We start from the raw sequence: 57671 nt of genomic DNA, 5'->3' as shown, positions 1-57671 counted from the left end.
CCGGTGGAACGTGGACTTCGACGACGCGGGCGCCATCGGCCGCCGCTACCGCCGCCAGGACGAGATCGGCACGCCGTTCGCGATCACGGTCGACTTCGACACCCTGGAGGACCAGGCCGTGACGATCCGCGAGCGGGACTCCATGGCCCAGCAGCGGGTCGCGCTCGACCAGGTCGAGTCGTACCTGCGCCAGCACCTCAACGACTAGATCACCACGACAAGGCGCCTGTCCGGAAATTTCCGGACAGGCGCTTTGCGCTGTCACCGGGCGGTGCTGTCGGCGTGTCACCAGGCGGTGCTGTCGGCGTGGTGCCGGGTGGTGTCAGCGGCGGTGCGGGTGAGGGCGGGAACCGGAGCGCTCGTCCCGGGACGCGGGGAACGCGCAGCGGCCACCCCACCGGGCTGCCGGAGGTCGAGGCCCTGCGCGGCCGCGGACGGACGACCCGGCCGGGAGCGCGCTCAGTCGCAGCGCGTTCCGTTGGCCGGGACCTTCCCCTCCAGCAGGAACGCGTCGACCTTGTCGTCGATGCACCTGCTCTGGCCGTACGCGCCGTGTCCCTCGCCGTTCAGCGTCAGCAGCACGCCGGTGCGCAGCTGTTCGGCCAGCCGCGGCGCCCACTGGTACGGCGTGGCCGGGTCGTTCGTCACGCCGACCACCAGGATGGGATTGGACCCGGTGGCGTCGACGTGCCTGGCGGCGTCGTCCCCGCGCACCGGCCAGACGCTGCACGACCCCGCGCTGATCGCGGTCGAGGCGAAGATCGGGCTCCGCTTCTCCAGCCGCCGGGCCAGCTCCTCGGCCTGGGCGACCGTGGGCCGGTCGGTGCTGTCGACGCACAGCACCGACGGCAGCGAGAACTGCAGCGTCGAGTAGGTGCCGTCCGGCTGCCGCCCGGCGTACTGGTCGGCCAGCGCGAGCAGGCCGTCGAGCCTGCCCTTCCGGCCCTCGTCCAGGGCCTCGGTCAGCAGCGGCCAGGTGAGCCTGCTGTAGAGCGCCTGGGTGATGCCGGCCCGGGCCACGTCCTCGGTGACCGTGCGCGAGCCCACCTTCCCCGGCGTGCGGGACAGGGTGTCGAGGAGCCGCAGCACGGTGGCGTTGGCGGCGGCGGGGTCGGCGCCCAGCGGGCAGCTCGTCCGCGTCTTGGCGCAGTCGGCCAGGTAGTCCTCGTACGCCTTCTGGAAGCCGAGGGCCTGGGTCTTGGCCATCTCGAGCATGCCGATCGAGGGGTCGACGGCGGAGTCGAGCACCATCCGCCCCACCTTTTTCGGGAACTGCGTGGCGTACACCGCGCCGAGGTGGGTGCCGTAGGAGAAGCCCAGGTAGTCGAGGCGCGGTTCGCCGAGGGCCGCCCGCAGCGTCTCCATGTCGCGTGCCGCGTTGACGGTGCCGACATAGGGCAGGATCCAGCCCGCGTTGCGCTCGCATCCCTGCGCGAATCCGGTGACGAGCTTGGTCTCGGCCGCGGCGTTCTCGCTCGGCTCCCTGCTCATGTACTGGTCCATCTGCGGGCCGCTGAGACAGCGGATGCCGCTGCTGCGTTCCACTCCGCGCGGGTCGAAGCTGACGAGGTCGTAGCGGGTGTTCAACGTGGAGAACGCGTGGGCCGCGTTCATGAGCGTCGTGACGCCGGAGCCGCCGGGACCCCCGAAGTTGAAGACCAGGGAGCCGATGCGCCGGCTCTGGTCGGTGGCCCGCAGCCGGACCAGGGCGATACCGATCTTCCTGCCCTCGGGCTTGGCGTAGTCGAGCGGCACCTGGAGCGTGGCGCACTCGAAGCCGGAGGAGGAGGCGGTCTCCTCGCACGCCTTCCAGGACGGTGACGGCGTGGCGGAGGCGTACTCCTCGGGGGCGACCCGCGCGCCGCCGCAGCCGGCGGTCGCCGCCACCGCGCCGAGCCCGGCCACCGCCGCCGCCATGACCGGCCAGATCCTCCGCGCCGACACCCCTCGCGACACTGAAACCCCTCATGTTCGACTGCGTTCGGAGGGTGCCTCGTTTATATCGCAGACCGTCGCGCCGGTATCGCCGACGCACCGGAACTCCGCCTTACCGGACAATGGTCTAAACCATTTCCCCTCCGATGTCCCGGGGGCTGTGCGACGCGCTTGACCGCGAATTGGTTTATACCAGTCTGCGCCCTCCGGAAAAACGACCGATCTTTGATTGGATTAGACCTCTGGCAGCCCTTCTACCTGCTTAGACGCCATATGTGGTGAAGGGTGATGTTTGGTGCTGCTTTTCCTAGGTACAGTCCGGTTGCGGGCCGCGTCCGCGGTTTCTTTGAAGTCGGCGAAGGAGCGTCACATGCCCAAGTACGTTTACGACTTCACCGAGGGCAACAAGGACCTCAAAGACCTCCTCGGTGGTAAGGGCGCCAATCTGGCGGAAATGACCAACATCGGCCTGCCCGTGCCTCCCGGCTTCACGATCACCACCGAGGCGTGCCGTCACTACCTCCGCCATGGCGGCATGCCCGACGGGCTGGAGGGGGAGATCGGCGAGCACCTCGCCGCCCTGGAGGCGCGCATGGGCAAGCGCCTCGGCCAGGCCGACGACCCGCTGCTGGTCAGCGTGAGGTCGGGGGCGAAGTTCTCGATGCCCGGCATGATGGAGACCGTCCTCAACATCGGCCTCAACGACGACTCGGTCCTCGGGCTGGCCAAGCAGTCGGGCAACGACCGCTTCGCGTGGGACTCCTACCGCCGGCTCATCCAGATGTTCGGCAAGACCGTCCTGGGCATCGGCGACGAGCTGTTCGAGGACGCGATGGACGACCTCAAGGGCGAGCGGGAGGACACCGACCTCGACGCCGCCGACCTCCAGCGGCTGGTCGAGACCTTCAAGGGCATCGTCCGCGAGCGGACCGGCCGCGACTTCCCCGCCGACCCCCGTGTGCAGATGGACCTCGCCGTCAGGGCGGTCTTCGACTCCTGGAACGCCCCGCGCGCGATCCTCTACCGCCGCCAGGAGCGCATCCCCGCCGACCTCGGCACGGCCGTCAACATCGTGGCCATGGTGTTCGGCAACATGGGCCCCGACTCCGGGACCGGCGTCGCATTCACCCGGGACCCCGGCTCGGGACGCCAGGGCGTCTACGGCGACTACCTGCGCAACGCCCAGGGCGAGGACGTCGTCGCAGGCATCCGCAACACCGTTCCCCTGCAGGAGCTGGAGACCATCAACCCCCCTGCCTACCGCGAGCTCCTCGACATCATGGCGACGCTGGAGCGGCACTACCGCGACCTGTGCGACATCGAGTTCACGATCGAGCGCGGCAAGCTGTGGATGCTGCAGACCCGCGTCGGCAAGCGCACGGCCGAGGCCGCCTTCTGCATCGCCACCCAGCTCGTGGACGAGGGCCTCATCGACATGGACGAGGCGGTCATCCGGGTCACGGGCGACCAGCTCGCCCAGCTCATGTTCCCCCGCTTCGCCGCGACGGCGGGCAACCGCAGGCTGACCCACGGCATGAACGCCTCACCCGGCGCCGCCGCGGGCAAGGCCGTCTTCAGCTCCGAGCGGGCCGTCGAGCTGGCGGGGCGGGGCGAGGCGGTCATCCTCGTGCGGCGGGAGACCAACCCCGACGACCTCGCCGGGATGATCGCGGCGCAGGGTGTGCTCACCTCCAGGGGCGGCAAGACCTCCCACGCCGCGGTGGTGGCCCGCGGCATGGGCAAGACCTGCGTGTGCGGGGCCGAGGAGCTGGACGTCGACACGCACGCCCGCCGCTTCACCGCGCCAGGCGGGATCGTCGTGAACGAGGGCGAGGTGATCTCCATCGACGGCGGCACCGGCGCCGTCTACCTCGGCGAGGTCCCCGTCACGGCCTCGCCGGTCGCCGAGTACTTCGAGGGCGAGCCGGCCGGGGACGAGCTGGTGCGGGCCGTCGACCGGATCATGACCCACGCCGACTCCGTCCGCCGGCTCGCCGTGTGGGCCAACGCCGACACCGCCGAGGACGCCGCGCGCGCCCGCCGCTACGGCGCCCAGGGCATCGGGCTGTGCCGTACGGAGCACATGTTCCTGGGGGAGCGGCGGCGGCTCGTGGAGGACCTGATCCTGGCCGCGACGCCCAAGGAGCGGCAGGCCGCGCTGGACGCGCTGGAACCGCTGCAGACCGGCGACTTCACCGGCATCTTCACGGCCATGCGCGGGCTGCCGGTGACGATCCGGCTGATCGACCCGCCGCTGCACGAGTTCCTGCCCGACCTCACCGACCTGGCCGTGAAGGTGGCCGTCGCGGAAGAACGGGCGGGGAAGGGAGCGGACGACCGGGACCGCAGGCTCCTGGCGGCGGTCAAGCGGCTGCACGAGCAGAACCCCATGCTGGGCCTGCGCGGCGTACGGCTCGGCCTGACGATCCCCGGTCTGTTCGCCATGCAGGTGCGGGCCATCGCCGCGGCGGCACGGAGGGTCGAGGGCGCCCGGGCGGAGATCATGATCCCGCTGGTCGGCGCGGTGCAGGAGCTGGAGATCGTACGGGAGGAGGCGGAGCGCATCCTCGCCGAGGCGGGCGTGGAGGCGGCGATCGGCACGATGATCGAGGTGCCGAGGGCGGCGCTGACGGCCGGGCAGATCGCCGAGTCCGCCGAGTTCTTCTCGTTCGGCACCAACGACCTCACCCAGATGACCTGGGGCTTCTCCCGCGACGACGTGGAGAGCGGCTTCTTCGGCAGGTACCTCGACCTGGGCGTCTTCGGGGTCTCGCCGTTCGAGTCCATCGACCGTGAGGGCGTCGGCCGCCTGATGCGGATCGCGGCCGAGGAGGGCAGGCGGACCCGGCCGGGCCTGAAGATCGGCATCTGCGGCGAGCACGGCGGCGACCCCGACTCGGTCCACTTCTGCCACGGGATCGGCCTCGACTACGTCTCCTGCTCGCCGTTCCGTATCCCGGTGGCGCGGCTCGAGGCGGGCCGCGCCGCGCTGACCTGCGCGGAGTCCGACACCCGATGAGTTGAAATTCCACAGAACATCCGGACTCGTTGTGGAATGTCCAGGTCGGAGTGGGGGTGGTTCACCGGGTCGCGCGACACGGCCCGGTGACCGTTGAAGCCGCCCGCCTGAGTGATCACTCTACGTACCTACCGCAAGGAAGGACGTGGAGTGAGAAGACGTCGCCGCCCGCCGGCGCTCGCGATCGCCGCGGCGCTGCTGTGCACCCTCCCCACGCTGCTCGGCGCCGCCCCCGTGTCGTCGGCCGTCCCGCCGGCGGCCCCGCTCACGGCCGCCGGGGACGCACCCGCGGGGCGGGCGGACCAGGAGCCGTCGCCGTCGAGGCAGTACCAGGTGGACGGCCCGGCCACCGTCGCGCAGCGCAGCGCGGTGGCCCGCACCGGGGCCGCGATCGACGAGGTGCACGGCCGGAGCATGGTCGTCACCGCGACGCTCCAGGAGTCCGACGCCATCCGGCGGCTCGGGTTCAAGGTCACCGACCTGACGCCCCCGGCCGAGCCCGCCGGCCCGCAGACCTTCGACTTCCCCGCGGGGGACTCCGGCTACCACAACCACGCCGAGCTCAGCGCGCTGGTGGACCAGGTCGTCGCCGCCCATCCCACGATCGCCCGCAGGTTCAGCTACGGCCGCTCCTACGAGGGCCGCGACCTCATGGGCGTCAAGATCAGCGACAACGTGGCCACCGACGAGAACGAGCCGGAGGTGCTGTTCACCGCCCACCAGCACGCGCGCGAGCACCTGACCGTCGAGATGGCGATCTACCTGCTGCGCCTGTTCACCGACGGCTACGGCGGCGACGCCCAGATCACCGACCTGGTGAACACGCGGGAAATCTGGATCCTGCCCGACCTCAACCCCGACGGCGGCGAGTACGACGTCGCCACCGGTTCCTACCGGTCCTGGCGCAAGAACCGCCAGCCCAACGCCGGCACCTCCAGCGTCGGCACCGACCTCAACCGCAACTGGGGCTACAGGTGGGGCTGCTGCGGCGGATCCTCCGGCACCCCGTCGAGCGAGACCTACCGCGGATCGGCCGCCGAGTCGGCCCCGGAGGTCAAGGCGGCGGCCGACTTCGTCCGCGGCCGGGTGGTCGGCGGCGTCCAGCAGATCAAGGCCGCCATCGACTGGCACACCTACAGCGAGCTCGTCCTGTGGCCGTACGGGTACACGACGGCCGACACCGGCCCGGGCATGACGCAGGACGACCGGGACGCGCACGCCGCTCTCGGCCGCAGCATGGCGGCCACCAACGGGTACACCGCCGAGCAGGCGAGCGACCTCTACATCACCGACGGCTCGATCGACGACTGGATGTGGGGCACCTACAAGATCTTCACGTACACGTTCGAGATGTATCCCCGGGGGAGCAGCCCCGGCTTCTACTCGCCCGACGAGACGATCGACCGGGAGACCTCCCGCAACCGGGCGGCCGCGCTGCTGCTCGTCCAGAACGCCGACTGCGTCTACCGGGTCATCGGGAAGGAGTCCGCGTACTGCGGCACGGGCACGCCGCCCGCCGTCGTCTACTCCGACACCTTCGAGACCGCGACCGGCTGGACGGCGAACGCGGCGGGCTCCGACACGGCGACCTCGGGCGCGTGGGAGCGCGCCGACCCCGCCGCGACCTCCTCCAGCGGGGCCAAGCAGCTCGGCACCACGGTCAGCGGGAGCTACGACCTGGTCACCGGCGCCGCCGCCGGGACGAGCGCGGGGGACGGCGACGTCGACGGGGGAGTGACCACGATCACGTCACCGCCGATCACGCTGCCGGCCTCGGGGACGCTCACGCTGTCGTTGTCCTGGTATCTCGCCCACGGGTCCAACTCCTCCTCCGCCGACTACTTCCGCGTGAAGGTCATCGGCGGCACGACGAGCACGGTCTTCGAGCAGCTCGGCGCGGCCACCGACAGGGACGGCGCGTGGAGCGTCGCCACCGCGTCGCTGACCGGGTTCGCCGGCCAGACCGTGCGCATCCAGTTCGAGGCGGCCGACCTGGCGACCGCCAGTCTCGTGGAGGCCGGTGTCGACGACGTCCGCATCACCAGGAGCTAGACCCACTCCCAGCGGATGCCGCGTACGCCGGGCCGGGCGCCGGTGTCCACCAGGTGGGCGGTGCCGAACGCGTCGACGCGCAGCTCGCCGGTGTCGCGGGGCGGCGCCGACGCGTCCGGCGACCAGGTGTGGAAACACCGCACCGGCAGCCGCCCGCCCGTGAACCGCACCTGCACCAGATGCTGCTCGACCGGGTCCCGCAGGCGCCGGTCGTACCGGTCGGCCGGGGCGACGGCGGTGACGTACTCCACGACGTGGGTCTCGCCGGGGCCGAGCGGGTGCGGGAAGATCAGCTCGGTCAGGAGCCCCGTGCCGTCGTCGTCGCCGCGGCCGGGCCGGCACCACTCGGTGCGCAGCAGCCGGGTGCCCGCCGGATGGGCGACCACGTACCGGTCCACGCCCGGCGCGGCGGCCCGCAGCACGACGCGGGCGCTGACCCGGTGCCGCCGGCCGGTGCTCACCACCACCTGCTCGTGGTGGCTGAGCACGGTGAGCGTCTCCGGCCGCCGTCCCCGCGGGCGGGGCGGCCCGAGCAGGCCGATCAGGGCGTATTCGGGCAGGGACAAGATGACCTCGAGCTCCCGGACCGCCGCCAGGGAGGCGGCGCGCTCGGGCCGGGACCGGCCGCGCTGCCAGTAGCTGAGGCTCGACAGGCTGACCTCGAAGCCCCGCTCGCGCAGCCGCGAGTGCAGGCGGTCGAGGCTCAGGCCCCGCGCGCGGATGGCGGCCCGCAGGGCGCGCTCGAAGGGCCCGGACCGGAGGACCTCCGCGAGCTCGTCGTCCACCACCAGGGCTCCTCCCCGGAAGCGCCAGGGCGGCAAAAGCCGAGTATCACCCCCGGCCGCTTACCGGGCAAGAGGGCAATCTCCCATCGGACTACCGGATCTGTCGTGAAACCCGACCTTCGCGGGTACGCTCCATTCCCCGCCGCCACGGGGCTTGCCACAGGGAAGGAGGACGCATGGCCCGCTATGACGAGCACGACCAGGCACGATGGGTGCCTGAGCCGCCCGGCAACCCCGAGCGGAGCGCGTTCGAGCGGGACCGGGCACGCGTGCTCCACAGCGCCTCGCTGCGCAGGCTCGCCGCCAAGACGCAGGTGGTTGCCCCCGCCGACTGCACCGGCCTGCACAGCCCCCGTACGCGGCTGACCCACTCGCTGGAGTGCGCGCAGATCGGCCGGGAGATGGGCAAGGTCCTCGGCTGCGACCCCGACCTGGTGGAGACCGCCTGTCTCGCCCACGACCTCGGCCACCCCCCGTTCGGCCACAACGGGGAGGCCGCCCTCGACGAACTGGCGGCGCCGTGCGGCGGGTTCCAGGGCAACGCGCAGAACCTGCGCCTGCTGACCCGGCTTGAGGCCAAGGTCATCACCGAGGACGGCCGCAGCGCCGGGCTCAACCTCACCCGGGCGACGCTCGACTCGGTGTGCAAGTACCCCTGGGCCGGGTCCTCCTGCCGGATTCCGGGCGTCCCGCTCGCCGGGGAGGGCCAGCCGTACTGCGTCTACCCCGACGACCTGGCGGTCTTCCGGTGGGTGCGGGAGGGCGCGCCCGACTACGCGGTCGGCTTCGAGGCGCAGGTCATGGACTGGGCCGACGACGTGGCGTACTCGGTGCACGACCTGGAGGACGCGCTGACCTGCGGCCACGTCACGATGGCGGCGCTGCGCGACCCGGAGGAGCGGCTGGAGGTGTGCCGCCTGACGAGGCAGTGGTACACGCCCGACGCCGGTCTGGAGGAGCTGTCGGAGACCTTCGCGCGGCTGATCACCGAGCCGCTGTGGCCCGCCGCCTTCGACGCCGGGCTCGCCGACCTCGCCGCGCTCAAGCGGCTCACCAGCGCGCTCATCGGCCGGCTGTGCCGCTCCGCGCAGGACGCCACGCGCGAGGCGTACGGCTGCCGCCCGGCGCCCGCCGGCCGGAGCGCCCCGGGACGGTACGACGCGGACCTGGTGGTGCCGAGGACCACCCGGCTGGAGTGCGCGCTGCTCAAGGGCGTGACGGCGCACTACGTGATGTCGCGGGAGGACCACCACGCCGTCCAGGCCCGGCAGCGGGAGATCATCGCCGAGCTCGGCGATCTCATCCTCCGGGGCGCCCCGGCGACCCTGGAGCCCGCCCTGCGGCCGCAGTTCGAGCAGGCCGCCGACGACGCGGGACGGCTGCGCGCGGTGGTGGACCAGATCGCCTCGCTCACCGACGCGTCCGCCATGGGCTGGCACCGGCGCATGTCCGTGGCCGCGCACCGCCGCCTCAAGGCGGGCTGACCGCGTTCACGGCGTCTCAGAGCGGGATGACGACCGTGTCGTCGTCCTTGTCGTTCTTCTTCTTGGGCGGCTTGGTCTCGTCCGGGGTGGGCGTCGTGGGCTGCTTCGTGGAGGAGTTGGACGAGCTGGACGAGCACAGTTGCGTGCAGGGCGGGGTGGCTCCCAGTTTCTTGCGCAGCGTGAGCATCGCCTTGCGGGGGGAGACCGTGCGGTTGCCGTCGTCCCAGGCGTCCAGGTACGGCCACGGCGGCACGATGCCCCGGCGGACCCACCAGTACTGCGGCTCGACCGGCCAGGAGATGGCGAAGTAGAGGTTGCTCGCGGTGTCGCGGGCGTTGCCCGTGTTGCCCACCCGGCCGAGCGGCTGCCCCGCCTTGACCTTGGTGCCCGGTGTGACGCCCTCCTCGACGGAGTCGAGGTGACCGCCGAGGTACAGCACGCCGTCCTCGCCCTTGACCGTGACGAACCGGCCCTCCCGGTCGGGGCCGCGGTCGGTGGAGGGCGCCCAGGCGTTGTTGACGTTCACCTCCTGCACGACGCCGTCCACCGGCGAGACGAACGCGCAGCCCTTCTTCGCCCAGATCGTGGTCTTGGGGAGCACGAGCAGCTTGCGGGAGTACGACACCTTGCAGCCCTTGATGGGGAAGGCGTACGTGTAGGGGGACATCTTCGGCGGCGGGACCCGCACCGGCTCGTCCCCGGGCGGGGGCACGACGTGGCCGGGCTGGGAGTCGTCGGTGGTGGCCGTGATGCTGTTTCCGGGCGGCGGCGTGGGCGGCAGCGTGCTCACTCCCGCGACCCCGGCGGGCGCGCCGCAGGACGCCGCGACGAACGCGGCGCCGGCGAGGGCGGCCAGTCTCCCCGATCGCATGATCTCCACCTGGTCGACGTTATCGAACCTTTCCTTTGTAACGGACCAAGACGTACATCACGACCTGTTCCGGAAAGTCGTGACATGTCCTCTGCGTCGGCGGCGGGGCGTCCGGGCTGTCGGAGGCAGGCCCTAGACTCGCCAGCGTGGCAGGGCGAAGCGGTCGGATCAGTGACGAGGACATCGCGCTCGTGCGGGAGCGCTCGCCGATCGCCGACGTCGTCGGCGAGCACATCCAGCTCCGCAACGCGGGCGGGGGCAACCTGAAGGGCCTGTGCCCGTTCCACGACGAGAAGTCGCCCTCCTTCAACGTCACCCCGGCCCGGGGCTACTACTACTGCTTCGGCTGCGCCGAGGGCGGCGACGTCATCACGTTCGTCCGCAAGATCGAGAACCTGACGTTCACCGAGGCGGTCGAGCGGCTCGCCCAGCGCGCCGGCATCCAGCTCCGCTACGAGCAGGGCGGCTACGTGCCGGGACGCGAGCAGGGCGAGCGGCTGCGCTTGATCGAGGCGCACCGCGCCGCCGCCGAGTTCTACGCCGAGCGGCTGTCCGCCCCGGAGGCGGCGCCCGGGCGGCGCTTCCTGTCCGAGCGCGGCTTCGAGCGGGCCGACGCCGAGCACTTCGGGGTCGGCTACGCGCCCAACGAGTGGGAGGCGCTGTCGCGGCATCTGATGGCCCGCGGGTTCACCTCCCAGGAGCTGATCAAGGGCGGCCTGGCCCGCGAGGGCAGGCGCGGCCCCGTCGACCGGTTCCGCGGGCGGCTCGTCTGGCCGATCCGCGACATCACCGGAGACGTCATCGGTTTCGGCGCGCGCAAGCTGCTCGACTCCGACGACGGCCCCAAATACCTGAACACCCCCGAGAGCCCGATCTATCACAAGAGCTCGGTGCTGTACGGCGTGGACCTCGCCAAGCGGGAGATCGCCAAGCGGTCCCAGGCCGTCATCGTGGAGGGCTACACCGACGTCATGGCCTGCCATCTGGCCGGCGTGCCGACCGCGGTGGCCACCTGCGGCACCTCCTTCGGCGAGGACCACATCAAGGTGCTGCGCCGGCTGCTGCTCGACCAGGCCGAGTTCCGGGGTGAGGTGATCTTCACCTTCGACGGCGACTCGGCCGGGCAGAAGGCCGCCCTGCGCGCGTTCGCCGACGAGCAGAAGTTCGTCACGCAGACGTTCGTCGCCGTGCAGCCCGACGGCCTCGACCCCTGCGACCTGCGGGTCAAGCAGGGCGACGCCGCCGTGCGCGACCTGATCGCCGGCCGCGAGCCGCTGTTCGCCTTCGCGATCCGCAGCACTCTGTCCCGCTACGACCTCAACACCAACGAGGGCCGCCTGGCCGCTCTCGACGCCGCCGCGCCCGTCGTGGCCTCGATCAAGGACCCGGGGCTGCGCAAGACCTACGTGGTGGACCTCGACCGCTGGCTCGGCTTCATGGACGAGGGCTTCGTCATCCAGCGCGTCCAGCAGGTCGTGGGGCGGACGCAGGACGGCGCGCACGCTCCCGGGCGCAGGCAGCCGGGCCGTACGGCGGCGCCGGCGCAGTCCGCGGCCGTGCGGCAGGAGCCCCTGGACCCCGCCGTCCGCCTGGAGGCGGAGGCGCTCAAGCTCGCCGTGCAGCGGCCCGCGCTGCTCGGGCCGGAGTTCGACGCGCTCGGCGCGGCGACGTTCACCCTGCCCGAGCACGTCGCCCTGTACGAGGTCGTCATGGCGGCGGGGGGGACCGTCGCCGGCGGCCCGGGCGGGCGCGAGTGGGTCGACCGGCTGCTGGAGCAGGCCGACGCCGGTGCGCCGGACGCGACCGGCCTCGACCTGAGGTCGCTCGTCACCCGGTTCGCGGTCGAGGCCGTGCGCGCCGACGTCAACGTCGAGGAGCGGTACGGCGCGGCCGTCCTGGCGAAGATCCAGGAGGTCGCGGTGGGCCGGGCCGTCGCCCAGGTGAAGTCGCGGCTGCAGCGGCTCAACCCGGTCGAGGAGCAGCAGGAGTACAACCGGCTGTTCGGTGAACTCGTGGCGCTGGAACAGCAGCGACGGGTGTTGCGAGAACGCGCGAGTGGGGCCTGAATAAACGTCCCTTTCCAGTCCTCACAGCGGTCAAACATATATTTTGATCTCGATTCGGTATTGACTTCCGCCTTACCTTGGGTGACAAAAATAGGCCTGCCATTTAGTGGTGCCTTTCCTGCACACTGTGTTGCGTGGGTGCATCGGTGCTGCCAAGCAGGCCGCCATCGGTAGACCAGGTGGCGGACCTCGTCGCGAAGGGAAGGGAACGCGGGAGCGTCACGGTTGAAGACGTGGCCGCCGCGCTCGACCGATCCGAGTTGCCCGCCGACGCGCTGGAACGCGTCGTGCGGATGCTCGCCGAGAACGGAGTTGAGGTCCTCGAGCCGCAAGGCGACGAGGAACCCGGCAAGCCGGACGAGGAGGATATCGGCAAACGCGCTCCGACCAGCGACCTGGTCAGGATCTACCTCCGGGAGATCGGCAGGGTTCCGCTGCTCACCGCCGAGGAGGAGGTGGAGCTGGCCAAGGCCATCGAAGCGGGCCTGTTCGCGGAGGACAAGCTCTGCGAGAGCCCCGCCGCCAGGTTCGCCCAGCCGGAGCTGGAGGACCTGGTCTGGGAGGGCGTCCGCGCCAAGCAGCGGCTCATCGAGGCCAATCTCAGGCTCGTGGTCTCCATCGCCAAGCGCTATGTGGGCCGCGGAATGCTGTTCCTGGATCTCATTCAGGAGGGCAATCTCGGCCTCATCCGCGCGGTCGAGAAATTCGACTACACCAAGGGATACAAGTTCTCGACCTACGCGACGTGGTGGATTCGCCAGGCGATCACCCGGGCGATCGCCGACCAGGCGAGAACGATCCGGATTCCCGTGCACATGGTCGAGACGATCAATAAATTGGTCCGGGTGCAGCGGCAGCTCCACCAGGATCTCGGCCGGGAGCCCGCGCCCGAGGAGATCGCCGCAGAGATGGACCTGCCCATCGACCGCGTGGTGGAGATCCAGCGCATCGCGCAGGAGCCGGTCTCGCTTCAGGCGCCGATCGGCGAGGAGGACTCCGATCTCGGCGACTTCATCGAGGACGCCGACGCGGTGGTGCCGATGGAGGCCGCGGCCTTCATCATGCTGCAGGACCAGCTCGACGACATCCTGGCCACCCTGTCGGAGCGCGAGCAGCGGATCATCCAGCTCCGGTTCGGCCTCTCCGACGGTCACCCCCGCACGCTGGAGGAGGTCGGCAGGGAGTTCGGCGTGACGCGTGAGCGCATCCGCCAGATCGAGTCCAAGACGCTGGCCAAGCTGCGCCACCCCACCCGGGCCCAGATGCTCCGGGACTACCTGGACTGACGCTTCTCGGACGCGGACGAGCGCCTCCCGGCTCACGGGAGGCGCTCGTCGCGTTCCGGGCCCGCAGGGGTGCTTGGATCGATCCATATGCGGGCCGTGCCGGGGGCTGCGACCATCGCCGGGCGATCCGAAAGGTGGATGACATGAGTGAGCCCGCGGTCCGGCCGAACGAGACGACGGTGCCGTTGCTGCCGTGCGCGTCGCCGGAGGAGACCCTGGCGTTCTACGAGGCGCTGGGATTCGAGGCGACCTACAAACAGACCAAGCCCTATGTCTATCTGGCGCTGCGGTGGAGCGGATTCGAGCTGCACTTCGGCCCGGCGCCCAAGGACCTGGATCCGGCCCGGGAGCATTCCGGAGGCTGCCTGGTCATGGTCGACGCCGTGGCGCCCTACCACGCGGCGTTCGTCGCGGCGATGCGCCGCGTCCATGGGAAGGTGCTGAGCTCCGGCCTGCCGCGGATCACCCGCTACCGGCCCGGCGCGTCCCGGTTCACGCTGATGGATCCGTCCGGCAACTCGATCATCTTCATCCAGCGCGACGAGCCGGCCGAGCTGGAGTACGGCGGTTCGAAGAAGCTGACGGGCCTGGCCAAGGCGCTCGACAACGCCCGGATACTGCGCGAGTTCAAGAACGACGACCTGCAGGCCTTCCGCGCGCTCAAGTCCGCCGTGCGCAGGCACGCCGTGGACGCCTCGCCGGTCGAGCGGGCCATCGTCCTGTGCCACCTCGTCGACCTGGCCACGGTCCTCGGTGAGCCCGCCGATCCCTGGCTCACCGATCTGCGTGGTCTGGAGCTCACCGCCGACGACAGGCGGCGTGTCGAGTCGGAACTCGGGCATCTCGCCGGACTCCGGGAGTGGCTCCCCTGAGCGCGGAGCGGCTCCTCGCCCGGGTCGCACGGATCCCGCGCTCGGAGCCGTGCGACAGGAGGGGCGGGGCCGCCGGATAGCCTCGGGGGTGTTATCGGTCGTCGTACGCTGGCGGTGCCTCTTGACTCCTCCCAAGCCCTCGCTGTCCCGCCTGTTCGGCTCCCGGCTGCCCCGTGAGGTCCGTACGGCTCTCGCGCTGGAGAGCGGGGAGCGCCCGATCAGCCACGCGCGTACGCCGGAGGGCGGCCACGCCGTCGCCACCACGCGGGCGCTGTACCTGCCGGACGGGCCGCGCCTGCCGTGGCACCTCATGGACAAGGCGGTGTGGGACGAGGAGGGCGTGACGGTCACGATGACGGACGGATCCGTCCACCGGTCCCTCCTGCCCGAGCCGGGCAGGCTGCCGGAGACGATCCGCGAGCGGGTGACCTCGACGATCGTCGCGAGCCGCCATGTGACCATCGACGGCCGCGGGGGAGTGCGCCTCGTCGCCCGCCGGATCCCCGGCTACGACACCCCGCGCTGGGAGTTCATCTTCGACCCCGGCCTCGACGCGAAGGACCCGGGCCTGCGCGCGCACGCCGAGCAGGCGCTCGAAGAGGTACGGCGCAGCCTCGGCGTCTGACGTCGGCACGGGCCATGGAATGATCACTTCGCATGAAATGGCGAGTGATGACGGCGGCTGTGCTCGGGATCGCGGCTCTGCCGGTGCCCGCGCAGGCGGCGGCGGTCGACGTGGTGGCCGCCGTGCGGCGGCTTGAGGCCCAGGGCAGCCCGGTGAAGATCTTCCAGCACACGTCGGTCGCCTGGCCGCGCGACCCGCGGGTGGACGAGTTGCCCCGCGGCTACTGCAAGGGCGGGAGCAGCGACCCCCACGTGACGGGCATGGCGCGGCTGGGCCCCGGCGGGGTCGTGGCCGCGGACATGAAGCGGTCGATGCTGTGGGACAACTGCAGTCTGCAGTTTCTGAGAGAGGACGCCGCAGGCGGCGACCGGCGCGCGGGTGACCTCGCCCGGGTCGGTTTGGCGGCACATCGTGTGCGCAGCGTCGGCGCCGTGCTCTACGGCGCGGGCCCGGCGTACGGCGGCACGTCGTGGGCGAAGATCGGGAAGGCGCCCGGCGGCGCGGCGCTCTACGGTGACCAGATCATCGACGCCTTCGACCTCGGGACGCTCAAAGCCCTGGTCGCCTCCGCGTCGAGCAGCAGACCGGGATCGGCGGTCCACGATGCCGACGACCGCGCGGTCAAGAAGACGTGGAGCTACCGCGGCACGACCACCTTCGGCAAGCTGTTCGCGATGTCCAAGTCGTTCCGGACCATGCTCGGCGGGCGGCTCGACCCCCGGTTCGGCGCGATCACCGTCTTCTGGGGGATCGCCACCGACCTGACCGGGAAGCCGATCGTGGTCCAGGCGGTGTGGCGGCCCGGCAAGGGCTATGCGGCGGAGTCCGTGGCCGTCGCCACCCGCTTCAGCTGGGACGTGAAAGCCTCCATCACGGCCCCCCGCACCCGCAGGACCGCGCGGGACCCCTACGGGGACGACGTCGCCGACCTGTTCCGTCCCTGAGCGTGTCCTGCCGGGGCCGTACGGTGCGGGGTGCCGATCGGGCGTGATCTCGGCGCGGTTGCTCTTGTGGCGCCCGCTCGCGCTTGGCGAGCGGCGGGCCCCGGCCGGGGTCGGGGGCCCGCCGTGCGTGGCCGCGGCTCGCCGGCCGCGGTCCGTGTGTATGGCCTGCCGGGAGGCGACCCGCCCCGCCCTGTCCGCAACGTGGGAACGGGCCGGCCGCGGTCCGGGTGTGGTCTGCCGGGGGATCGGCTCAGGGGATCTGGTCGGCGCCGGCCGGCCAGCCGGTGGCCGTGCCGACCCGGTCGGTCCTGTCGGACTCCCAGGACGACTCCGTCTTCCTGAGGAACGGCACCTTGTCGCCCGCGAGGTCCTTGGCCTTGCCCGCCACCTTCGAAGCCTGGGCGCCGACCAGCCCCGCCGCCTCCTGCACCGTGGGGCTGTCCGCGAGCCGCTGTGCGAAGCGCTTGATCTGCTCGTAGCGCTCTCGCCCGGCCCGGGTGCCGAGGACGTAGCCGACGGCCAGCCCGGTGGCGAACATCGCCTTGTATCGCATCTTCCACCTCCGCGCTCGTGTTCCCCGCCCCCCTACCCCGAGGGCCTGTCTCTATCCAACAGCAGCCGCCGCGGCCCCGCCCGGGCGGGCTTCCGGGGCGTCCGGGCGCTCTTTGCCGTACGCCGATCAAGACCCGACGACTCGCGGACGGAATCGATGTGACAGACACCCCCCGGAGTGCGCTAATCTAGTTCCGCGCCGCAAGGAAAGCCGAAAGGCCGGAACGAGCGGAGCAGGAAGTAACAGCAGTACAGCACGATCCCGTGTAGCTCAATCGGCAGAGCAGCCGGCTGTTAACCGGCAGGTTATAGGTTCGAGTCCTATCGCGGGAGCTCATCACTCCGGAGGCCGGTGATCCCAGATCACCGGCCTCGGTCGTTTTTCAGGGTCGTGGGCCGTTTTCCAGGTCCGCACGCGATGGCCACGGTATGACCACGGCGCGGCCGCTGCCCCCGGGGAACACCGGGGGCAGGGCTCATCGGAACGTCACCCGCTCGCTCGGAAATCCGCCGTTCCCCGCGATCGCCCGGGCCCGCGCCCGCCCTACCGACAGGCGGAGACCTCGCGGGCAGGCGGCTATGGCAGGAGCTCGGGCTCGTGCGCCTCGACCAGGTCCTTCGGCGCGGTCAGCAGCCACGCCTCGGTGACGAGTTCGAAGAGCTCGTCCTCCTCGATCCTGTCGAGCTTCACCACGACCCAGCCGAAGCGTCCCGCGGTGAACTGCACCTCGAAGACCTCGGGACGCTCGGACACCAGCGCGATCTGCTCCTCGATCGTCTGTTTGAGCCCGACGGTCCGGGTCTTCTCCCACAGATATCCGAAGCCCTTGCCGTCCACCTTCAGCGAGACCCACTCGCCGCCGTAGCTCTGCTCGACTTCGGGCAGCCTGGCCAGCAAGGCCAGGAACTCATCCACGCTCACGCCCATGGCTCACCTTCTACCAGCCGCCTCCGACATTCGCGTCAGCAGTTCTCCTCAGAGCCCTTGAGGAGCTCGTTCCGCCACGCGTAACGGGGTGAGTGAGGCAACGGCATCACTGTCGGCCGGTCGAGCAGCCCTCGGACGGCGCCCTTGCCGTGAAGACCCTCTCCGCTCGCGCTGGAGCACGGAACTCGATGATGGCCTGGACGGCGTCGTTTCGGAGACCACCTTCGACGATCTCGCGAAGACGGGCGACGAGGCCAGCCTGATCCGCCGGATCGACCGTCCTGTCTCCCGTCATGGCGACCCTCGCCCACGAACGTGCGGCGGGCGGTCGTACCTGGCGTCTGTCAGGGGAGCGGTGCTGTCTACCGGGACGTTGACCTCGTCGTCGATGTCGGAAGGACCACCGAAAGGTCGGGGTTCGCGTCAATATGCAGAGGGGCGTCGCGGGCATCGCGTGCCGGATCCACTCCAGCACGACTACGAGAGCGTGTAGCTAGTGAGTTGCATACACAAGCAGATAGTGTGACGTGGACAGGAACACTGGCAATCCGCTACTCTCGCCGAGCGGTCGGAGAACCGGGTCCTGCGCGGGCGGGTCCTGCGAGACTGCTCTCGGCGCCTACGGCGCCGTCCGTCTCACTGGTCGAAGGAGAAAGGCCACCGCGTGGCGAAGCTGACGTTGCCGCAGCTCGAACGGCATCTGTTCGGAGCGGCGGACATCCTCCGCGGCAAGATGGACGCCTCGGAATTCAAGGAGTACATCTTCGGGATGCTGTTCCTGAAGCGCTGCTCCGACCAGTTCGAAACGGTGCGGGAACAGCTCATCGCGAGGCTCGTGGCCAAGGGGCGCAGCCGCGAGGAGGCGGAGCGCAGCGCGGAGAACCCGGACTTCTACGAAGACGACTTCTTCGTTCCGGAGGAGGCCCGCTGGGAGTACATCAGGGCGTACTCCCGCACCAAGGGTGTCGGCGACCTGCTCAATAAGGCGCTGCACGCGCTGGAGACGGCCAACTCCGAGTCGCTCGAAGGTGTGCTGGAGCACATCGACTTCACCCGCAAGGTCGGCCAGTCGACCATCCCGGACAAGCGGCTGCAGCAGCTCGTCGATCACTTCAACCGTTACAAGCTGCGCAACGAGGACTTCGAGTTTCCCGACCTGCTCGGTGCCGCGTACGAGTACCTGATCGGGCAGTTCGCCGACTCAGCCGGCAAGAAGGGCGGGGAGTTCTACACCCCGCGTGGGGTCGTCCGGATGATGGTGGGCCTGGTCAAGCCCGGCCCCGGCATGCGCGTCTACGACCCGTGCTCCGGCTCGGGAGGCATGCTCATCCATGCCAAGGAATACGTCGAGGAGCACGGCCAGGACCACCGCGACCTGAGCCTGTACGGCCAGGAGTACAACGGCGGCACCTGGGCCATCTCGAAGATGAACATGCTCCTGCACGGGATCAACAACGCCGGTCTGGAGAACGACGACACCCTCGCCAACCCGGCCCACACCGAGGACGGCGAGCTGCTGCTGTTCGACCGGGTGCTCACCAACCCACCGTTCTCGCAGAACTACGTGCGGGCCGGCATGGAGCACCCCGAGCGGTTCCGGTATGGCTTCGCGCCGGAGACCGGCAAGAAGGCCGATCTGATGTTCGCCCAGCACGTGCTCGCGGTGCTGACCCCAGACGGCGTCGGGGCCACGGTCATGCCGCACGGCGTGCTGTTCCGGGGCGGCAAGGAGAGGGACATCCGCGAGGGCATCATCCGCGACGACCGTCTGGAGGCGGTCATCGGCCTCGCGCCAAACCTGTTCTACGGCACCGGCATCCCCGCCTGCATCCTCGTCCTGCGCGGCAGCGACCCGCGGCCGGAGGAGCGGCAAGGCAAGGTGCTGTTCATCAACGCCGACCGCGAGTTCACCCCCGGCCGCGCGCAGAACTTCCTCGACCCGCAGCACGCCGAGAAGATCGTCGCCGCGTACGAGGAGTACACCGACATCCCCGGCTTCGCCCGTGTGGTCGATATCAAGGAACTGCGGGAGAACGACTTCAACCTCAACATCCGCCGCTATGTCGACAACACCCCGCCGCCCGAGCCGCAGGACGTACGCGCCCACCTGAACGGCGGCGTGCCGAAGAGCGAGGTGCGCGACAAGGAGCGCCTGTTCCGTGCTTTCGGCATCGACGCCGGCGAGTTGTTCGCCGAGCGGGACGCCGCCTACTACGACTTCCTCCCCGAAGGTTGGCAGCGTACGGCCGAGCGCCTGCCCGAGCTGGCCGCCCCCGCCGAGGTCCGGCTTCGCGAGGCGTTCGCCGACTGGTGGACGCGGCACAGCAAGCGCCTGGTCGAGCTGCCCGAGTCGCGCGAGGTGATGGAGATTCGCAGGGAGCTGCTGAACTCCTTCGTGGCCGAGTTGCAGCCGCTCGGCATGCTCGACCGGTTCGAGCTGGCCGGCGTCGTGGCCGCCTGGTGGGGCGAGACGCAGTACGACATCAAGACGCTGTCCCTGAACGGCTTCGACGGCGTGGTGGACGGCTGGATCGCCACCATCGAGGACGCGTTCGACAAGGACGAGGAGACGGCGGAGTACTGGGACAAGCAGAAGGTCGCCGCCGAGAAGCGCAAGGCCCGCGACCATCGGGTGGTCCCCGAGCTCATTCCGGAGTACCTGGTCGAGCTGGAGGAGGCCGAGGCGCGGTACGCCGAGCTGAACGGACAGTACAAGGCCGCCACCGCCAAGCCGGAGGATGAGGAGGACGAGACCGAGGAACCGGAGGACCGGCTGTCGGAGGAAGAGCTGAAGAAGCTCAAGGCCGAGGTCGCCGCCGCCCGCCGGAAGGTCTCCGCGCTCGAGGGCGACTTCATGCCCCGGCTCCACATGGCCGCTGAGATGCTGGACGAGGACCAGCGCCGCGATCTCGTCCTCGGCGTCCTCCGCACTGCCCTGGCCACGCGCCTCGACTCCCGTACGGCCGCCGCGCGGCGCTTGTTCGAGACGGCCTTCCGCACCTGGGCCGACAAGTACGCGGTCACCCTCCGCGACCTCGAAGCCCAACGCGAAGCCGCCGCCGCCCGCCTGGAGGACTACCTGAAGGAGCTCGGCTATGCGTGACATTGACCGGTGGCCAGTTTGCCCTTTGGGAGAAATCTTCTCGATCTCCTCGGTGGCAGTGAACCCAGCACTCCGACCGGATACGGTATTTACGCACTATAGCCTACCTGCTTTCGACTCTCACGCTGGGCCGGTTGCCCAGGCGGGCAGAGATATTGAGAGTCAAAAGTTTCTAGTCGGAGCGCCTAGTGTTCTGGTATCGAAGCTAAATCCTAGGATTCCGCGAGTGCAGATAGCAGAGCATCCGCGAGGAGATGGCTGTGACGTTGCGTCTACGGAGTTTATGGTATATGTGCCTAAAAGTAATGTAGACGTGGACCTTCGGTTCTATAAAAGATTATTTTCTTCTGGAGATTTCTCGGGCAAGCTTCAGGCCTGTGCAATTGGGACTACAGGAAGCCATACTCGGGTGCGTCCGCGGGAGACCTTAGGGTGGAAGGTTCCGTATCCTCCGTTGGATGAACAGGGGCGGATCGCGGAGATCCTTGATGCGCTTGACAGCAGAATAGAGGATGCAAGGAGGGCGGAAGTCAAACTAGGGAAGGTTGAGGTTGCTCTCATATCCGAATTGCTGTCGAGTGTGACAAGTTTCGATCGACTCGGACTGGTTGTCGAGAGGGTGATTGATGGTGTGCACCATACCCCTGCTTATGTGGAGTCGGGGGTGCCATTCTTGACTGTAGAGAACCTTACGCGTGGTCCAGGCATCTCATTCACCCCGTGTCGTTACATATCCACATCGGATCACCGTAGTTTCATCAAGCGGGTGGCTCCTCGTCCAGGCGACGTTCTGGTGTCGAAGGATGGGACCTTGGGTGTGGCTAGAGTTGTCCCACGTGGTGCACCCGAATTCAGTATTTTCGTTTCTGTGGCCTTGCTTCGGCCCCGCATGGGCAGGGTCACATCGGATTTCTTGGCGCTGTTTTTCGACTCGTCCATCTTCCGCCGGCAATTAGCTGCTCTCTCATCTGGAAGTGGGCTTAAGCATATCCATTTGCACGAGATGAAATCTTTTCGTCTGCCGTTGCCACCCCTTCCGGATCAGGAACAAATTGTCGCTCGGATACGAGATGCTCGCGCGGTCCGACGGGCCGGAGTCGAAGAGCTATCGAAGCTGAAGCTTATAAGGGAGGGGCTTACGCAGGACCTAATGACCGGGCGGGTGCGGGTGTCGGAGGCGGAAGCTGTGCTAGAGAACTTGTAAATGCCAAGAGTTCTCTGGTCCGACTGTTGCGACATCGGTGATCTGTAGGCGCTCGGCCATGGCGATCAGCATGGTGCAGACGTATCCGAGTGGTACATCGACTCGGCGGCGGACCAGTCCTCTGGCTCCGCGCAGGATCTTCGTCGGTCGGCATGACGACCACGAAATCTCCACTGCTGGCACAGGAGTCATCAAGCAGGATGAACTCGTACTCCGGACCCTTCCGATGGTTGTTCCGCATGAAGCTGCACGTCTCCGTGAGCACGGGCTCCGAAATCACCAACTGTCCCGGCCAGTTCGCCAACTGATCGACGCAGCGCGTGTGGAAGCATTTCCGGGTGACAATGTGGCGATGAGCGGGCCAGAGCCGATGAGTAACTGTCTCACGCGCTCCGCCTGATCTTTTCGATCGCCTCGATGATCTCTCTCCTGACTCGTGCGCCGGCTATGACGTCGCGGTAGGTCTTGAGAAGTCGAGTTCTTCGGTGGGACCGCGTCCAACCCAAGGGAAAGTGCTGACGAATGGCTTGGTAGTCGATCAGTTCCTGGTCGACTGTCGCGGCATCTTCGGTCATGCTGCCAGTGTAGGAAATCACGATGTGATGGCTGATTTGGTGATCTCGATGCTGTGCTGCGATACGATCTTAAGAAAGATCAACTCCGACTCTCGGGTTTGTCGCATGCTGAACGAGGGTCGAGTCACCAACCAGCTACTCGGTCGCGTGTGGGCACCAGGAGCCCGCTCGTGATCGCGGTGAGCGTGACGTGTCCGGCCTCTTCGGGTTGGCCGGCGGCGAGGGAGCGCGGGCACCAGGTCGATACGTGCGGATACGGCTCTGCATGGTCGTGGCGGGCCGTCGGTCGTCGATTGCGGACGCGTGAGCACACCTCGCGCATGTGGCTCGGACGCTGGGGGGCTGTGGGCCAGCCGGGAGCGGCCGTCCCGATCGTGGCCGAGGAGGCGGGGGCGTGCCGTACGGGCGACGGCGGCGAGCTGTGTGAGCTGAGCCGGGCCATCGCAGAGCAGGAGGCCCTTGCCGAGCAGGCGGTACCTCGGCAGGAGAACCCGCCGGGTGGGAGCGGTCCGGCTGAACCGGCGCGTACATGAGCGGTTCCCGATCGAGTTCTGTGTCGTGCTTGGGGCTGCATCTGCCGCCCGAGCAGCCCGGCTGCGGTGGCTGCCGGAGACCCATCGCACCGCGCACGCATGGGTCGTCCGACACAGCTACGACGACTGTCAAGCCGTCTCCTACGAGCTGTGCGCGGCCGATGGGTTGATGTTCATCCGGCGGACCGACCGCACGCGGTGCACTCCGAAGGTTCGTGAGACCGAGCGAATGATCACCTCCCGGGCCCACGAGATGTGGCGGGGTCTGCTGCTCGGATTTGCCCGCTGAGCCGCCCCGCCGGTGCGTACTGATAAGGCAACGCGAAGGCCGGGCACGCGATATGCCTCGGTAACCCTGGTCTGGCTTCCGGGCTCCCAGGCACTTCACGCATCGTGGTGGCCCTCAGACTTGAAGTGTTTATAGTCACCGGGGCAGGGCTGGTGCGTAGACTCGAAGGCATGACTGCCGCCCACGATCACGACTACGACGACGTGCACCACCTCGTCGAGCGGCTGACTCCAGATCAGCTGGTCGAGGTCCGGGCACACGCGCTCCGGCTGGTCAGTGGTCGCCAAACCTTCGTGCCGTGGGGCGAAGTCAGGCGCACGGCGGCCCGGCTGCCACGCATCGACTACGCCGAGTTCCGCAGCGACGTCGATGCTGTGATCGATCAGGACACCCTGCTCGGGGACGGCCAGTGAGCGACCCTCACAACCTGTTGCTGGACACCTCCGCCATTATCGATCTCGAACGACTCGACGAGTTGCACGTCGCTGACGCCCTTGGCTGTCGGCCAGGCGACCTGCGTCCGGCGATCAGTTCCATTTCGATGGCTGAGCTCGCAGCCGGTCCTCACGCGGCCAAGACCGCCGACGCACGAGCCGTTCGGCAGGCGCTGTTGCAGTGGGCGGAATCCACCTTTGATCCGATCCCTTTCGACACCGATGCCGCCCGTGCCTACGGAATCATCTACGCGCTCGTCCTGGATCTCGGCCGTCAGCCACGCAAACGGCTCGCCGATCTGTTGATCGCATCCGTCGCCGCGGCCAACGGTCTCCCTTTGGTTACTCGGAATCCGGACGACTTCGCCGGTTTGAAGACCCAGATCCAGGTGATTGCCGCCTGAAGTGGCCACCACAGGGACAGCTGCAGATGGGGAAGCACTCTTCGTGCGGATGGCTCAGCCGGCGAACGGTTCGAGAGAGTCATATCAAGGCTATCTGGCACCGATGTTGACTCCCTCGGGCACTGTTTGAGTGAGGCCGGCTATCCCGATCTCCGGGGAAGAGATCCCCTGGACCTCTTTGTCACCGACCGCTACAAGTAGACCCGACGCGGTCGCTCTCAGCAAGCACTCTGGCGATAGAAAGGTATTTTGTAAACCTGGTTCACACATGTACATGTTGATTGCCAAGTATTGAGTAGATCAGTTAGCCTCGGAGTCAACGGCTCTTGAACTGGTGAGGTGGTGGCGCGCGTCCGGGCCACCTCTCGGGAGTCACATCAAGAGCCTAAAGAGTCACGTTCGGTCGGGTAGGGGATTCCGTGGCTGATCTGGAGTACGCGCTGGTTGAGCGGCCGCTCATCGAGCAGCTCAAGGGGATGGGCTGGCGGCACCTGGAAGGGGCTTCGCCGGGAGCGTTCATCCCCATGCAGCCGTACAAGTCGGGCCGTACCTCCTTCTCGGAGGTGATCCTCGAAGACGTGCTCCGGGCCGCCGTACACAAGATCAACCTTGACTTCGAGGGACGCCCGTGGCTGGACGATGGCCGGATCTCCAGCGCGGTCAACCAGCTGACCCGGCTCCCGGCGAGCAACCTGCTGGAAGCCAACGAGAAGGCCACCGAGTTGTTGATCAACGGCCACGTCGTGGAGGGCGTGCCCGGCTGGGAGGGTGGCAAGGGCCGCCGGGTGCACTACATCGACTGGGAGCACCCGGAGAACAACGACTTCACGGTCGTCAACCAGTTCCGGGTCGACGTCCCCGGCTCCCAGGGCAACTCGATCGTGCCAGACCTGGTGCTGTTCGTGAACGGCATCCCGCTCGTCGTCATCGAGTGCAAGCAGCCCAAGGTCACCGACTTGACCGGCGCGGTAAACCAGATCCGCGACTACGCCGAACAGCGCCGCACCGACATCCGCACGGGCAACCAGAAGCTCTTCCACACCGTGCAGCTCACCGTCGTCACGAGCGGCGAGGAGGCCAAGCTCGGCACGTTCACCGCGACGGAGAAGCACTACGTGCCGTGGCGTGATCCGTACCCGCTGACCCCCAGGCAGCTCGCGGCGAGCCTGGGCAAGCCGGAGGACACGCTGAGCCGGCAGGAGATCCTGGTCGGAGCGGTGCTCGACAAGGCCAGGCTGCTCGACATCGTGCACAACTTCGTGACGTTCATAACCACCGACCGTGGCGTGAAGATCAAGGCGGCGCCGCGCTACCAGCAGTACCGGGCGGTCAGCAAGACCGTCGAGCGGCTGCTGACCGGCAAGACGCGGTTGCAGCACGGCCGGCAGGACCAGCGTGGCGGGATCATCTGGCACACCCAGGGCTCCGGCAAGAGCCTCACCATGACCTTCCTGGTGCGCAAGCTGCGCGCGACCCCGGCCCTTGCCGACACGAAGGTCGTGGTGGTCACCGATCGCACCCAACTCCAGGGGCAGCTCAGCGAGACCATGGAGCTCAGCGGTGAGCACGTGGACGTCGCCGCGAGCAGCGCCAAGGCGCAGGCGACCCTGCGCAAGCATGGTCCCGGCGTCGTCTTCGTGATGATTCAGAAGAACCAGGACGCCGGGCGCGGCGGCGACGGCATGGCCGCATCCACCCCCCTCGGGGAGCTGAACACCGACGAGTCGATCGTGGTGCTGATCGACGAGGCGCACCGCTCGCACAGCGCCACTCTCGGCGCGAACCTGCGTGAGGCGCTGCCCAACGCCGCCCGCATCGGGTTCACGGGTACGCCGATCATGACCAGGAACAGCCGGCGTAAGACCAGCGTCGACCTGTTCGGCCCGTTCATCGACAAATACCGGCTGAAGGACGCCGAGGACGACGGCGTGATCGTGCCGATCGTCTACGAGGTGCGGACGGTCCGTGGCGCCGTACGGGACGGCCGGGAGCTCGACGACATCTTCGAAGAGGACCTGGAGGGCCTGACCGAGGAGGAGCGCGAGCAGCTCCAGCGGCGCTACGCCACCAAGGGGAAGGTCTCCGCCGCCGAACAGCTCATCGCCGCCAAGGCCAAGAACATCCTGCGGCACTATGTCGAGAAGATCCTGCCCGAGCGCTTCAAGGCGCAGGTGGTCGCCGAAGACCGGGAGGCGACCGTGCGCTACCGGGAGGCGCTGCTGGCCGCGCGCGACGAGCTGGTGCAGGAGATCGAACGGCTGTCGCCCAAAATGCTGGCGACGCCGCTGGACGAGGTGGACGCGTTACGCAGGCGCGAGGCCTACCTGGTCAGGGCCTCGCGGCATCTGGACCTGCTCAAGCGGATCGACTTCGTGCCCGTCATCTCGGAAGGCAACTCCGAGCGCGAGCAGGAGCTGGCCGAGTGGACGGACCCGGCGAAGCGGAAAACCCGTATCGACGGCTTCACCCAGCCGTACGAGGAGTCGCCGATCGGGTTCGTCATCGTGCAGTCGATGCTGCTGACCGGCTTCGACGCGCCCATCGAGCAGGTGATGTACCTGGACCGGGGCCTGAAGGAGGCCGAACTCCTGCAGGCGATCGCCCGGGTCAACCGGACCTCCGACGGCAAGGACTTCGGCTACGTCGTCGACTATCACGGCGTAGCGGAGAACCTGCTCCAAGCGCTGCGCCTCTACGCCCGGGAGGACTACGACAGCGACGACGCCGCCGACGTCGAGAACGCGATGCGCGACCCGCAGGACGAGATCTGCAAGCTGGAGCCGCAGCGCGACCGGGTGCGCATGCTGTTCTCCGAGCGGGGCGCGAACGCGGACGACGTGGAGAGCTGCGTCCAGCTTCTCGCGGACGACGAGTTGCGCGACAAGTTCAACGTCGAGCTGGCCCGGTTCCTCAAGACCGTCAACGCGGTGCTGCCGGACCCGGCCGCCAAGCCGTACCTGCCGGACGGGAAGCACTTCACCGTGGTCAAGATGACCGCGAACCGCCGCTACCGGGTGGACGGCGGCGAGTTCAACCCCGCGGCGTACGGCGAGAAGATCCGCGAGTTGATCGACGACCACGTGGTATCGCTCGGCATCGAGCAGAAGCTGCCCCCGGTCGCGCTCACCGCGCCGGACTTCGCGGAGAAGGTCGAGGCGCTGCCGGGCCCGCGTGCCAAGGCGTCCGAGATGGAGCACGCGATCCGCTACCACATCTCCGTGCACGCGGGGGAGGACCCGCGCCGCTACCAACTGCTCAGCGAGCGACTGGAGAAGATCCTGGAGGAGCTCGCCACCGACATCGAGGCGCAGGTGCGTGCTTTGCAGGGGCTGCTCACCGAGATCGTGGAGGAGCGGCCGGAGAACCCGCACGGACTCAGCGACGTCGAGACGGCCCTCTACGGCGTGCTGCTCAGTGAGACCGCCACCTCCGCCGACGACGCGCAGGACACGGCCCTGGTCGACGTCACCCGGCAGGTGTACGCCTTGGCGGTCGAGACCGTCCACCGCACCGACTTCTGGAAGCCGACCAAGCGCACCGACCAGGAGAAGTTCCGCCGCCGCATCTCCGGAGTGCTGTTCGACGCCGATGTCTGCGACGAGGACGACCTCAAGAAGATCTCGAGCCAGCTCCTCGACGTGGTCAGGCACAACCGGCAGCGCATCCCCAAGCCTTGACCTGGCATGCTGATGCCCGTGAACGACTTCCCGGGCGTTCTTCGGGTCGGCGACCTCGACATCGCCGTGTCGGTGAGTCCGCGCCGTAAGACCGTGCGGCTCACCGTCGAGCGGGACGCCTCGGTCACCGCGGTCGTCCCGCCGCAGGTGTCCGAGGCCGAACTGGTGAAGGTGGTCGAGGCCAAGCGGCCCTGGCTGTACGGCAAGCTCGCCGAGCGGCGCGAGCTGGGCGAGGCCCGCCCGGCCAGGCAGTACGTCGCCGGCGAGGGCTTTCCGTACCTCGGCCGGTCGTACCGGCTGCGGATCGTGGAGCCGGGACGCGAGGTGCGCCTGATCCGCGGACGGCTGGAGCTGGGCCGGGGCGGGGGCGCGCGGGACCTGGTCCGCTGGTATCGCCGGGTCGGTGAATCGTGGCTGAAGCGGCGCATCCGGCCGTGGGCGCAGCGGATGGGCGTCGAAGTGACCGGGCTGCGGGTGCTGCCGCTCGGCTACCGCTGGGGGTCCTGCTCACCCGACGGCAAGGTCAACATTCACTGGGCGACGATGCAGCTGCCGCCGACGCTCATCGACTACGTGCTCGTGCACGAGCTGGCTCATCTGCTCCGGCATGACCACAGTGCGGAGTTCTGGCGGCTGGTGGAGCGGGTGCTGCCCGGCTACGAGGACTGCCGAGAGCGCCTGCGCCGACTCGGCCCCGACCTGTGGCTGCCGGAGGAAGGACGCTGACCAGGCGGAGCGGCGAGGGAGTGAATTCAAGCGATGGAGACCCCTCATCCTGTCCGGCCATCGCCCGTGAAGCGGCTACTCCGGCATATCCCCTGAGGGTTCTCCCTCAGCGGCGGGTTCTGGTGACGGCCTCGCCGAAGTGCCGGCAGTTGAACCAGGCGACGCTCTCGGCGTCCCATCCGTGCAGGACGAAGCTCGCGGACCCTTCCTCGACCGGGACGCCCTGCGCGGTCAGGAGCCCGCGGAAGGTGAGATGCACAGCGTCGTATTCGCGGGCGAGGGCACCCCAATCCATAAAATGCCGACCGCCGTCACGTCTGGCGTATCTGCCCACCAACGACCAGACATCGGCAGGACCGTCGATCGTGAAGATCCTCACGTTCTGCGGCTCGAAAGGAAGACAGTATTCGGTCAGTTCGGCGGGGTCGACGGGAACATAGGAACTCTCGATGGCCGCTTGCCAGGAGCTGCGCTCCCGGTCGACCAGTGACGACGTCCAGAAGACACCTTGAGGCTTCACGACGACACGGCCAGTCGCGGGCTGCGGAGGCGCTCCCGTATATGCCCGAGGCGTTCGAGCTACGTGAAGGTCACCGAAATGAATCTGCGGTGAAGACGTGACAGCAAGGCGGCGTGCGAGCGGATGCGACTCCAGGACCTCCGCGACGAGGCGGACCGCGTCGAGCGTGCACCGCTCACCGTCGAACACCTCTTCCGGCGTGTCGTCGCCCTCAGACAGTCTCAGCGCCGCCAGAACGCACATCTTGTACAGGTCCCAGAAGTCGCGGGACCTGTGCCACTCATCGGCCCACTGCACCCAGTAGGCCGCATTGCGGCCGACCGGTGACCGCAGAAGTTCTGCGAGCGTCTCTTCCACTCACACTGCCTTACCCAGGGAGCACAACCAGGTAGCGTTCACGCTTCCCCTGTCAGGGTAGTTCTTGTGGCGTTGCCCGGGAGGAACGTCCCACAGTGCTTGAACGGTGAAATTGCGGGCTTCATCGCGGGTGAAGAAGCCCGCGGGCAGATTCACAGCGACCAATCCGTCCCTGTGCCGCCGGTAGGAACAGGCGAAGCGTTCCTTCACTCCACACCTCCAGCGCAGTTCTTCACGAATCCCCTCGGGCTGGTCACAGCCTTCCGGAAGGATCTGATCTCTATCCACGCGGGGGGCACCGGAGTCGTGAGGTGGAGAATGAAAGGCGCCCCCGCCGTGGCACTCGCCGGCCAGGCAGGAGACGTGGGCGGAGAGCTTCCCGGGCCGCCGTCGATGACGAACCAGTCGGCGTGGAAAAGAGGCAGAACCACTCCGTTGACATCGGCACGAGGAGCGGAGTCGATGCTGGTCCCCCTCACCTTGTGTCGCCAGTCATCCCAGGGATTCCCCGCCACATCATCCCGGAGTCCGCAGCCTGCCAGCGTCGCCGAGACCGCGAGAAGAAGAGCGAGGCGACGAGCGAAGGACGCCATCCGTCAGCCACCTTTGCGTGAGCGCCGGGCGGCGGAGATTCTCCGCCGCCCGTGAATCCTTGCATCACTTATCGGGATTCGCCGCCGACACGGGGGTCAGCAGGTGATGTCTCGTTCAGCGCTGTCCATGCTGCCTCCGAATTTCGCCCCGCTCGCCGAGTCGTAGTAGCCGCTGCCGTGCCCCATGTACGTCCCGTCCGTACAGGTATTGGCGCTGTTGGTGCTCACGTATGATTTGCCGAAAACCGTTTTGTCTCCGCGGGGTCCATACTGTGTCCAGGCCCAGAAATCGTCCTTGAGCAGCGGCTCTCACATCTTGAGGCGGTCGAGTGGCCCGGAATGTAATCGCGGCACGTGATTTCCGTCGGTATCCGTGCGAACACATCTCGTCGAGGGGGTGGCTCCGGCGGTCCGGCCACCCCGGCCGATTCGCCGAACCCGGCGCGGTCCCGCGCCGGGTCACCTTGATGACGAGGATCGTCTGAATCGGCAGCGCTCAGCGCGCGGCCCTTCCGCCATGTTGCGGCCGCCTCCCGAGTAGAGTCCTGGCGTTGATCTCCCCGTCGCATGCGGAGGCGTGGTGCCTGACCGTACGGTGATACTCGGTCGGTACGAGCTGGACCCCGTGCACCTCGGCAGGGGTGCCATGGGAACGGTGTGGGGTGGCCACGACAAGGTCCTCGACCGGCGCGTGGCGATCAAGCTCATTCGCTTCCCCGACGATCGGCCCGACCCCGAGATGGAGCGCCGCTTCGACCGCGAAGCCCAGGTCATGGCTCAGCTGAACCATCCGGGCGCGCCCACGATCTACGACCTCGGCGCGTTCGACGATCCGGTCATCGGGCGTCGGCTCTTCCTCGTGATGGAGTTCGTCGAGGGTGTCACGCTCGAGGACGTCATCGCGGAACACGGACCGTTACCCGTCGGATGGGCCGCCGCAGTAGGCGCCCAGATCGCCGCCGTGCTCAATGCCGCCCACGATCGGGGCATCCTGCACCGGGATCTGAAGCCGTCCAATCTCATGGTCCGTCGCGACGGCACGGTGAAGGTCCTCGACTTCGGTCTCGCCATGCTGCACAAGCCCGAGGTGTCCAGACTCACGCAGACGGGCCAGATCCTCGGCACCGTGTCGTACAGCCCGCCCGAGCAGATACGTGCGGGTGCCGTGACGCCCCAGAGCGATCTGTACGCGCTCGGGTGCGTCCTGCACGAACTCCTCACCGGCGAGCCGGTGTTCACCGGGCCCACCGAGTTCAGCGTCCAGGAGCAGCACATCAGGGCCGCACCTCCGGCGGTGCGCTCGTTCCGGTCCGACGTGCCCCGAGAACTCGATGGGATCCTCGCCTCCCTGCTCGCCAAACGCGCCGAGGATCGCCCTGTGAGCGCGGCTGCGGTGCACGACCAGTTGATGCCGTACGTGACCGGGGTGGGCCATCTGCCCGGAGTCACGGCCGACAAGCCGAGTGCCGTGCGGATGTACGCCCACGCGGTCAGCCGCATCCTGATCTCCTCTGCCGAGGCGGCGGCCCCGGCCGGCTTGGAGGAGAACTTGCGCGAGCACAGCGAGCTGAGTAGGAAGGACCTCGAACGAGCTCACCACAAGGCGATGTCCCTGCTTCTGCAGTCGCGGTACGAGGAGGTGGCCGCACTGCTCGCCTCGGTGGCCGAGTTGGCCGGCGGAATCTTCGGTGCCGACGACCCCGAGGTGCTGGATCTCCGGACACAGCTGGCGAATGCGCTCTTCGAAGGCGGTGATTACCTGCGCGCCGCTGCCGCTTACAACCGGCTCGCTCCCGACCTGGCCCGGCGTTACGGGCCCGACGACGAGCGGACGTTCCGGTGCCGCATGCAGGAGGCCATGTGCCAGGCGCACCTGAACGACCCCGAGCTGGCCCTTCGTCTCCTGCGTGACCTGCTCGCGGACCAACAGCGTGCCTATCCACCCGGCGACCAGCGGACGCTGGAGCTGCGCCGTCAGATCGGCGAGATGGAAAGGCGGTCCGGCGACCTCGCCGGTGCCCATCTCACGTTCGCCGAGTTGTACGACGAGCTGTCCCGTCGCTTCGGCCGAGACCACCCGGCGACCGCACGAGTGGGGGAGAGCCTCGCGGCGCTGGAGATCTGAAGCCGTCGGTGTGTGGATTTGGCGGACAAATCCGGGGACTTCGCGGAAAATGTGGAGCGCTGCGGCCGTACCGGTCGCGGCTGCCGCGGACCACGGACGGCGCAGTGGGGTGAGGGCCACTGCGAGAGGGTGTCGCCGCCGGCCCGGAACCGGCGCGGGGCGCCCGTGAGCGCGAAGTGTGTGGCGGTCGTGCTGACTTGGCGTAAATCGAGGAAGACCCCCGCGCCCGTACGGGAACGCGGGGAGGAGGTCGACAGACGGGAGGCGGAGGACTTCATCCGGCTCCACCATGCGGAGAACCCGCCGGCGGGCCCGGTGGAGCAGCGGCTCCGGGAGGTCTTCGCGGAGATCGACCAGACGGGGACCTACACGCACACCACGGGCGAGCTGACCTTCGGCGCGCGGGTGGCGTGGCGCAACAGCAACAGGTGCATCGGGCGCCTCTACTGGCGGTCGCTGCAGGTCCGTGACCGCCGGCACGTGGACACCGCGGACGGCGTGGCCGAGGAGTGCGTCGAGCACCTCAGGGCGGCCACGGGGAAGGGCAGGATCCGTCCCACCATCACGGTGTGCGCCCCCGACCGGCCGGGGGAGCAGGCGCCGCGGATCCTCAACGACCAGCTCATCCGGTACGCCGGGTACGTCCGCGAGGACGGCTCGGTCCTCGGCGATCCGGCCAACGCGCGGATCACCACGCGGGCCCTGCGCATGGGCTGGCGGGGGGACGGCACGAGGTTCGACGTCCTGCCGCTGGTCGTCGAGGCCAAGGGCGCCCTGGTCCTGCGGGAGGTGCCGCGCGACGCGGTCCTGGAGGTGCCGCTCCGGCATCCGGTCTTCCCGTGGTTCGCCGACCTGGGACTGCGATGGCACGCCGTGCCGGCGATCGCGAACATGTCGCTGGAGATCGGCGGCGTCTCCTACCCGTGCGCGCCGTTCAACGGCTGGTACATGGGCACCGAGATCGGCGCGCGCAACCTGGCCGACCGGGACCGTTACGACCAGCTCCCCGTGGTCGCCGGGCAGCTGGGCCTCGACACCTCCCACGACCGGACGCTCTGGCGCGACCAGGCCCTGGTGGAGCTCAACGTCGCCGTGCTGCACTCCTTCGCGGAGGACGGTGTCACGATCACCGATCACCACACCGAGGCGCGGCGGTTCATGACCCATCTGGAGCGGGAGGAGCGCAGCGGGCGCGTCTGCCCCGCCGACTGGTCCTGGATCGTGCCGCCCCTGTCCGGCGCCGCGACGCCGGTCTTCCACCGCTACTACGACGACGTACGGCTCACGCCGGCCTACGTCCACCGCCCTCCGCTGGTGTAGAACGTGTAGAACTATGTTCGGGCGAAGGAGGGGTGTGGCGATGGTGGTGCTGTCCGAGGACGACGGCGGTGTGCGGATCCTGACGTTCAACCGGCCCGAACGGCTGAACGCCTGGACGGCCGAGATGGGACGGCGCTACTTCGACCTGCTGGAGGAGGCCGACCGCGACCCGTCCGTACGGGCGGTCGTGGTGACCGGCGCGGGGAAGGGCTTCTGCGCCGGGGCCGACTTCGCCGACCTCACGGCCCTGCAGGCGGGGACCTACGCCGACGAGCAGGACCCTCGGCCCAACACCTTTCCGACCACCCTGCGGACGCCCGTCGTCGCCGCGGTCAACGGCGCGTGCGCCGGTCTGGGAATGGTCCACGCGCTCGTGTGCGACGTGGTCGTCACCGCCGAGGAGGCCAAGTGGACGACCGCGTTCTCGCGGCGCGGGCTCGTCGCCGAGTACGGCCTCGGCTGGATCCTGCCCCGGCTGGCCGGCCAGGCGCGGGCGATGGACCTGCTGCTGTCCGGCCGGGTCTTCACCGGCGCCGAGGCCTGCGGCATGGGCCTCGCCGTACGGGCGGTGCCGGGGGAGCGGCTGCTCGCCGAGGCCGTCGCGTACGCGAAGGAGCTGGCCGCCCAGTGCTCGCCCGCGTCGATGGCCGTGATCAAGCGGCAGATATGGGGCGGCTGGCAGTCGGGGCTCGACGAGGCCAGGGACGAGGCCGTACGGCTGATGATGGAGTCGTTCCGGCGGCCGGACTTCGCCGAGGGAGTGGCGAGCTTCCTCGAACGCCGGCCGCCGGACTTCCCGCCTCTTGGGTGAGACCTCAGCGGACGCGGTGCGCGCCCGGGGCGGGGGTGGCCGGCAGGAACGTCGGCGCGGCCCAGCCGCGCTCGGCGTAGGCATGCTCCACGGTGGCGCGGACCCGGTCCACCCGGTCGTCGGCGACGAGCGCGATGGCCGAGCCGCCGAAGCCGCCGCCGGTCATCCGCGCCCCCCGTGCGCCGCCCTTGACCGCGGCCTCCACTGCCACGTCCAGTTCCGGGCAGGAGACCTCGTACTGGTCCCGCAGGGACAGGTGGGAGGCGTTGAGCAGGGCGCCGATCTCCGGTACGGCTTTCGCCCGCAGCAGCCCGATGACGGCCTCCACCCGGTGGTTCTCGGTGACGACGTGCTGGGTGCGCGCCCGCTCGTCGCCGCTCAGCCGCGACAGGGCCGCGGCGAGGTCGGTGACGTCCCGCAGCGACGGGACGCCGAGGCGCTTGGCCGCGTTCTCGCAGTCCTGACGCCGCCTGGCGTACTGCCCGTCGGCCAGTTCGTGGTGGACGCCGGTGTTGATGATGAGGATCTGCAACCCGTACGCCGACAGGTCGAACGGCACGGCGCGGCCGGCCAGCGAGCGGCAGTCGAGGAACAGCGCGTGCCCCTCCTTGCTCAGTGCGGAGGCCGCCTGGTCCATGATCCCGCAGGGCATGCCGACGAACTCGTTCTCGGCCTTCTGGCACAGCCTGGCCAGCTCCATCGGCTCCAGGCCCAGGCCGTACAGGTCGTCGAGGGCGAGCCCGACCGAGACCTCCAGCGCGGCGCTGGAGGACAGCCCGGCGCCCTTGGGCACGTCGCCGTCGATCACGATGTCGGCGCCGCGCACCGGGAGTCCGGCGCCGCGCATTATGGCGACGACGCCGGTGGGGTAGCGGGCCCAGCCCGCGGCCCGGTCGAGGTCCGCCAGCACCTGCTCCTCACCGGGGGCCTGGAGGGAGGCGATCCGCACCGTGTGGTCGTCGCGGGGACTGACGGCGGCCGTCACGCCCCACGGCACCGCGAACGGCAGGACGAAGCCGTCGTTGTAGTCGGTGTGCTCGCCGATCAGGTTGACCCTGCCGGGCGCGTGCCAGACTCCGGCGGGTTCGCCGCCGTACGCCTGCCGGAAAGCATCAACAACGCGCATAGTCGCACACTCCTCAACATCGCAGCCTCCCCGTAGGGTAGCGGCCCCGTGCCGCGGACGTGCCGGGGCCCGGCCCGGGTAGCCCGGGCCGGGCCCCTGGTCCGGCCACGCCGATCTCACATGGCGGGTACGGTGGCGCGCTCGTCAGGGACGCAGTGCGTCATCTTGAGGCCCGAGACGTCGCGCGGGCCGTTCTTGCCGAGGCCCGCCAGGCGCTCCCTGTCCTCGTCGGTCAGGTCCTGGCTGGCCAGCGGCTCCAGGTGCTTGACGTCGTCGGGCGTGATGCCGAGCCCCTCGCCGACGCGCAGCCCGAGGTCGTCCTCGACCAGCAGCAGGTGCCAGACCATGCGCTCCTGGATGGGCCGGTCGCACTGCGACAGCATGGTGGTCATGTTCTCCACCAGGTCGTCACGCTCCCACTGCTCCATCAGCAGGTAGCGCTGGCCGGCCTGCTTGTAGTCGTTGGTCCGCGGGATCCGCTTGCGGGTGAGCCTGCCGACGATCTCCGGGCCCTGCTCGTCGTGCGTCGGGAACTGGCCCTCGCGCAGCCCGCCGTTGATCGACGGCTCGTAGTTGACGTGCGGGTTCTCGCCTCCCTGGTCCTGGTGGTAGGTCATGAGGCCGTCGCGCTGGTTGGTGCGCACGTTGGCGTTCTTGGCCTGGTTGACCGGCAGCTGCAGGTAGTTCGGCCCGACGCGGTAGCGCTGGGTGTCGCTGTAGGAGAACGTCCTGCCCACCAGCATCTTGTCGTCGGAGAAGTCGAGCCCGTCGACGAGGACGCCGGTGCCGAAGGAGATCTGCTCGTTTTCCGCGAAGTTGTTGCTCACGGTGCGGTCGAGGACCATGCGGCCCACCGGCTTGGCCGGGAAGAGCTCCTCGGGCCAGACCTTGGTGTCGTCCAGCGGGTCGAAGTCCAGCTCGGGGTGGTCGTCGTCGCTCATCATCTGGACGAGCAGCTCCCACTCCGGGTAGTCGCCGCGCTGGATGGCCTCGTACAGGTCCTTGGTCGCGTGCCCGAGCTCGTGGGCCTGGATGCGGGCGGCGTCCTCGGCCGTCATGCTCCTGACCCCCTGCTTGGGCATCCAGTGGTACTTCACGAGGACGGTGTCGCCCTGCGCGTTCACCCACTTGTAGGTGTTGACCCCGAAGCCCTGCATGTGCCGGTAGTCCGCCGGGATGCCGCGCGGGCTGAACAGGTTGACGAGCATGTGCATGCTCTCGGGCGTCTGCGACATGAAGTCGAAGATCCGGTTCGGCTCCTGCCGGAACGTCACCGGGTCCGGCTTCAGCGCGTGGATCACGTCCGGGAACTTGATGGCGTCGCGGATGAAGAACACCGCGAGGTTGTTGCCGACGAGGTCCCAGTTGCCGTCCTCGGTGTAGAACTTCACCGCGAAGCCGCGCGGGTCGCGGGCGCACTCGGACGAGTCGCGCCCCCCGATCACGGTAGAGAACCGGATGGCCAGGTCGGTGCGCTTGCCGGCCTCCTGGAAGAGCTTCGCCCTGGTGAACCGGGCGATCGGCTCGTCCCCCCATTTGCCGTACGCCTCGAAGAAGCCGAAGGCGGTCGTGCCGCGAGCGTGGACCACCCGCTCGGGAATGCGCTCCCGGTCGAAGTGACTGATCTTCTCCAGGAACTGGTAGTTCTCGAGAGTGGCCGGGCCTCGCGCGCCGACCGTCCGCTGGTTCTGGTTGTCGTAGACCGGGTGCCCTTGACGGTTGGTCAGCACCGGACGCTCGTCTCCGGGCTCCGGTCCCCTGCTCGACACGTCCGTCATGGGACGGCTCCTCTCGTTATTTGATCGCGTTTGAACTGTTAGTCCACTTCAAGACCCCCCTATCCGGTTTCCGTCGGGGTATGCGTCCCGGCGCCCTCAGGTGAGGAGATCCTGGAACGCCCGGAGCACGTTCGTCATGGCCGTCGACGTAGGTTCCGGCGGTGGTCACGGCCCATCCCGCGCACCGCCGGAACCTCGGTGGGAGTGCCCTACCTCACCCCGTGGGGGCCGCCTTCCGCGGTTCGCCGCGGTAGGTGCCAAACGACCAGAGGTTGCCCTCCGGATCGCGGACGACGAAGTCGCGGGAGCCGTAGTCGGTGTCGTACGGCTCCTTGACGACCCGCGCCCCCGCGGCGGTCGCCCGGGCGAACAGCGCGTCCGGGTCGTCGGTCACGGCATAGGCGCCGAAGGAGCCGGGGGTGAGGTTCCACTTGTCGTCCGGGGTGTCGCGGACGCTGCCCAGCATGATCCCGCCGCCTGCCGGCCAGGAGAGCTGGGCATGGTCGACGTGGTCGCCCTCGCCGTACACGGCGGTCTCCTCGAAGCCGAACGCCTCGACGAGGAAGGCGATCAGGGCGCGTGCGTCCCCGGCCCGCAGCGTGGGCCATACCTGAGGTGCTGGTGTCGTGTCGTTCATGCCACCGAGTCTGGCGACCCGTCCTGCGTCCCGGCTTGGACGTTTCGGAACAGCTCGCCTCCGTGGCCGCCCTCCTCGGCCAGCCACCGGCTGGGGGAGCACCCGGCGAAGGCGCCGAACTCGCGGGCGAGATGCGCCTGGTCGTAGAACCCGCACTCGGCCGCCGCGTCGGCCAGCGTGAGCCGCCGCCCGGACACCGCCGCGTGCTGCAGCAGGCGCCGGGCCCGGTCGAACCGCACGACCCGTGCCGCCTCCTTGGGGGACAGGCCGATCTCCTCGCGGAACCGGCCGTTGAGGTGCCTGGTGCTCCAGCCCACCTCGCGGGCGAGGCCGGACACGGTGACCCGCCCGCCGGTGGCCAGCATCCGCCGCCACGCCCGCGCCACCTCGGCCGGTTGGGCTCGCATGGAGCGAGCGCGCCGGGACAGGACCGCGTCGAGGACCGCGAAGCGCTCGTCCCAGCCGGGCGCCTCCAGCAGGCGCTCGCGGAGCTCGGCCGCCGGCCGGCCGAGCACCTCGGCGCCGTCCAGGTCGAGCCCGGACAACTCCCCGGCGGGCAGCCCGAGCAGGGCCCGCGCGCCGAGCGGCGTCAGCGCGAGCTGCACGCCCGACTGCCGGCCGTCGTGCGTGATCAGCGCGGGGGCGGTGTGCAGCCCGCCGACCAGCGTGTCGTACGACCCCGGCGGGGTGCGCGGGTCGGGGTGCGCCGCGACGACGAGCGGATCGTCGAGCGTGACGATCATCGTCAGGTACGGCGAGGGCAGGCCGCGATGCGTGGCCGGCGGGACTCCGGCCTCGCGGTAGGCGCTGTACCACCCGACCAGCGACCGCAGCGCCGGAGCGGGCCGCCGATGGAAGAAGGTGTTCTCTTCGTGCTCGCCGGTCTCCGCCGCCCGCCGATCCCGAACCGCCATCACCCGCTCCTCCTTCCCGCGTTCCAGTCTCCATCACGGAGAGCCGCCGCGGCCATCGTGCTGGGGACGACGGCCGGGCGCATGCGGTGAGACCGGGCGGAGCGGGCAGGCTGGGAGCCGGGAGCGCGCTGAGGCCGGGCGGGAGCCGGGAGTGCGGTGGGGCCGGGGGAGCCGGGAGCGCGGACCGCGCCGCCGCGCGGCCCGGATGCCCTCAGCCGCCGGTCAGGCGGCTCCCTCGGCTCCCTCGATTCCTTCGGCGTCGAGGTCGCGGGACAGCAGGTCCGCGAGGGTCGTCAGGGCCTCCTCGGCCCCCGGCCCGTCCGCCTCCAGGGTGACCTCGGCGCCGTGCCCGGCCCCGAGGGTCAGCACGCCCAGCATGCTGTTGGCGGGGACGGCCTTGCCGTCGCCCACGCGGATGCGCACGGGCACGGCCTGCCGCGCCGCCGTCTCGACGAAGATCTTGGCGGGGCGGGCGTGCAGGCCGGAGCGCGAGGCGACCGCCACTGTCCTTTCCGGCATCGCTTACCTCTCAGACGTCAGGGCTCGATGGTGACCTTGATGGCGGCGCCGCGGGCGACGACGTCGACGGCGTCCATGACCTCGTCCAGGCCGAGGCGGTGGGTGATCAGGTCGGCGACCGGCACCGCCCCCTCGGCGATGAGCCGCAGGGCGCGGGCGTTGTGGGCCGGGCTCGACCCGTTGGCGCCGACGATGGTCAGCTCCCGGTAGTGCACGAGGTTGGAGTCGCAGGCGATGATCGGGTCGTCCTTCGGCAGCCCGCCGAAGAAGCTGATCCGGCCCTGCCGCGCGGCCATCTGCAACGCCTGCTGCTGGGCCGCGCCGGAGGCCGCCGCCGTGATCACCACGTCGGCGCCCCGGCCCCCGGTCAGCTTGAGCACCTCGTCCACGAGGTCGGTCTCGCCCGAGCAGATCGCCGCGTCCGGCCGTACGAGGTCGGCGGCCATGGTGAGGCGCTCGGCGTTCAGGTCGGCGAGGAACACCCGGGCCGCGCCGCGCGAACGGGCCAGCCGCACGTGCAGGCAGCCGATCGGGCCCGAGCCGACGACGACCACGTCGTCGCCCTGGCCGACGCGGGCCAGCTCCTGCCCGTTGAGCACGCAGGCGAGCGGCTCGGCGAGGGACGCCTCGGCGAACCCGACCCCGTCGGGAATCCGGTTGAGGCCGTCCACGGCGAGCACCTTGGCCGGGACGACCATGTACTGCGCGAAGCCGCCGTCGTAGTGGTAGCCCATGGACTCCTGGTTGGGGCAGACGGTGAGGTGGCCCCGCCGGCACTCCTCGCACTCGCCGCAGGGGATCGCGGCGATCACCTGGACCCGGTCGCCCGGGCTCCAGCCGGTGACGCCCTCACCGGCCTCCACGATCTCGCCGGCGATCTCGTGGCCCATGACCCGGGGCGGCCTGATGTGGTGGTGCCCGAACCGGTAGATCTTCACGTCCGTGCCGCACGTCGAGCAGTTGCGTACGCGGATCTTGACCTCGCCGGGGCGGGCGACGGGCTCGGGCACCTCCTCCAGGCGGATGTCCCCGGGAGCGTGGAAACGGGCGACTTTCACTCGGAGTCTTCCTCTCCGTCCGGTTGCAGCAGTTCGATGACCTCGTCGGCCTCGGTGGCCGCGCGCAGGGCCGCGGCGCGGTCCGGGTCGAGCAGGATCTGGGCGAGCCGCGACAGCAACCGCATGTGGCCGTCGCCGCGCGCCGCGATGCCGACGCAGACCGTCACCCGCTCACCGTGCCAGTCGACGCCCTCGGGGAAGCGCAGCACGCAGATGGCGTCGTGACGGACCGCCTCCTTCGACGTCAGCGTGCCGTGCGGGATGGCCACGCCCTCGCCGACGTACGTGGAGATCGACCGTTCGCGTTCGAGCATGGCCTCGGTGTAGGTCCCGTCCACCGCGCTGATTTCCCGGAGGACCGCGCCGCACTGCCGGATGGCGTCCTCGAGGTCCGCGGCGGTCGCGGCCGTCCGTACGGCGCGGGGGTCGAGGGGGAGCGGGGCCGTGCCGGCCCGGTCAGCCATCGATCGTGCCCCCGTTCTTGATCGCGGCGACGACCCGGGTCACGGCCGGGTCGCCGATGAAGACCTGGAACGGCACGAGCACGACGCCGGGGGCGCTCGCCCTGGCGCGGTCGGCCAGCCCGGTGTGGCAGACGATCACGTCGGCGTCGGCGGGGATCGAGTTGACCGGGGTGTGCTCCACGCTGACCGCGGTGCCCTTGAGTTGCTTGCGCAGCGTGCTCGCCAGCATGACGCTGCTGCCCATGCCCGCGTCGCAGGCCACGATGAGCTTGCGGACGTCCTTGCCCTCGATGGTGGACACGTTCTACGCCTCCTTGGTGGCGGGCACGCTCTCGGCCGCCGTCTCGCCGGTTGTGTCGCGCTTCTCGTCGTCGGTGTCGTTCGTGGCGGTGGTGTCGTTCGTGCCGGTGTCCTGCACCGGTTCGTCCGGCTGGTCGCCGTTGGCGCGGCCGAAGCCCAGCAGCGCCGCGGCCACGGCGAAGGACACGGCCGTGGCGATCACGATCCCGGCGATCACCCCGAACCAGCCGCCCTTCGGGGTCACCGCCATGTAGGCGAAGATGCTGCCCGGCGACGGCGTCGCGACCAGGCCCGCTCCGGTGACCAGGAAGGTGAGCACGCCCGAGGCGCCGCCGGCGATGACCGCGAGGATCAGGCGCGGCTTCATCAGCACGTACGGGAAGTAGATCTCGTGGATGCCGCCGAAGAAGTGGATGATCATGGCGGCGGGGGTGCTGGGGCGCAGGGATCTCGGGCCGAACAGCAGGTAGGCGATCAGCAGGCCGAGGCCCGGGCCGGGGTTGGACTCCAGCATGAACAGGATCGACTTGCCGTGCTTGACCGACTCGGCGACGCCCAGCGGCCCGAGCACCCCGTGGTTGATCGCGTTGTTGAGGAACAGCACCTTGGCGGGCTCGATGATGACCGACGCGATCGGCAGGAGCGAGTGGGAGACGAGCCAGGCGACGCCGTCGCCCGCGACCTCGGTGACCTTCTCCACGACCGGGCCGATGGCGAGGACGCCGGCGATCGCCGTCGCCGCGCCGACGATGCCGGCGGTGAAGTTGTCGACCAGCATCTCGAAGCCGGCCCTGGTCCGCTCGGCGGTGAACCGGTCGACGTACTTGAGGATCAGCGCGGCCAGCGGGCCGATGATCATCGCGCCGAGGAACATCGGGACGTCGGCCCCGACGACCACGCCCATCGTGGCGACGGCGCCGACCACCGCGCCGCGCTGGGCGTGGACCATCCGGCCGCCGGTGTAGCCGATGAGCACCGGGAGCAGGACGTTGATGATCGGGCCGACCAGTTCGGCGAGTGTCTTGTTCGGCGCCCATCCGGTCGGGATGAACAGGGCCGTGATCAGGCCCCAGGCGATGAAGGCGCCGATGTTGGGCATGATCATCCCGGCGAGATGGCCGCCGAAGCGCTGGATCGTGGCCCGCACACCGGTGCCGTGCACGGTGGGGGTGTAGGGCGTGGCCATTGACGTGCTCCTTCCGGGGCGACCGGCCTGGCTGGCCGGCTGGGGGGTTCTCGGGTCGCTGCCATCCCCCGGGCATGAGCGAGCGAAGCGAGTGAATCAGGGGGTGCGAAGCGGGCGAAGCGAGGTGAGTCGGGGGGTGCGAAGCGGGCGAAGCGAGGTGGGTCGGGGGGTGCGAAGCGGGCGAAGCGAGGTGGGTCGGGGGGTGCGAAGCGGGCGAAGCGAGGTGGGTCGGGGGGTGCGAAGCGGGTGGAGCGAGGTGAAGGTGGAGGTGGGTCGGGGGCGTGGGGTGGGGGAGCGGGCGAGTCGGCAGGGGCGGGGAGTCCGGCGAGGGGTGGGTCCTGCTCACGCCTCTCCGGGCGCCGGGCGAGGGGGTGGTGTGAGCGGCCGGGCCGGGTCGGGGGGACCGATCCGGACGTGCGTGCGGTCGATGTCGGCTGGGCAGGGCATCCGGCTGCCGGGCAGCCGCACGGCCGCGCCGGCCCAGGCCAGGCCCTCGGCGAGGGCGGTCCCGCCGCGGGCTCCGGCGGCGAGGAAGCCCGCCAGCAGGGCGTCCCCCGCGCCCACGCTGCTGCGCGGCTCCTCGACCGCGCACTCGCCGTACCAGACCTGTCCGTCGTCCTCGGCCAGCAGCGCGCCGTCGGCGCCGAGACTGGTCAGGACCGACCGCGCGCCCATGGCGCGCAGCTTGCCGACCGCGTCGAGCGCGTCGCCGACACAGGCGATCGACGTGCCGGTGGCCTCGGCGAGCTCGTCGCGGTTGGGCTTGATGAGGGCGGGGCCGGCGTTCACGGCGGACACGAGGGCGGGGCCGCTCGTGTCGACGGCGAGGTTGATGCCGGCGTCGGCGAAGCGGCGGCACAGCCCGGCGTAGACGTCCACCGGGACGCCGGGCGGAAGGCTGCCCGAGGCGACCACCCAGTCGGCCGACCGGGCGGCGTCGAGCACGGCGCCCGCCAGCGTGTCCAGCTCGGCGGGGGTCAGCGCGGTGCCCGGCTCGTTCACCTTGGTGACCGTGCCGTCCGGCTCGGCGATCGCGACGTTCGACCTGGTCGGACCCGCGACGGGCACGGGGATCATGTCGATGCCCTCCACCGAGAGCAGGTCGAGGAGCTGCTGCCCCTCGCTGCCGCCGTACGGGATGACGGCGCACGACCTGACGTCGTTGGCCAGCAGGGCGCGTGAGACGTTGACGCCCTTGCCGCCGGGGTCGAGATGGGTGGCGGCCGCGCGGATGACGGCGCCGCGGGTGAGAGCGCCGACTTCGATGGTGCGGTCGAGGCTGGGATTGAGGGTCAGCGTGAGGATCATGCGCGGACCACCTCCGGTCCCGCGGCGGCCAGCGCGGCCGCCTGGTCGGCGTCGAGCCCGGTGTCGGTGATCACGACGTCGATCTCCCCGAGTGTCGCGAAGCGCGCCAGATAGGTGCCGGAGAACTTCGTATGGTCGGCCAGCAGGACGGCGCGGTCGGCGCAGGCGATCATCGCCCGTTTGATCGCCGCCTCGGCCGGGTCGGGGGTCGTCAGGCCCTTGGCCACCGAGCAGCCGTTGGTGGCCATGAAGGCGACGTCCACGTTGAGCTGCGACAGCTGCTGGATGGCCCAGTCCTCCACGGTCGCCAGCGTCCGGCCGCGCACCCGGCCGCCCAGCATGAGCACGGTCAGGTTGGGGCGGGTCGCGAGCGTCGTGGCCAGCGGCGGTGAGTTCACGACGACGGTGAGCTCGCGGTCCGGCGGAAGCGCCTGCACGAGCCGGCTGGTCGTGGAGCCCGCGTCGATGACCACGGCGCCGTCCTGCGGGAGTTCGGCCAGGGCGGCCTTGGCGATGCGCTCCTTCTCGGCCGTCATCACCTCGTCCCTGGCGGCCAGGGCGGGTTCGAACCCCAGGCGCTCGACCGGGATGGCCCCGCCGTGCACGCGCCGCAGGACGCCCGCGCGCTCCAGGGCGGTGAGGTCGCGGCGGATGGTCTCCGTGGTGACGCCGAACTGTTCGGCGAGCCGCACCACATCGACCCGTCCGGCGTCACGGGCCATCCGCAGGATCTCCTGCTGCCGCTCCTCGGCGTACATCGTGTTGGTTCACCGCCGTTTCGATGTTGTTTCGTATGTGTTTATACCCGTCTCTGTTGCAGGGTCAAGGGCGGCGGACATCACGAAACGACAGCCGGGAGGTTCCCCCGCCTCACGCCCGCGGGAGAAGTGGGCGCCGAGATCCGGTCGACACGGGCGCCTACGGCACGTCGGCCAGGCCGAGCCGGACCCGCTTCAGGCGAGCGGGATCGCCGATGACGTCGATGGATGTGATGCGATCGCCGGTGACGGCGATGGCGAGAACGAACAGCAGGCGCCCTCGCGGGGCGACCACCGCTCCCACGGCGCCGTCGACGAGGGCGGTCCGGGCGAAGCGCGCCCTGCGGGCGTTGGCGCGCGTCTCCTCGGCGACGGCCCGCGCGCCCCGCACCTGCGCCGGTGCCGTGGGCTGCCCGCGCAGGGCGAAGGGATCGGCCCGGCGCACGACGTCGGGAGCCAGCACCGCCAGCAGGCCGTCGAGGTCGCCGGCCCGGGAAGCGGCCAGGAATGCGTCCACGACCGCACGCTGTCCGGCAAGGCCGGAGGAGGGGACGCCGGCCGTGCCGCGCACCCGCCGACGGGCACGGCTCGCCAGCTTCTTGGCGGCCGCCGGCGAACGGTCCACGATCACGGCGATCTCGTCGAACGGCACGGCGAACAGGTCGTGCAGCACGAAGGCGGCGCGCTCGGCGGGGCCGAGCGTGTCGAGGACCACGAGCAGCGCGAGACCGACGGAGTCGGCGAGCACCACCTCGTCCGCCGGGTCGGCGCTCTCCTCGTGAGGAGCCGGCATGTCGAGGTCGGCCGGGTCGGCGAAGTCCTCACGCCGCCGGCTGCGCGATCGCAGCATGTCGAGACAGACCCGGCCGGTGATCGTCGTCAGCCAGGCGGTCGGGTTCCGCACGGAGCCGGAGCCGGCGCGGCAGGCGCGCAGCCATGTCTCCTGCACCGCGTCGTCCGCCTCGTCCGCGCTGCCCAGCATGCGGACCGCGACCGCCCGCAGATGCCCGCGGGTCCGGTCGAAGTGCTCGGCCAAGCGCGCCTGGTCGTCCATCGGTCACCTTTCCCCGTCGCGGTTCGTTCTTGAGACGTATCGCGCGGTGGAAAGGTGACGTGCCGCAGCGGCGCGCGGTGCCCGGACACCACTTCGGGGCCCGCTCATGGAGTACGGGCGGCCGTTCCGCCGTGCGCCGCCGGCAGGCGGGCCAGCGCGGACACGGCGGTCCGCGCCGCGGCCAGCGAGTCCGCCGCCAAAGGCGCGAAGTGGGCCAGGGCGGGCACGTCCGAGGCCCGGGTCATCTCGGCGTGGACGAAGTGCAGGTTCTCCGGGGCCACGCCGAGATCGGTGAAGTACGCCCGGAGGTAGGGCGTCTGGAAGTCGAAGCCCTCGCGGGGCGTGCCCGGCGCGTAGCAGCCGCCGCGCGCGGTGACCACCACGACCGTCGTCCGCCGGAGCAGGCGGTCTCCGGTGCCGCCGTCGAGGAACGCCCCGGGGAAGGTCACCCGGTCGATCCACGCCTTGAGGGACGCCGGCACGGAGAAGTTGTACATCGGGACGCCGAGCAGCACCGTTCGCGCGGCGCGCACCTCCGTGATCAGCGGCAGGGTCAGCGCCCATTCACGCTCCTCGGCGGGCCCCTCGGCCAGCTCGGCCACCTTCGGCAGCGGCACCGAGCCGTGCCTCTCCACCCGTACGCCGAGGGAGACGAAGGCCGGGGACACCAGTGGGACCGGTTCGGCGGCGAGGTCGCGGTACCGGTACCCGGCGGATCCGTGGAGATCCCGCCAGACGTCCGCGTAGCGCGCCGTCAGCCGCCTGGTGACCGAGTCGCGGCGGCCGCTCGCGCTGGAGTCCAGGTGCAGTAGCGACGTCCCCTGTCGATGCGAGCGCATCGTGAGCTCCTCTCCGGATGCTTCCGTCACGGCGTATGACGTCACGTGGCCGCCAGAGGTGACAGGGCGAGGGCGCTCCGCCCCGCGCGGGGCCGTCGCGCGGGCGCCCGGGAGTAGGGTGCTGAGCCCGTGACATCGCATTCGAAGGCGGGCAGGCGTCCGACGGGACCCGAATGGGCCGAGGTGCGCGATCGCCTGAACGGGAACCGGCACGAGCTGGCGCGCGCCGCCGGCACGCTCTATCCCGGGGTGGCACGGGCCGGATCGACCCGCCTGCTCGTCCGGGACGGCTGGATCCCGATCACGCCCCTCGACCTGCGCGAGGTGCGGCTCGGCTGGGTGGAGGACGCTCCCGCCCCGGCCGTCACGGGCCGCGAGCCGGAGGCGGCGGCCCTGCTGCCGGAAGGCGCCGGGGCCTACCCCGACGCGCTGGGGAGTCTCGCGCGTCCCCGGCTCTTCGAGGACCGCACCTGCTACCGGCTGCTGGAGGTCGCCTGGCCGGAGCTGACCTTCACCCGGGCGCGCTACTTCGACGGCGTGAGCGTGGGCGAGGCGGCCGCGCACGAGCTCGCCGCGCACGAGCTTGCCGCCCCTGAGTCCGCCGCGTACGCACGTGGCGCGCACGAGCGTGCCGCGCACGAGCTCGCCGGGACTGCGGGTGGGCGGCCGCCGGCGTTCCGCGCGCTCGTGGGCGACCCCACCGACCTGCGCAGGCGGCCCGCGCTCTGCGCGGTCTCGACCCTGACGCTGCGCCACGACCGCCGTACGGGGGAGACGTCGTTCGTCCTGCACTGGCGCGACCCGGCCCGGGTGGCGCACGGCGGCGGGCTCTTCCAGGTCATGCCGGTCGGCGTGTTCCAGCCCGCGCACGAGTCCGCGGGCGCGGAGAGGGCCGACCTCGACCTGTGGAAGTGCGTGGTCCGCGAGTACGCCGAGGAGTTCCTCGGGCGGGGGGAGGAGTACGGCGACGGCTTCGACTACGAGAGCTGGCCGCTCTACCGGTCGCTGACCGACGCCCGCGAGGACGGGCGGGTGCGCTCCCTCGTGCTGGGCGTGGGGGTCGACCCGCTGACCTTCGCGACCGACTTCCTCACGGTGACCGTGCTGGAGGCGGAGACGTTCGACGCCGTCTTCGGCGAGGTCGCCGCCTCCAACAGCGAGGGCCGGGTCATCGGCCGTGTGCCGTTCGAGGCGGAGACCGTGCGGCGACATGTCCGCGACGAGCCGATGCAGGCGGCGGGCGCGGCCGTGCTCGAGCTCGCCTGGCGGCACCGCGCGGCCCTGCTGTAGCCGTTCCACCCGCCGTCCCGTCAGCCCGGTCCGTCAGCCCCGGTCCGGCCGCTCGTCCGTCCGCTCGGTCCGTCAGCTCGGTCCGTCCGCTCGGTCCGGCCGCTCGGTCCGGCCGTCCTCGCCGTCCCGGCCGTCCCCGCCGGTCGAGGCGGCCGGCGGGGACGGTCCGGGGGTTTCGCGAGGAGACCGGTCAGCTCGCGGAGGTGAGCGCGCCGGCGCCGCCCACGATCGGCAGCGTCACCGTGCTCTTCGTCGTGTCGAGGTGCAGCCGCGCGCCGGGGGTGGGCCGGATGGTGTACTCGTAGTCGCTCGACAGCAGCACGATCCCGATCCGGTGCCCGGCGGGGAAGACGTAGTCGTGCGGCTGCAGGTCGAAGTCGAGGCGGTAGGGCGTGCCCGGCTTGACCGGCTCGGTCCGCGAGAGCGACCTGCGGTTCTGCGGGTCCGTCCAGCCCCGGGTGATGATCTTCGCCTTGCCGTTCCGGTCGTAGTCGACGAGCAGCGCCGTGACGTTCGCGGCCGGCTGGCCGAAGGACATCCGCAGCGACACCCGGGGGGTGCCGCTGAGCCTGGCCGGCGCGGTCAGCGACTCCGACTTGTACGCCAGGCGGTTGGGCGAGGCGGCGGCGTCGGCGAGGGTCTGCGCCCGCTTGGTGGCGTCGTCCACGATCGTCTCGGTCACCGGCTTGCCCACCCGGGTCCTGTCGAGGGTGAGCGCCCCGGCCGTGCCGCCGGCGCCGGGGGCCAGATTGAGCTCGGTGTCCGCGGCGGCCGGGTCGGGCCACTCGGCGTACTGCACCAGTGTCCTGTCCTCGCGCTGGACCAGGGCGCGGGGGTCGCTCTCCACGCCGTTCTGGTAGTCCCACAGATAGCGGGTGAACCAGCGGTTGAGCACGTCGACGCTGGGGGAGCCGCCGTGCCCGCCCTGGTGCAGGTAGATCTTGTGCGGCACCCCGCGCGCCGTGAGCGCCTCGTACCACTGCGCGGCGTGCTTGGTCTTGACGTTCCAGTCGTTGAGGCCGTGTGCGACCAGCACCGCCGCGTGGACGTTCCCGACGTCGTTCATGTAGTTCCGCTCGTCCCAGAAGGCGTTGTAGTCGCCGGTGACGCGGTCCTGCGCCTTCGCGAGCTCCTCGATGACGCTCCGGCAGACCTGCTTGTCCGCGCGGGTGTAGACGTACTCCGCGAGCACGTCGGTGTCCTCGCCCTGGTAGCCGCCGGGGGCCACGACGGCGCCGTTCGCGCGGTAGTAGTCGTACCAGCTGGAGATCGCCGAGATCGGCACGACGGCTTCCAGGCCCTCGACCCCGGTGCTCGCGACCGCGTTGGGCAGGGTGCCGTTGTACGAGGTGCCGATCATGCCGACCTTGCCGGTCGTCCAGGTCGCCCCGACCTCCCGTCCGGAGGCGTCGTACGCCTTCGCGCGGCCGTTCAGCCAGTCGACGACCGACCGGGCGCCGATGGTCTCGTTGCGCCCGCCGGTGGTCGGGCAGCCGTCGGACCCGCCGCTGCCCAGCGACTCGGCGTGGACCACCGCGAAGCCGCGCGGCAGCCAATTGGATTCGTGGCTGGTGCTGATGACCGGCTGCGGGCCGCTCTGCGCGTCCGCGGCCGCCGCGTCCGCGCCGCCGGCGTCGTCCGCGGCCGCCGCGGCCCGGCGTTCGTCGTCCGCCGGGTCGAGCAGCCTGCCGCCGCGGTTCTGCCAGCCCTTGCCCGGGCGCAGCGCCTCGTGGAGTTCGTGGTCCACATCGTGGTTGGTGATGGGGTTGCCGCCGGCGTAGTAGGGGCTGACCTCGTAGACCACGGGCGACTTCAGGCCGGCCGTCTCGGTCTCCCGCAGGCGGGTGACCTCGGCGTGCACCCGGTCGCGCCGTCCGTCGCCGTCGCTGTCGACCGGGGTCTCGACCCACACCTCCTCGCGGATCCAGTCATTGCGGTTCGCCGAGAACACCGGCTGGGCCATGCCGTCCTGGAACACCGGCGCGGCGGGGACGGCCGCGCCCGCGGAGGCCGTGTTCACGGCGACCCCCGTGACGGTCGTGGCGACGGCGAGCCCCAGCGCCGCCGCGCCCCGGCGTGCGGTTCCCGTACGGCGTGACGTGACCGGCGGGACAAGACCGGGCGTCACCCGGCGCGATGAGGACATCAGCGGACTCTCCAAACGATCGGGGGGAACTCGGGCCGGGGGAATCGGCCCGCGGCGGCGATGCTAGGGCTAGGTCGCGCGGAATGTCTTCGGACGTCCGTTCTGTCTTGATCGTTGATGCTTCCGACAAATGTCGAATTCCGGCGGGCCGGGTGCGTGCGTCAGTAGCCGTAGCGGCCCTTCAGATGCCGCCAGACGTCGCGCAGCATCCACGCGTCGAATTCGGTGATCGAGGTGGCCGAGCCCGCCTTCATGAGGAAGCAGCACTGACCGGACGGGGTCCAGTCGTAGAAGTCGTTCAGGCCGAAACCGTGCCCGATCTCGTGCAGGAGGATGTGGATGTCGTCGCTCGCGAGGTTGTCGACCAGGTATTCGCTGCCGACGCGCTGCCCCCAGTCGCCTCCCATGCCGCCCTGCATGCCCTCGGTGAGCCACAGCGACATGTCGTAGTGGTGGGAGGCGCCGCCGGGGCAGTCGGGATAGGCGCCCGACTGGTTGAACAGGCGGGCGCACGGCTCGGCGCACTGCGGCGCGTCCTCGCGCATGTCGCCGACGTACACGTCCACCGAGTCGTCGCTCCACTGCAGGAGGGCCCGGTCGCGTACGGCCCAGCCGACCACCTTCACGGGCACCTCGGCGTACGGCCAGCCGTTGTGACCGGCCATGACGTCCATCCACTTCTTGAACGAACGGGCCAGCGCGGCGTGGATGCGGTCGCGCAGCTCCGCCGACACCGGGGCGGTGGAGTCCCAGCGGACGCAGTAGTTGACGCTGCCGCCGTTGGCGATGATCTGGTCCCAGCCGTAGTTGCGGAAGCCGTACGGGTCGGTGCTCGTGGACTCGGCGTGCCGCCAGACCTCGTCGAGCGGCGCGGCCAGGGTGGCGGGCGGGCTCCAGCCGCTCTGCCGGTCGGCGGTGTCGGCGAGCGCCCTGATCTCCAGCAGGCCGACCGAGGCCTGGCCGCTGTGCAGGACGACGCGCAGGCGGGTGGTGGTGACGGCGGGGAACGTGACGGTGTTGTAGGTGTCGGCCGCGGTGGCATAGGTGGCGGGGATGTCCACGTAGGCGCCGCCGTCCCAGCGCTGGAGCCGCCACGAGGCCGGCAGCCGTACGCCGCCTCCGTCGTCGAAGAAGTAGACCTGCACCGAGGAGATCGTCTGGGCGGACGGCCAGGTCAGCAGGGCCCACTGCGCCCCGGCGTTGGGCCAGGTGCCCCAGCGGCGGTTCCGCGTGTCGCCGGACCGATCGGGGTCGATGCCGTCGTTGATCGCGGCCACACTCTCCCAGGGAGAGGTGTAGGAGGCGGAGGCGGTGGCCGAGGGGGCCACGTTCGCGACGGTGGCGTCGGCACCCGCGGGCGCCACCAGGAAGCCCGCGACCAGCGCGAGTACGGCGAACAGTCGCCTCATTCTGTCTCCTTCGCGGCGCGGTGAGCGCTCACGGGCCGCAGTCCGGGGGGTGTCGTGCTGTGAAGCGAGTTTTTTCGGTCACAAAAGTGGTGTCAAGTCCCCATTTGGGACGATGTGCCGGATGAGGCGCCGGCGTGGAACGAGTCGCGACTTCTGGGACGACCCGGTTCAGGTGGAATAAGCGGATCATCCTAGGATGACCCGGTGGTTGTGAGGACGAAGTCGCGGGGGCATACCCGGTCCACCGCGTGGACACAACGTCTGGCGGTCGCCGCCCTGGTGCTGGCCGCGCTCAACCTCCGGCCCGCCGTCACCAGTCTCGGGCCCGTGCTCGAAGAGGCCCGCGCCGCCCTCGGGATGAGCGCCACCCTCGCCGGACTGCTCACGTCCGTGCCGGCCGTGTGCTTCGCGCTGGTCGGTTCGGCCGCCCCCCGCCTGGCCCGCCGGCACGGACCGGACGGCGTCGTCCTCGCCGGGATGGCGGCGGTGACGGCCGGGCTCGCGCTGCGCCCGCTCGTCGCGAACACGCCTGTCTTCCTCACCCTGAGCGGGCTCGCACTGGCCGGGATCGCGGTCGCCAACGTGCTGCTGCCGGTCGTGGTGAAGCAGCGCTTCCCGGCCAGGGTCGGCATGATGACCGGCCTGTATTCCATGGCTCTCAACCTCGGCGCTTCGACCGCCGCGGCCGTCACCGTCCCGCTCGCCGGCGCGTTCGGCGGTGACTGGCGTGCCGGTCTCGGCGCCTGGGCCGTCCTCGCCGCCGTCGCCGTGCCGCCCTGGCTCGCCCTCGCCCGTGACGGCCGGCGGCAGCCGGTCGCGCAGCCGGGGAGCGAGGACGCCGCCGCGAAGGCCGGGGCGGACGTACGGGTCGCCCGCAATCCCGTGGCCTGGGCGCTCGCCGTGTATTTCGGCCTGCAGGCCACCTCCGCCTACGTCATCATGGGCTGGCTGCCCCAGATCTTCCGTGACTCCGGGCTGTCCGCGGAGACCGCCGGCCTGCTGTTCGCCCTCACCTCGGTGCTCGGCGTGCCGCTGTCCTTCGTACTGGCCGCCGTCGCCGGACGGCTGCGGGACCAGCGGGGTGTCGCCGTCCTGCTCGGCGCGTTCGGTCTGGCCGGGTACGCCGGACTGTGGGCCGCCCCCGCCGCCGCGCCCTGGCTGTGGGCGGTGCTGCTGGGCGTGGCCAACTGCTCCTTTCCACTGGCTCTCACGATGATCGCGATGCGCGGCCGGGACGGCGCGACGGTGATCCGGTTGTCCGCCTTCGCGCAGAGCGTCGGCTACCTGCTGTCGATTCCCGGCCCCATCCTGGTCGGGGCGCTCTACCAGCACACCGGCGGCTGGCGGGCGCCGCTGGCCTTCGTGGTGTGTCTCATGCTGCCGCAGATCGCCGCCGGGTTCTTCGCGGGCCGCGACCGGCAGATCTGATGTCGTGACGCTCGGGTCGCCGGCCCCGCCGGGGTGTTCCGCCCGGGCCCGCCGGGCGCCCACCGCGTGCCCCGCGCGGCGGGCGCCCGGAAGCGGATTCAGGCGGGCGCCCGGAAGCGGATTCAGCGGACGTGTCTCACCGAGGCTGCCACGCGGGGTCGCGGCCGGTGAGCCCGAGCAGCCGGTCCAGCGGCGAAGCGTCGCCGGGCACCGGCACCGGCGGTCCGAACAGGCCGGGGCTCCCCTGCGGCTGCTCGGCGACGACGGCGCCGACCCACTGGTGCACGCGATCCACGGCCTCGGCGAGGGCGGGGTCGTCGGCGGGGTAGGCGGCACCGGTGGCGACGGCGAGGTCCCAGCCGTGGACGAGGATCTCGTCGAGTGCGGCCGTCCCGGCGACCTCGGCCGGCAGCACGCCGCCGCCTATCTCGGCCGTGCCGGTCCACGCGGCCGGATCCCGCCACGCCTCGACCAGCTCCGCGAGGCGGGCCGGGATGCGGTCGCGCCAGTCCTCGCCCAGCCTGGACGCGTCCGGCACCGGGGGACGGGCGCCTCCTTGCGGCGGGATCTTCCGCGCGGCCGCGGCGAAGGCGACGGAGAGGCTGTCGATGTGATCGAGCAGTTCGCCGACCGTGACGCCCTCGCACGGTGTCGGCCCGGTGAGCTGGTCGTCGGACACGCTGCGGATGATCGCCGCGAGCCTGTCCGCCGCGGGCTTCAGGTCGGCCGTCACCGCGTCACCGCCACGATGAGCCGGTCGATCCGATCGCGGTGGACGGTACGCGGGGGTGCGGCCGACGTCCGCTCGCGCCGTACGGCGGGGCAGGTCGCGGACTCAGCGGTCATGACGCCTCCTCGATGGTGGGGGGTGGACGGCCGAGGGCCTGCCGCACCGGGGGCATGCGGTCATCCCGGAACCGCCGCAGAAGCGCAGCCGGTCGACGGCGCTCGTGATAGGGCCAGGCCCTTCGCCGGTGGCCGAGCCGGCGCAGCATGATGCGCCGCGCGTCGTGAGCAGGGCGTGGACCATCTCGTCCTACGCCGGACGATCTTCAACCACATGGCCGACGTTAGTGGCCGCCATCGCGGACCCACAACCAGATGGTCGAACTTCGTGTGCCGGAAAATCCTTGGACACGCCCGCACCCGGGGGGTGATCGTTGAGGCATGCGACAGGAGGAGATCTGGGACGCCGACACCGCTCGGCACTATGACACGCCGGGCACCGGGATGTTCGCGCCCGAGGTCCTCGGGCCGGCCGTCGATCGCCTCGCCGAACTCGCGGGCGGCGGACGGGCCCTGGAGTTCGCCATCGGAACCGGTCGCATGGCCGTACCGCTCGCCGAGCGTGGAGTGCCCGTCACCGGCATCGAGCTGTCACGCCCGATGATCGATCAATTGCGTACGAAGGTGGACGAGGCGACGATTCCGGTCGTCGCCGGGGACATGGCGACCGCCGTCGCCCCGGGGGAGTACACGCTCGTCTACCTCGTCTACAACACCATCTCCAACCTGCTCACGCAGGCCGAGCAGGTGGCGTGCTTCCGTAACGCCGCCCGGCACCTGACACCCGGGGGTCGCTTCGTGATCGAGCTCTGGGTGCCCGAGCTGCGCAAGCTCCCGCCGGGACAGCAGGCCGTGGTGTGGCACAACGAACCGGGCTACATCGGCCTCGACACGTACGACGTGCTGCGGCAACACGTCGTGTCGCACCATTTCCACTTCGACGAGAGCGGGCAGGCCCGGCTGTCCCGCAGCCCTCACCGTTACATCTGGCCGGCCGAACTCGACCTCATGGCCCAGCTTGCCGGGTTCGAGTTGGAGTCCAGGCATGCGGACTGGACGGGAACCGAATTCACCGCCGAGTCGCGTTCGCATGTGTCCGTCTATCGCAGGACGTCATCGCCGTCATTTGAGACGCACCCGTGAAAGCGACCGCGGAGTCGCGGACGAGCAGGCCGGGCCGGCTTCGGCGGAAAGGGGAGAGCCCCGCGAGGCTGCTACCTCGTGGGGCAGGCGGGTCCAGCAGGTTCGATGTACGGTCATCCGGTCCTTGCTGCTCTTGCTGCCTCACTCTCCCCGCGTGCTGATGCCGCTACCACGGTCAGCGTCCGCGTTCCTCGATTCGTCCGCGTTCACGGCCGCGCTCTTCGAATCCACGTCCGCGTTCCTCGAATCGTCCGCGTTCGCGTCCGCGTTCTTCCATGCGCCCGCGTTCACGTCCGCGCTCTTCGAATCGTCCGCGTTCGCGTCCGCGTTCTTCCATGCGCCCGCGTTCACGTCCGCGTTCCTCGAATCGTCCGCGTTCGCGTCCGCGTTCTTCCATGCGCCCGCGTTCACGTCCGCGCTCTTCCATGCGCCCGCGTTCGCGTCCGCGCTGAGGGCCATACTGGCCGTACTGCCGGTGGCGCTCCCGGCCCCGGCATCTACCACCCGGGCAGGGCTGTGTCGGACTCTGCGTGATTTGCGTGGTGTTGCCGGCGGCATTGACCGGCTGCGTCTGCATCGTCGCCGGGACGATGAGGGCCGACGCTGTGATCGCGCCAGCAGCCAGTGCTTCCTTGAGCATGAGTATCACTCCGTCGACTCCGTGACTGTCATCGGGAATCCCGATACACGGAGCGCGAATCGATCCATCGAACCTTGGATCCAGACCCTGATTCTCACGCTAGAGGTAACAAAAGGCACAGTCACCCAGCAATGCGCAAACAACCGCTTTCCGCACCAGAAAACACACCTAGCTCAAGGGTCTTGTCGGGCCGTTTCCCGGCGGCGACCAGCCCTTTACGCCGGTCGGCGAATGCCTTCCAGATCATTGAGGCGCATTGGTTGCGATCGCACGTGCTCGGCCGGAGCGGGTCCCCTGCCCCATCCGGGGTATTACGGTGAACTTCCGACGGAAACCGCGCGGGTCCTCGAGGTTGCCGTGACCGTCGCCGGGCACCGGGAGCCGCCACGCGCTCCTCTCCCGGCCCGCCACGTACGCGTGGGCCCACCACCGGCCGCGGGCACAGCCGGCGACGGTGACCCGACCCGTACTGACGTGTCCGAGGGCGGACGTGCATACGCGAGACATGACTCAGGGGGTAACGGTGGCGGATGGACGGGTGGAACGCGGCGTCGTCTACGGGCCGAGCGGCAAGGGCCTCGACGTCTACCGGTGTGACGGTTCCACGTCGCGGCCGGCCGTGCTGCTCTGGCATGGCAGGGGACCCGACGAGCGGGACGTCCTCGAACCGCTGGCACGCGCGGTCGCGGAGCGGGGCGTCGTGGTGTTCGTCCCCGACTGGCGATCCGACGCGCCGGACGGTGGGCGAGCCCACTTGTGGGAGTCGATCGTCTTCGTCCGTGGCAACGCAGGTGCCTTCGGTGGTGACGCCGCACGAATCGTCCTGGCAGGGTGGTCCCTCGGAGGGAAGGCCGCCGCGGGCGTCGGCCTCGACGGCGCCGGCCCCGAGCGCTGGAGGCCTTCCGGAGTGGTCGCGATCGCCTCCGGGTTCGATGCTCCCGCGCCTTCGACGGGCCGCGTCCCCCTCGACGATGTCGCGGCGACGCAGATCGAGCCCGTTCCGTTCTGGCTGGTCCACGGAACACGGGACGCCATCGTGGACGTCGAGCAGTCCCGCCGGTTCGCCGACGCCCTGCGGCAGCGTGGCTGGCGGACGACTCTGGTCGAAGCGGATACGGATCACGCCGGCGTCGTGATGACCGAGTACGACCCCGAGCGGGGGCGCTGCACGCCTGCTCGCGTGCGGCATGCGATCGAAGCCGGCCGCCGCACGGCTCACGTCCTCGCCGACGCCGCTCTTGCCTCCTAGCGCCTCGCCGCCGTCGAGACATGGTCGTGCTCACTCGTAGGAACGGAGCGCGCTCCTGCCGATCGACGTGACGGGGACCGCCTGTGTGATCGCGGTTCTGTCGGTGCCGTACGACATGCTGTCTCCGGTAATCGCGACGATCCGAAGGACACCAGTGGCCCGCATGATCCGGCATCTCGACGAGGAGCTCTACGTGCAGTACGGCGGGCTCTGTGTCTACGGCGGCACCGACTGCCCCGAGTTTCGCGACGGCGAGTCGGAGGCCCTTCACTACACCGCCACCCTGCGGCTGGAGGCATGGGACGCCGAACCACCTGCCCCGGGGTCCTCGTGGAGGCCGGTAGACCAGCACACCTTCACCGCGGTGACCGGAGTGATCCAGATGGGCGTGATGGACGACAGCGGCCGTGACTTCCTGATCGGCCCTCCCTTTTTCGAGTACGGCCTGACCGCGCACGTGAACGTGCCGGACGTCACCCGGTGGTTGTTCCGGTTCTGGCCGATCCGCGATGTCTTCGACCCTCTCGTCCACATGAACCCGAGGGCACCGATCGGATCCGCGCCACCGCAGGAGCCATGCCGGGTGCCCGTCCCCGTGACGACGGCCGGGCAGTGGGCGGCCATGCGACCGGAGATGTACCGGCTCCCGGGAAGCGGCACGCATCTGATGGCCATGCTGCTGCCGGGACTGGTCGACGGGGATCCGGTCTCCTCCGGGTTGAACCCCGATGACGTGGGCACCTTCCGGATTCCCCATGAGGAGCATGACCTCCGGGACAAGGGAACGGGCGGCACCTACCGGATGTGGCGCTGGGAGAGGGAGACCCCCGACGGAGATCCGGAGGACGGCAACCTTCTGATCGGCAGGATCGTGCACCTGCGCGACGCCCACGGCCGCCGTGTTCTCGCCTCGGGCATCGTGACCCTGCTGGGCCGGGATGGCAGGTGCTGGCTGGTCCGCGACGCCGAACCCCACGAGGCCGCCCGGGTCGTCTGCTCGGAGGCGACCTGGCCGGACTGACCCCATTGCTCCGCCGGGCCGTTCCGCTTCCTGCGGAGCGGGCAACCTGTGCGAGGCAGGACGATCGGCCCGGCCCGGCACGCCGGGCAGGATTCGGAGGTTATCCGCCTAGCCGGACCTGAGAGCGTGGCTAGATCGGGAAGTGGCCGCGGTGCCAGCGCCAGTGGCGACCGGCCTTCAGGTGGTCGATGACCGCACGCTGCAGCACGGTGCGGCGCGGCAGCTGGTCGAGCGGCGTGGTCAGGCTGCGGAACACGAACCGCAGCACTTCGACGTCGGCGTCGATCCCTTCCGGCTCCTCGTAGGGCTCCAGCTCGAACCTCCGCTGGAAGCGGACGATGTTGGAGTCCTCGGGCAGGTACTCCTGCAGCTGAGGGTCGAGCAGCCACGAGCCGCAGGAGAACGACGTGTAGCGCTCGCCGGGAAAGTGGCGGGGAAAGAAGGTGCGGGCCTCGTCGAGCGAAGCCTCGACCGCCTCCGGGGTCAACGGCCCCGTCTCGGGGATGTGCAGGCCGATGGCGTCGTCGC

At 70.1% G+C, this 57671-nt stretch carries 48 protein-coding genes, 1 tRNA gene and 1 pseudogene (1 of these 50 running past the window's edge); 24 read left to right on the top strand and 26 right to left on the bottom strand.

Annotated features, from left to right (window positions below; all coding sequences use genetic code 11):
• Positions 1 to 208 carry the end of a glycine--tRNA ligase gene (locus tag AAH991_RS15475; protein WP_346226506.1) on the top strand. 1178 nt of this gene lie to the left of the window's left edge, so 208 of the gene's 1386 nt are visible here — the last part of the coding sequence; its start codon lies beyond the left edge, outside the window; its stop codon occupies positions 206 to 208.
• Between the two features lie 251 nt (positions 209 to 459).
• Here AAH991_RS15475 and AAH991_RS15470 read toward each other — a convergent pair whose 3' ends face one another.
• Positions 460 to 1956 (bottom strand): alpha/beta hydrolase, encoded by a 1497-nt coding sequence (locus AAH991_RS15470; RefSeq protein WP_346226505.1) that lies wholly within the window; start codon positions 1954 to 1956, stop codon positions 460 to 462.
• A gap of 349 nt (positions 1957 to 2305) precedes the next feature.
• On the opposite strand from AAH991_RS15470, the gene ppdK reads away from it, so the two are divergent.
• Together ppdK and AAH991_RS15460 are read left to right on the top strand one after the other, a co-directional pair.
• Entirely contained in the window at positions 2306 to 4954 is a 2649-nt protein-coding gene (gene ppdK / locus AAH991_RS15465; RefSeq protein ID WP_346226504.1) for a pyruvate, phosphate dikinase, read from the top strand.
• A gap of 150 nt (positions 4955 to 5104) precedes the next feature.
• On the top strand, positions 5105 to 7006 hold the full coding sequence (locus tag AAH991_RS15460) for a M14 family metallopeptidase (protein WP_346226503.1): 1902 nt from the start codon (positions 5105 to 5107) through the stop codon (positions 7004 to 7006).
• Here the strand turns inward: AAH991_RS15460 and AAH991_RS15455 are convergent.
• On the bottom strand, positions 7003 to 7794 hold the full coding sequence (locus AAH991_RS15455; protein WP_346226502.1) for a hypothetical protein: 792 nt from the start codon (positions 7792 to 7794) through the stop codon (positions 7003 to 7005). The genes AAH991_RS15460 and AAH991_RS15455 overlap by 4 nt on opposite strands.
• A 173-nt stretch (positions 7795 to 7967) precedes the next feature.
• Here AAH991_RS15455 and AAH991_RS15450 point away from each other — a divergent pair, with 173 nt between their 5' ends.
• Positions 7968 to 9275 carry a deoxyguanosinetriphosphate triphosphohydrolase gene (locus AAH991_RS15450; RefSeq protein ID WP_346226501.1) on the top strand — a complete coding sequence of 436 codons (1308 nt, stop codon included), beginning with the start codon at positions 7968 to 7970 and terminating at the stop codon, positions 9273 to 9275.
• Between the two features lie 16 nt (positions 9276 to 9291).
• On the opposite strand, the gene AAH991_RS15445 is transcribed toward AAH991_RS15450, so the two are convergent.
• Complete coding sequence (locus tag AAH991_RS15445) at positions 9292 to 10146, bottom strand: M23 family metallopeptidase (RefSeq protein WP_346226500.1); 855 nt, start codon at positions 10144 to 10146, stop codon at positions 9292 to 9294.
• Between the two features lie 146 nt (positions 10147 to 10292).
• On the opposite strand from AAH991_RS15445, the gene dnaG reads away from it, so the two are divergent.
• The 5 genes from dnaG to AAH991_RS15420 all read left to right on the top strand — a co-directional run bounded on the left by dnaG (position 10293) and on the right by AAH991_RS15420 (position 15939).
• Positions 10293 to 12212 carry a DNA primase gene (gene dnaG, locus AAH991_RS15440; protein ID WP_346226499.1) on the top strand — a complete coding sequence of 640 codons (1920 nt, stop codon included), beginning with the start codon at positions 10293 to 10295 and terminating at the stop codon, positions 12210 to 12212.
• A gap of 146 nt (positions 12213 to 12358) precedes the next feature.
• Positions 12359 to 13498, top strand: coding sequence for an RNA polymerase sigma factor RpoD (rpoD, locus tag AAH991_RS15435; protein WP_346226645.1), 1140 nt, complete (start codon positions 12359 to 12361; stop codon positions 13496 to 13498).
• 143 nt (positions 13499 to 13641) lie between these two features.
• Positions 13642 to 14370, top strand: coding sequence for a DUF8817 family protein (locus tag AAH991_RS15430; protein ID WP_346226498.1), 729 nt, complete (start codon positions 13642 to 13644; stop codon positions 14368 to 14370).
• A gap of 121 nt (positions 14371 to 14491) precedes the next feature.
• Positions 14492 to 14995, top strand: coding sequence for a hypothetical protein (locus AAH991_RS15425; protein ID WP_346226497.1), 504 nt, complete (start codon positions 14492 to 14494; stop codon positions 14993 to 14995).
• Between the two features lie 32 nt (positions 14996 to 15027).
• Positions 15028 to 15939, top strand: a complete 912-nt coding sequence (locus tag AAH991_RS15420; RefSeq protein ID WP_346226496.1) for a hypothetical protein — start codon at positions 15028 to 15030, stop codon at positions 15937 to 15939.
• 250 nt (positions 15940 to 16189) lie between these two features.
• On the opposite strand, the gene AAH991_RS15415 is transcribed toward AAH991_RS15420, so the two are convergent.
• Positions 16190 to 16492 carry a YtxH domain-containing protein gene (locus AAH991_RS15415; protein WP_346226495.1) on the bottom strand — a complete coding sequence of 101 codons (303 nt, stop codon included), beginning with the start codon at positions 16490 to 16492 and terminating at the stop codon, positions 16190 to 16192.
• Positions 16493 to 16751: 259 nt separating this feature from the next.
• Here AAH991_RS15415 and AAH991_RS15410 point away from each other — a divergent pair.
• Positions 16752 to 16824, top strand: a tRNA-Asn gene (locus tag AAH991_RS15410).
• Positions 16825 to 17068: 244 nt separating this feature from the next.
• Here AAH991_RS15410 and AAH991_RS15405 read toward each other — a convergent pair.
• A complete protein-coding gene (locus tag AAH991_RS15405) occupies positions 17069 to 17419 on the bottom strand; it encodes an MmcQ/YjbR family DNA-binding protein (RefSeq protein WP_346226494.1) in 351 nt (116 codons plus the stop codon).
• 664 nt (positions 17420 to 18083) lie between these two features.
• On the opposite strand from AAH991_RS15405, the gene AAH991_RS15400 reads away from it, so the two are divergent.
• Together AAH991_RS15400 and AAH991_RS40475 are read left to right on the top strand one after the other, a co-directional pair.
• Entirely contained in the window at positions 18084 to 20522 is a 2439-nt protein-coding gene (locus tag AAH991_RS15400; RefSeq protein WP_346226493.1) for a type I restriction-modification system subunit M, read from the top strand.
• On the top strand, positions 20515 to 21726 hold the full coding sequence (locus AAH991_RS40475; protein WP_428833989.1) for a restriction endonuclease subunit S: 1212 nt from the start codon (positions 20515 to 20517) through the stop codon (positions 21724 to 21726). Before AAH991_RS15400 ends, AAH991_RS40475 begins: the two co-directional genes overlap by 8 nt.
• Before the next feature lie 383 nt (positions 21727 to 22109).
• Here AAH991_RS40475 and AAH991_RS15395 read toward each other — a convergent pair whose 3' ends face one another.
• Positions 22110 to 22301 carry a hypothetical protein gene (locus AAH991_RS15395; protein WP_346226492.1) on the bottom strand — a complete coding sequence of 64 codons (192 nt, stop codon included), beginning with the start codon at positions 22299 to 22301 and terminating at the stop codon, positions 22110 to 22112.
• A gap of 992 nt (positions 22302 to 23293) precedes the next feature.
• Here AAH991_RS15395 and AAH991_RS15390 point away from each other — a divergent pair.
• The 4 genes from AAH991_RS15390 to AAH991_RS15375 all read left to right on the top strand — a co-directional run bounded on the left by AAH991_RS15390 (position 23294) and on the right by AAH991_RS15375 (position 28364).
• Complete coding sequence (locus AAH991_RS15390; RefSeq protein ID WP_346226491.1) at positions 23294 to 23536, top strand: hypothetical protein; 243 nt, start codon at positions 23294 to 23296, stop codon at positions 23534 to 23536.
• The gene (locus AAH991_RS15385; RefSeq protein ID WP_346226490.1) at positions 23533 to 23961 is read left to right on the top strand and encodes a type II toxin-antitoxin system VapC family toxin; all 429 of its coding nucleotides are present in this window, start codon (positions 23533 to 23535) and stop codon (positions 23959 to 23961) included. Before AAH991_RS15390 ends, AAH991_RS15385 begins: the two co-directional genes overlap by 4 nt.
• A 419-nt stretch (positions 23962 to 24380) precedes the next feature.
• The gene (locus tag AAH991_RS15380; protein WP_346226489.1) at positions 24381 to 27638 is read left to right on the top strand and encodes a type I restriction endonuclease subunit R; all 3258 of its coding nucleotides are present in this window, start codon (positions 24381 to 24383) and stop codon (positions 27636 to 27638) included.
• Positions 27639 to 27656: 18 nt separating this feature from the next.
• On the top strand, positions 27657 to 28364 hold the full coding sequence (locus AAH991_RS15375; protein WP_346226488.1) for a M48 family metallopeptidase: 708 nt from the start codon (positions 27657 to 27659) through the stop codon (positions 28362 to 28364).
• Between the two features lie 106 nt (positions 28365 to 28470).
• Here AAH991_RS15375 and AAH991_RS15370 read toward each other — a convergent pair whose 3' ends face one another.
• Both AAH991_RS15370 and AAH991_RS15365 read right to left on the bottom strand, forming a co-directional pair.
• Positions 28471 to 29241, bottom strand: coding sequence for a hypothetical protein (locus AAH991_RS15370; protein WP_346226487.1), 771 nt, complete (start codon positions 29239 to 29241; stop codon positions 28471 to 28473).
• Positions 29242 to 29447: 206 nt separating this feature from the next.
• Positions 29448 to 29834, bottom strand: coding sequence for a hypothetical protein (locus AAH991_RS15365; RefSeq protein WP_346226486.1), 387 nt, complete (start codon positions 29832 to 29834; stop codon positions 29448 to 29450).
• A gap of 580 nt (positions 29835 to 30414) precedes the next feature.
• Between AAH991_RS15365 and AAH991_RS15360 the strand changes: the two genes are divergently transcribed.
• The 3 genes from AAH991_RS15360 (at position 30415) to AAH991_RS15350 (ending at position 34090) form a co-directional block, all read left to right on the top strand.
• Positions 30415 to 31959 carry a serine/threonine-protein kinase gene (locus AAH991_RS15360; RefSeq protein WP_346226485.1) on the top strand — a complete coding sequence of 515 codons (1545 nt, stop codon included), beginning with the start codon at positions 30415 to 30417 and terminating at the stop codon, positions 31957 to 31959.
• Between the two features lie 165 nt (positions 31960 to 32124).
• Positions 32125 to 33279 carry a nitric oxide synthase oxygenase gene (locus AAH991_RS15355; RefSeq protein WP_346226484.1) on the top strand — a complete coding sequence of 385 codons (1155 nt, stop codon included), beginning with the start codon at positions 32125 to 32127 and terminating at the stop codon, positions 33277 to 33279.
• Between the two features lie 40 nt (positions 33280 to 33319).
• Complete coding sequence (locus AAH991_RS15350; RefSeq protein ID WP_346226644.1) at positions 33320 to 34090, top strand: enoyl-CoA hydratase-related protein; 771 nt, start codon at positions 33320 to 33322, stop codon at positions 34088 to 34090.
• Between the two features lie 4 nt (positions 34091 to 34094).
• On the opposite strand, the gene galK is transcribed toward AAH991_RS15350, so the two are convergent.
• From galK to AAH991_RS15285, 13 genes are all read right to left on the bottom strand, one after another.
• Positions 34095 to 35216 (bottom strand): galactokinase, encoded by a 1122-nt coding sequence (galK, locus tag AAH991_RS15345; RefSeq protein ID WP_346226483.1) that lies wholly within the window; start codon positions 35214 to 35216, stop codon positions 34095 to 34097.
• A 116-nt stretch (positions 35217 to 35332) separates the two neighbouring features.
• Positions 35333 to 36994, bottom strand: coding sequence for a catalase (locus AAH991_RS15340; RefSeq protein WP_346226482.1), 1662 nt, complete (start codon positions 36992 to 36994; stop codon positions 35333 to 35335).
• 214 nt (positions 36995 to 37208) lie between these two features.
• Positions 37209 to 37631 carry a VOC family protein gene (locus tag AAH991_RS15335; protein WP_346226481.1) on the bottom strand — a complete coding sequence of 141 codons (423 nt, stop codon included), beginning with the start codon at positions 37629 to 37631 and terminating at the stop codon, positions 37209 to 37211.
• A complete protein-coding gene (locus tag AAH991_RS15330; RefSeq protein ID WP_346226480.1) occupies positions 37628 to 38545 on the bottom strand; it encodes a helix-turn-helix domain-containing protein in 918 nt (305 codons plus the stop codon). Before AAH991_RS15330 ends, AAH991_RS15335 begins: the two co-directional genes overlap by 4 nt.
• A 222-nt stretch (positions 38546 to 38767) precedes the next feature.
• Positions 38768 to 39064 (bottom strand): HPr family phosphocarrier protein, encoded by a 297-nt coding sequence (locus AAH991_RS15325; protein ID WP_346226479.1) that lies wholly within the window; start codon positions 39062 to 39064, stop codon positions 38768 to 38770.
• Between the two features lie 17 nt (positions 39065 to 39081).
• A complete protein-coding gene (locus AAH991_RS15320) occupies positions 39082 to 40122 on the bottom strand; it encodes a zinc-dependent dehydrogenase (protein WP_346226478.1) in 1041 nt (346 codons plus the stop codon).
• Positions 40119 to 40586, bottom strand: coding sequence for a PTS mannitol transporter subunit IIA (locus AAH991_RS15315; protein WP_346226477.1), 468 nt, complete (start codon positions 40584 to 40586; stop codon positions 40119 to 40121). Before AAH991_RS15315 ends, AAH991_RS15320 begins: the two co-directional genes overlap by 4 nt.
• A complete protein-coding gene (locus tag AAH991_RS15310; RefSeq protein WP_346226476.1) occupies positions 40579 to 40887 on the bottom strand; it encodes a PTS sugar transporter subunit IIBC family protein in 309 nt (102 codons plus the stop codon). The genes AAH991_RS15315 and AAH991_RS15310 overlap by 8 nt, the downstream gene beginning before the upstream one ends.
• A 3-nt stretch (positions 40888 to 40890) precedes the next feature.
• Complete coding sequence (gene mtlA, locus AAH991_RS15305; RefSeq protein ID WP_346226475.1) at positions 40891 to 42072, bottom strand: mannitol-specific PTS transporter subunit IIC; 1182 nt, start codon at positions 42070 to 42072, stop codon at positions 40891 to 40893.
• Between the two features lie 342 nt (positions 42073 to 42414).
• Positions 42415 to 43380: a 1-phosphofructokinase family hexose kinase gene (locus AAH991_RS15300; protein WP_346226474.1), complete on the bottom strand. Its 966-nt coding sequence runs from the start codon at positions 43378 to 43380 to the stop codon at positions 42415 to 42417.
• Positions 43377 to 44138, bottom strand: coding sequence for a DeoR/GlpR family DNA-binding transcription regulator (locus AAH991_RS15295; protein WP_346226473.1), 762 nt, complete (start codon positions 44136 to 44138; stop codon positions 43377 to 43379). Before AAH991_RS15295 ends, AAH991_RS15300 begins: the two co-directional genes overlap by 4 nt.
• 160 nt (positions 44139 to 44298) lie before the next feature.
• Positions 44299 to 45192 (bottom strand): sigma-70 family RNA polymerase sigma factor, encoded by an 894-nt coding sequence (locus AAH991_RS15290; protein ID WP_346226472.1) that lies wholly within the window; start codon positions 45190 to 45192, stop codon positions 44299 to 44301.
• Between the two features lie 104 nt (positions 45193 to 45296).
• On the bottom strand, positions 45297 to 46031 hold the full coding sequence (locus AAH991_RS15285) for an FMN-dependent NADH-azoreductase (protein ID WP_346226471.1): 735 nt from the start codon (positions 46029 to 46031) through the stop codon (positions 45297 to 45299).
• Positions 46032 to 46160: 129 nt separating this feature from the next.
• Here AAH991_RS15285 and AAH991_RS15280 point away from each other — a divergent pair, with 129 nt between their 5' ends.
• Positions 46161 to 47321 (top strand): hypothetical protein, encoded by a 1161-nt coding sequence (locus AAH991_RS15280; RefSeq protein WP_346226470.1) that lies wholly within the window; start codon positions 46161 to 46163, stop codon positions 47319 to 47321.
• 190 nt (positions 47322 to 47511) lie between these two features.
• Here the strand turns inward: AAH991_RS15280 and AAH991_RS15275 are convergent, their stop codons facing one another.
• Both AAH991_RS15275 and AAH991_RS15270 read right to left on the bottom strand, forming a co-directional pair.
• Positions 47512 to 49467, bottom strand: coding sequence for a Xaa-Pro dipeptidyl-peptidase (locus AAH991_RS15275; RefSeq protein WP_346226469.1), 1956 nt, complete (start codon positions 49465 to 49467; stop codon positions 47512 to 47514).
• 161 nt (positions 49468 to 49628) lie between these two features.
• Positions 49629 to 50876, bottom strand: coding sequence for a DUF7402 domain-containing protein (locus tag AAH991_RS15270; protein ID WP_346226468.1), 1248 nt, complete (start codon positions 50874 to 50876; stop codon positions 49629 to 49631).
• A 204-nt stretch (positions 50877 to 51080) separates the two neighbouring features.
• Between AAH991_RS15270 and AAH991_RS15265 the strand changes: the two genes are divergently transcribed.
• Entirely contained in the window at positions 51081 to 52304 is a 1224-nt protein-coding gene (locus tag AAH991_RS15265; protein ID WP_346226467.1) for a CynX/NimT family MFS transporter, read from the top strand.
• A gap of 136 nt (positions 52305 to 52440) precedes the next feature.
• Here AAH991_RS15265 and AAH991_RS15260 read toward each other — a convergent pair whose 3' ends face one another.
• Complete coding sequence (locus AAH991_RS15260) at positions 52441 to 53037, bottom strand: TIGR03086 family metal-binding protein (protein ID WP_346226466.1); 597 nt, start codon at positions 53035 to 53037, stop codon at positions 52441 to 52443.
• Positions 53038 to 53471: 434 nt separating this feature from the next.
• Here AAH991_RS15260 and AAH991_RS15255 point away from each other — a divergent pair, with 434 nt between their 5' ends.
• Positions 53472 to 54233 (top strand): class I SAM-dependent methyltransferase, encoded by a 762-nt coding sequence (locus AAH991_RS15255; protein WP_346226465.1) that lies wholly within the window; start codon positions 53472 to 53474, stop codon positions 54231 to 54233.
• Positions 54234 to 54374: 141 nt separating this feature from the next.
• On the opposite strand, the gene AAH991_RS15250 is transcribed toward AAH991_RS15255, so the two are convergent.
• Positions 54375 to 54692 carry a hypothetical protein gene (locus AAH991_RS15250; RefSeq protein ID WP_346226464.1) on the bottom strand — a complete coding sequence of 106 codons (318 nt, stop codon included), beginning with the start codon at positions 54690 to 54692 and terminating at the stop codon, positions 54375 to 54377.
• A gap of 704 nt (positions 54693 to 55396) precedes the next feature.
• Here AAH991_RS15250 and AAH991_RS15245 point away from each other — a divergent pair.
• Positions 55397 to 56122, top strand: a complete 726-nt coding sequence (locus tag AAH991_RS15245; protein ID WP_346226463.1) for an alpha/beta hydrolase — start codon at positions 55397 to 55399, stop codon at positions 56120 to 56122.
• Between the two features lie 85 nt (positions 56123 to 56207).
• Positions 56208 to 57143 (top strand): hypothetical protein, encoded by a 936-nt coding sequence (locus AAH991_RS15240; protein WP_346226462.1) that lies wholly within the window; start codon positions 56208 to 56210, stop codon positions 57141 to 57143.
• A gap of 130 nt (positions 57144 to 57273) precedes the next feature.
• Here AAH991_RS15240 and AAH991_RS15235 read toward each other — a convergent pair.
• Positions 57274 to 57671, bottom strand: a pseudogene (locus AAH991_RS15235) (acyltransferase domain-containing protein); the annotation flags it as partial.

It is taken from the genome of Microbispora sp. ZYX-F-249 (assembly GCF_039649665.1).
Lineage (GTDB): Bacteria > Actinomycetota > Actinomycetes > Streptosporangiales > Streptosporangiaceae > Microbispora > Microbispora maris.
The sequence above is the reverse complement of the archived record's forward strand: the minus strand, read 5'-3'. Positions and strand labels throughout refer to the sequence as shown.

Bases quoted from the DNA above. Each gene is read 5' to 3' on its own strand.
- AAH991_RS15285 (WP_346226471.1), bottom strand. From the start codon at position 46,031: ATGCGCTCGCATCGACAGGGGACGTCGCTACTGCACCTGGACTCCAGC.
- AAH991_RS15365 (WP_346226486.1), bottom strand. From the start codon at position 29,834: ATGGCGTCCTTCGCTCGTCGCCTCGCTCTTCTTCTCGCGGTCTCGGCG.
- mtlA (WP_346226475.1), bottom strand. From the start codon at position 42,072: ATGGCCACGCCCTACACCCCCACCGTGCACGGCACCGGTGTGCGGGCC.
- AAH991_RS15295 (WP_346226473.1), bottom strand. From the start codon at position 44,138: ATGTACGCCGAGGAGCGGCAGCAGGAGATCCTGCGGATGGCCCGTGAC.
- AAH991_RS15270 (WP_346226468.1), bottom strand. From the start codon at position 50,876: ATGAGGCGACTGTTCGCCGTACTCGCGCTGGTCGCGGGCTTCCTGGTG.
- AAH991_RS15445 (WP_346226500.1), bottom strand. From the start codon at position 10,146: ATGCGATCGGGGAGACTGGCCGCCCTCGCCGGCGCCGCGTTCGTCGCG.
- AAH991_RS15300 (WP_346226474.1), bottom strand. From the start codon at position 43,380: ATGATCCTCACGCTGACCCTCAATCCCAGCCTCGACCGCACCATCGAA.
- AAH991_RS40475 (WP_428833989.1), top strand. From the start codon at position 20,515: ATGCGTGACATTGACCGGTGGCCAGTTTGCCCTTTGGGAGAAATCTTC.
- AAH991_RS15390 (WP_346226491.1), top strand. From the start codon at position 23,294: ATGACTGCCGCCCACGATCACGACTACGACGACGTGCACCACCTCGTC.
- AAH991_RS15325 (WP_346226479.1), bottom strand. From the start codon at position 39,064: ATGCCGGAAAGGACAGTGGCGGTCGCCTCGCGCTCCGGCCTGCACGCC.
- AAH991_RS15340 (WP_346226482.1), bottom strand. From the start codon at position 36,994: ATGACGGACGTGTCGAGCAGGGGACCGGAGCCCGGAGACGAGCGTCCG.
- AAH991_RS15335 (WP_346226481.1), bottom strand. From the start codon at position 37,631: ATGAACGACACGACACCAGCACCTCAGGTATGGCCCACGCTGCGGGCC.
- AAH991_RS15450 (WP_346226501.1), top strand. From the start codon at position 7,968: ATGGCCCGCTATGACGAGCACGACCAGGCACGATGGGTGCCTGAGCCG.
- AAH991_RS15430 (WP_346226498.1), top strand. From the start codon at position 13,642: ATGAGTGAGCCCGCGGTCCGGCCGAACGAGACGACGGTGCCGTTGCTG.
- AAH991_RS15395 (WP_346226492.1), bottom strand. From the start codon at position 22,301: ATGACCGAAGATGCCGCGACAGTCGACCAGGAACTGATCGACTACCAA.
- AAH991_RS15420 (WP_346226496.1), top strand. From the start codon at position 15,028: ATGAAATGGCGAGTGATGACGGCGGCTGTGCTCGGGATCGCGGCTCTG.
- ppdK (WP_346226504.1), top strand. From the start codon at position 2,306: ATGCCCAAGTACGTTTACGACTTCACCGAGGGCAACAAGGACCTCAAA.
- AAH991_RS15290 (WP_346226472.1), bottom strand. From the start codon at position 45,192: ATGGACGACCAGGCGCGCTTGGCCGAGCACTTCGACCGGACCCGCGGG.
- AAH991_RS15330 (WP_346226480.1), bottom strand. From the start codon at position 38,545: ATGGCGGTTCGGGATCGGCGGGCGGCGGAGACCGGCGAGCACGAAGAG.
- AAH991_RS15350 (WP_346226644.1), top strand. From the start codon at position 33,320: ATGGTGGTGCTGTCCGAGGACGACGGCGGTGTGCGGATCCTGACGTTC.
- AAH991_RS15275 (WP_346226469.1), bottom strand. From the start codon at position 49,467: ATGTCCTCATCGCGCCGGGTGACGCCCGGTCTTGTCCCGCCGGTCACG.
- AAH991_RS15415 (WP_346226495.1), bottom strand. From the start codon at position 16,492: ATGCGATACAAGGCGATGTTCGCCACCGGGCTGGCCGTCGGCTACGTC.
- AAH991_RS15250 (WP_346226464.1), bottom strand. From the start codon at position 54,692: ATGGCCCTCAGCGCGGACGCGAACGCGGGCGCATGGAAGAGCGCGGAC.
- AAH991_RS15315 (WP_346226477.1), bottom strand. From the start codon at position 40,586: ATGGCTGACCGGGCCGGCACGGCCCCGCTCCCCCTCGACCCCCGCGCC.
- galK (WP_346226483.1), bottom strand. From the start codon at position 35,216: ATGCGCGTTGTTGATGCTTTCCGGCAGGCGTACGGCGGCGAACCCGCC.
- AAH991_RS15255 (WP_346226465.1), top strand. From the start codon at position 53,472: ATGCGACAGGAGGAGATCTGGGACGCCGACACCGCTCGGCACTATGAC.
- AAH991_RS15405 (WP_346226494.1), bottom strand. From the start codon at position 17,419: ATGGGCGTGAGCGTGGATGAGTTCCTGGCCTTGCTGGCCAGGCTGCCC.